The 57,671-nt window shown below is 55.0% G+C and carries 51 protein-coding genes and 1 pseudogene (1 of these 52 only partly in view); 24 read left to right on the forward strand and 28 right to left on the reverse strand.

The annotated features are described in order from the left end of the window. Nucleotides 1-208: pseudogene (locus A1830_RS22885) on the reverse strand (signal recognition particle-docking protein FtsY); the annotation flags it as partial. Nucleotides 209-806: 598 nt separating this feature from the next. Here A1830_RS22885 and rsmD point away from each other — a divergent pair. Together rsmD and A1830_RS00235 are read left to right on the forward strand one after the other, a co-directional pair. Next, nucleotides 807-1,412, forward strand: coding sequence for a 16S rRNA (guanine(966)-N(2))-methyltransferase (gene rsmD, locus A1830_RS00230; protein WP_067700000.1), 606 nt, complete (start codon nucleotides 807-809; stop codon nucleotides 1,410-1,412). Continuing rightward, entirely contained in the window at nucleotides 1,402-1,671 is a 270-nt protein-coding gene (locus A1830_RS00235) for a DUF1145 family protein (RefSeq protein WP_067700003.1), read from the forward strand. Before rsmD ends, A1830_RS00235 begins: the two co-directional genes overlap by 11 nt. 75 nt (nucleotides 1,672-1,746) lie before the next feature. Here the strand turns inward: A1830_RS00235 and A1830_RS00240 are convergent, their stop codons facing one another. Continuing rightward, on the reverse strand, nucleotides 1,747-2,112 hold the full coding sequence (locus A1830_RS00240; protein ID WP_369815679.1) for a DUF2500 domain-containing protein: 366 nt from the start codon (nucleotides 2,110-2,112) through the stop codon (nucleotides 1,747-1,749). Between the two features lie 152 nt (nucleotides 2,113-2,264). On the opposite strand from A1830_RS00240, the gene A1830_RS00245 reads away from it, so the two are divergent. Together A1830_RS00245 and A1830_RS00250 are read left to right on the forward strand one after the other, a co-directional pair. Further along, complete coding sequence (locus tag A1830_RS00245; protein ID WP_067700006.1) at nucleotides 2,265-2,894, forward strand: lysoplasmalogenase; 630 nt, start codon at nucleotides 2,265-2,267, stop codon at nucleotides 2,892-2,894. 84 nt (nucleotides 2,895-2,978) lie between these two features. Continuing rightward, nucleotides 2,979-5,252, forward strand: a complete 2,274-nt coding sequence (locus A1830_RS00250; protein WP_067700009.1) for a zinc/cadmium/mercury/lead-transporting ATPase — start codon at nucleotides 2,979-2,981, stop codon at nucleotides 5,250-5,252. A 40-nt stretch (nucleotides 5,253-5,292) separates the two neighbouring features. On the opposite strand, the gene tusA is transcribed toward A1830_RS00250, so the two are convergent. After that, nucleotides 5,293-5,538 carry a sulfurtransferase TusA gene (gene tusA, locus A1830_RS00255; RefSeq protein ID WP_067700012.1) on the reverse strand — a complete coding sequence of 82 codons (246 nt, stop codon included), beginning with the start codon at nucleotides 5,536-5,538 and terminating at the stop codon, nucleotides 5,293-5,295. A 268-nt stretch (nucleotides 5,539-5,806) separates the two neighbouring features. On the opposite strand from tusA, the gene A1830_RS00260 reads away from it, so the two are divergent. After that, entirely contained in the window at nucleotides 5,807-6,472 is a 666-nt protein-coding gene (locus A1830_RS00260; RefSeq protein WP_067700015.1) for a 7-cyano-7-deazaguanine/7-aminomethyl-7-deazaguanine transporter, read from the forward strand. Nucleotides 6,473-6,568: 96 nt separating this feature from the next. Further along, nucleotides 6,569-7,126 (forward strand): DcrB family lipoprotein, encoded by a 558-nt coding sequence (locus A1830_RS00265; protein ID WP_067700018.1) that lies wholly within the window; start codon nucleotides 6,569-6,571, stop codon nucleotides 7,124-7,126. Nucleotides 7,127-7,347: 221 nt separating this feature from the next. On the opposite strand, the gene iolE is transcribed toward A1830_RS00265, so the two are convergent. The 4 genes from iolE to iolD all read right to left on the reverse strand — a co-directional run bounded on the left by iolE (nucleotide 7,348) and on the right by iolD (nucleotide 12,270). Beyond that, complete coding sequence (iolE, locus tag A1830_RS00270) at nucleotides 7,348-8,244, reverse strand: myo-inosose-2 dehydratase (RefSeq protein ID WP_067700021.1); 897 nt, start codon at nucleotides 8,242-8,244, stop codon at nucleotides 7,348-7,350. 43 nt (nucleotides 8,245-8,287) lie between these two features. Further along, nucleotides 8,288-9,172 carry a sugar phosphate isomerase/epimerase family protein gene (locus A1830_RS00275; protein WP_067700024.1) on the reverse strand — a complete coding sequence of 295 codons (885 nt, stop codon included), beginning with the start codon at nucleotides 9,170-9,172 and terminating at the stop codon, nucleotides 8,288-8,290. Nucleotides 9,173-9,234: 62 nt separating this feature from the next. Further along, entirely contained in the window at nucleotides 9,235-10,248 is a 1,014-nt protein-coding gene (locus tag A1830_RS00280) for a bifunctional inositol 2-dehydrogenase/D-chiro-inositol 1-dehydrogenase (protein ID WP_067700027.1), read from the reverse strand. Nucleotides 10,249-10,329: 81 nt separating this feature from the next. Then, nucleotides 10,330-12,270, reverse strand: a complete 1,941-nt coding sequence (gene iolD, locus A1830_RS00285; RefSeq protein ID WP_067700030.1) for a 3D-(3,5/4)-trihydroxycyclohexane-1,2-dione acylhydrolase (decyclizing) — start codon at nucleotides 12,268-12,270, stop codon at nucleotides 10,330-10,332. Between the two features lie 546 nt (nucleotides 12,271-12,816). On the opposite strand from iolD, the gene iolC reads away from it, so the two are divergent. Beyond that, complete coding sequence (gene iolC / locus A1830_RS00290) at nucleotides 12,817-14,742, forward strand: bifunctional 5-dehydro-2-deoxygluconokinase/5-dehydro-2-deoxyphosphogluconate aldolase (RefSeq protein WP_067700033.1); 1,926 nt, start codon at nucleotides 12,817-12,819, stop codon at nucleotides 14,740-14,742. Between the two features lie 288 nt (nucleotides 14,743-15,030). Further along, nucleotides 15,031-15,870 (forward strand): MurR/RpiR family transcriptional regulator, encoded by an 840-nt coding sequence (locus A1830_RS00295; RefSeq protein WP_067700036.1) that lies wholly within the window; start codon nucleotides 15,031-15,033, stop codon nucleotides 15,868-15,870. 134 nt (nucleotides 15,871-16,004) lie between these two features. Here A1830_RS00295 and A1830_RS00300 read toward each other — a convergent pair whose 3' ends face one another. Next, nucleotides 16,005-16,355: a DUF3147 family protein gene (locus tag A1830_RS00300; RefSeq protein WP_067700038.1), complete on the reverse strand. Its 351-nt coding sequence runs from the start codon at nucleotides 16,353-16,355 to the stop codon at nucleotides 16,005-16,007. Nucleotides 16,356-17,106: 751 nt separating this feature from the next. Here A1830_RS00300 and A1830_RS00305 point away from each other — a divergent pair. After that, nucleotides 17,107-19,083 (forward strand): autotransporter outer membrane beta-barrel domain-containing protein, encoded by a 1,977-nt coding sequence (locus A1830_RS00305; protein ID WP_082804041.1) that lies wholly within the window; start codon nucleotides 17,107-17,109, stop codon nucleotides 19,081-19,083. A 51-nt stretch (nucleotides 19,084-19,134) separates the two neighbouring features. On the opposite strand, the gene iolB is transcribed toward A1830_RS00305, so the two are convergent. Both iolB and A1830_RS00315 read right to left on the reverse strand, forming a co-directional pair. Continuing rightward, nucleotides 19,135-19,944: a 5-deoxy-glucuronate isomerase gene (iolB, locus tag A1830_RS00310; protein ID WP_067700044.1), complete on the reverse strand. Its 810-nt coding sequence runs from the start codon at nucleotides 19,942-19,944 to the stop codon at nucleotides 19,135-19,137. A gap of 124 nt (nucleotides 19,945-20,068) precedes the next feature. Beyond that, a complete protein-coding gene (locus A1830_RS00315; RefSeq protein WP_067700047.1) occupies nucleotides 20,069-21,574 on the reverse strand; it encodes a CoA-acylating methylmalonate-semialdehyde dehydrogenase in 1,506 nt (501 codons plus the stop codon). 493 nt (nucleotides 21,575-22,067) lie between these two features. On the opposite strand from A1830_RS00315, the gene A1830_RS00320 reads away from it, so the two are divergent. Beyond that, the gene (locus A1830_RS00320; protein ID WP_067700050.1) at nucleotides 22,068-22,883 is read left to right on the forward strand and encodes a TIM barrel protein; all 816 of its coding nucleotides are present in this window, start codon (nucleotides 22,068-22,070) and stop codon (nucleotides 22,881-22,883) included. 86 nt (nucleotides 22,884-22,969) lie between these two features. Here A1830_RS00320 and A1830_RS00325 read toward each other — a convergent pair whose 3' ends face one another. Further along, nucleotides 22,970-24,190 carry an MFS transporter gene (locus A1830_RS00325; protein WP_067700053.1) on the reverse strand — a complete coding sequence of 407 codons (1,221 nt, stop codon included), beginning with the start codon at nucleotides 24,188-24,190 and terminating at the stop codon, nucleotides 22,970-22,972. Between the two features lie 291 nt (nucleotides 24,191-24,481). Between A1830_RS00325 and A1830_RS00330 the strand changes: the two genes are divergently transcribed. Then, nucleotides 24,482-25,531 carry an AI-2E family transporter gene (locus tag A1830_RS00330; protein ID WP_067700056.1) on the forward strand — a complete coding sequence of 350 codons (1,050 nt, stop codon included), beginning with the start codon at nucleotides 24,482-24,484 and terminating at the stop codon, nucleotides 25,529-25,531. Between the two features lie 119 nt (nucleotides 25,532-25,650). Then, nucleotides 25,651-26,838 carry a mannonate dehydratase gene (gene uxuA, locus A1830_RS00335; protein WP_067700059.1) on the forward strand — a complete coding sequence of 396 codons (1,188 nt, stop codon included), beginning with the start codon at nucleotides 25,651-25,653 and terminating at the stop codon, nucleotides 26,836-26,838. Between the two features lie 99 nt (nucleotides 26,839-26,937). Here uxuA and A1830_RS00340 read toward each other — a convergent pair whose 3' ends face one another. Further along, the gene (locus A1830_RS00340; RefSeq protein ID WP_067700062.1) at nucleotides 26,938-27,888 is read right to left on the reverse strand and encodes an ABC transporter substrate-binding protein; all 951 of its coding nucleotides are present in this window, start codon (nucleotides 27,886-27,888) and stop codon (nucleotides 26,938-26,940) included. A 17-nt stretch (nucleotides 27,889-27,905) separates the two neighbouring features. Then, nucleotides 27,906-28,676 carry a class II aldolase/adducin family protein gene (locus A1830_RS00345; RefSeq protein ID WP_067700065.1) on the reverse strand — a complete coding sequence of 257 codons (771 nt, stop codon included), beginning with the start codon at nucleotides 28,674-28,676 and terminating at the stop codon, nucleotides 27,906-27,908. A gap of 231 nt (nucleotides 28,677-28,907) precedes the next feature. Between A1830_RS00345 and A1830_RS00350 the strand changes: the two genes are divergently transcribed. Next, nucleotides 28,908-30,485 (forward strand): EAL domain-containing protein, encoded by a 1,578-nt coding sequence (locus tag A1830_RS00350; RefSeq protein WP_067700068.1) that lies wholly within the window; start codon nucleotides 28,908-28,910, stop codon nucleotides 30,483-30,485. Between the two features lie 263 nt (nucleotides 30,486-30,748). After that, on the forward strand, nucleotides 30,749-32,254 hold the full coding sequence (gene proP, locus A1830_RS00355) for a glycine betaine/L-proline transporter ProP (protein ID WP_067700071.1): 1,506 nt from the start codon (nucleotides 30,749-30,751) through the stop codon (nucleotides 32,252-32,254). Between the two features lie 89 nt (nucleotides 32,255-32,343). Here the strand turns inward: proP and A1830_RS00360 are convergent, their stop codons facing one another. From A1830_RS00360 to A1830_RS00370, 3 genes are all read right to left on the reverse strand, one after another. Beyond that, nucleotides 32,344-33,438 carry an ABC transporter substrate-binding protein gene (locus A1830_RS00360; RefSeq protein ID WP_067700074.1) on the reverse strand — a complete coding sequence of 365 codons (1,095 nt, stop codon included), beginning with the start codon at nucleotides 33,436-33,438 and terminating at the stop codon, nucleotides 32,344-32,346. A 19-nt stretch (nucleotides 33,439-33,457) separates the two neighbouring features. Then, complete coding sequence (locus A1830_RS00365) at nucleotides 33,458-35,533, reverse strand: TonB-dependent siderophore receptor (protein WP_067700077.1); 2,076 nt, start codon at nucleotides 35,531-35,533, stop codon at nucleotides 33,458-33,460. A gap of 131 nt (nucleotides 35,534-35,664) precedes the next feature. Further along, the gene (locus A1830_RS00370) at nucleotides 35,665-36,588 is read right to left on the reverse strand and encodes a LysR family transcriptional regulator (protein WP_067700080.1); all 924 of its coding nucleotides are present in this window, start codon (nucleotides 36,586-36,588) and stop codon (nucleotides 35,665-35,667) included. Nucleotides 36,589-36,733: 145 nt separating this feature from the next. Here A1830_RS00370 and hpxD point away from each other — a divergent pair, with 145 nt between their 5' ends. Both hpxD and A1830_RS00380 read left to right on the forward strand, forming a co-directional pair. Beyond that, entirely contained in the window at nucleotides 36,734-37,762 is a 1,029-nt protein-coding gene (hpxD, locus tag A1830_RS00375) for a molybdenum cofactor-independent xanthine hydroxylase subunit HpxD (protein ID WP_067700083.1), read from the forward strand. Between the two features lie 9 nt (nucleotides 37,763-37,771). Continuing rightward, nucleotides 37,772-38,740 (forward strand): PDR/VanB family oxidoreductase, encoded by a 969-nt coding sequence (locus A1830_RS00380; protein ID WP_067700085.1) that lies wholly within the window; start codon nucleotides 37,772-37,774, stop codon nucleotides 38,738-38,740. Nucleotides 38,741-38,752: 12 nt separating this feature from the next. On the opposite strand, the gene A1830_RS00385 is transcribed toward A1830_RS00380, so the two are convergent. Both A1830_RS00385 and A1830_RS00390 read right to left on the reverse strand, forming a co-directional pair. After that, nucleotides 38,753-39,067 carry an ArsR/SmtB family transcription factor gene (locus tag A1830_RS00385; protein ID WP_067700088.1) on the reverse strand — a complete coding sequence of 105 codons (315 nt, stop codon included), beginning with the start codon at nucleotides 39,065-39,067 and terminating at the stop codon, nucleotides 38,753-38,755. Nucleotides 39,068-39,081: 14 nt separating this feature from the next. Beyond that, a complete protein-coding gene (locus A1830_RS00390; RefSeq protein ID WP_067700091.1) occupies nucleotides 39,082-40,206 on the reverse strand; it encodes an alkene reductase in 1,125 nt (374 codons plus the stop codon). 267 nt (nucleotides 40,207-40,473) lie between these two features. Between A1830_RS00390 and traT the strand changes: the two genes are divergently transcribed. Beyond that, the gene (gene traT, locus A1830_RS00395; RefSeq protein WP_067700094.1) at nucleotides 40,474-41,205 is read left to right on the forward strand and encodes a complement resistance protein TraT; all 732 of its coding nucleotides are present in this window, start codon (nucleotides 40,474-40,476) and stop codon (nucleotides 41,203-41,205) included. Nucleotides 41,206-41,244: 39 nt separating this feature from the next. Here traT and A1830_RS00400 read toward each other — a convergent pair whose 3' ends face one another. Next, a complete protein-coding gene (locus tag A1830_RS00400; protein WP_067700097.1) occupies nucleotides 41,245-42,429 on the reverse strand; it encodes a BaiN/RdsA family NAD(P)/FAD-dependent oxidoreductase in 1,185 nt (394 codons plus the stop codon). Between the two features lie 238 nt (nucleotides 42,430-42,667). On the opposite strand from A1830_RS00400, the gene pitA reads away from it, so the two are divergent. Further along, nucleotides 42,668-44,170, forward strand: a complete 1,503-nt coding sequence (gene pitA, locus A1830_RS00405; RefSeq protein ID WP_156484912.1) for an inorganic phosphate transporter PitA — start codon at nucleotides 42,668-42,670, stop codon at nucleotides 44,168-44,170. A 53-nt stretch (nucleotides 44,171-44,223) separates the two neighbouring features. Here the strand turns inward: pitA and uspB are convergent, their stop codons facing one another. Then, complete coding sequence (uspB, locus tag A1830_RS00410) at nucleotides 44,224-44,559, reverse strand: universal stress protein UspB (protein ID WP_067700103.1); 336 nt, start codon at nucleotides 44,557-44,559, stop codon at nucleotides 44,224-44,226. Nucleotides 44,560-45,002: 443 nt separating this feature from the next. On the opposite strand from uspB, the gene uspA reads away from it, so the two are divergent. Beyond that, complete coding sequence (gene uspA / locus A1830_RS00415; protein WP_067700106.1) at nucleotides 45,003-45,440, forward strand: universal stress protein UspA; 438 nt, start codon at nucleotides 45,003-45,005, stop codon at nucleotides 45,438-45,440. Between the two features lie 88 nt (nucleotides 45,441-45,528). Here the strand turns inward: uspA and rsmJ are convergent, their stop codons facing one another. Beyond that, the gene (gene rsmJ / locus A1830_RS00420) at nucleotides 45,529-46,287 is read right to left on the reverse strand and encodes a 16S rRNA (guanine(1516)-N(2))-methyltransferase RsmJ (protein ID WP_067700108.1); all 759 of its coding nucleotides are present in this window, start codon (nucleotides 46,285-46,287) and stop codon (nucleotides 45,529-45,531) included. After that, nucleotides 46,288-48,330, reverse strand: a complete 2,043-nt coding sequence (gene prlC / locus A1830_RS00425) for an oligopeptidase A (RefSeq protein ID WP_067700111.1) — start codon at nucleotides 48,328-48,330, stop codon at nucleotides 46,288-46,290. A 217-nt stretch (nucleotides 48,331-48,547) separates the two neighbouring features. Here prlC and A1830_RS00430 point away from each other — a divergent pair, with 217 nt between their 5' ends. Continuing rightward, the gene (locus A1830_RS00430) at nucleotides 48,548-49,372 is read left to right on the forward strand and encodes a CPBP family intramembrane glutamic endopeptidase (protein WP_067700114.1); all 825 of its coding nucleotides are present in this window, start codon (nucleotides 48,548-48,550) and stop codon (nucleotides 49,370-49,372) included. A gap of 41 nt (nucleotides 49,373-49,413) precedes the next feature. Here the strand turns inward: A1830_RS00430 and A1830_RS00435 are convergent, their stop codons facing one another. From A1830_RS00435 to A1830_RS00455, 5 genes are all read right to left on the reverse strand, one after another. Then, a complete protein-coding gene (locus tag A1830_RS00435) occupies nucleotides 49,414-49,803 on the reverse strand; it encodes a hypothetical protein (RefSeq protein WP_231877540.1) in 390 nt (129 codons plus the stop codon). Between the two features lie 50 nt (nucleotides 49,804-49,853). Further along, a complete protein-coding gene (locus A1830_RS00440) occupies nucleotides 49,854-50,216 on the reverse strand; it encodes a tlde1 domain-containing protein (protein WP_067700120.1) in 363 nt (120 codons plus the stop codon). Between the two features lie 91 nt (nucleotides 50,217-50,307). Next, a complete protein-coding gene (locus A1830_RS00445; protein WP_067700123.1) occupies nucleotides 50,308-50,670 on the reverse strand; it encodes a hypothetical protein in 363 nt (120 codons plus the stop codon). Nucleotides 50,671-50,741: 71 nt separating this feature from the next. Beyond that, nucleotides 50,742-51,104 (reverse strand): tlde1 domain-containing protein, encoded by a 363-nt coding sequence (locus A1830_RS00450; protein WP_067700126.1) that lies wholly within the window; start codon nucleotides 51,102-51,104, stop codon nucleotides 50,742-50,744. A 42-nt stretch (nucleotides 51,105-51,146) separates the two neighbouring features. Then, a complete protein-coding gene (locus A1830_RS00455; RefSeq protein ID WP_067700129.1) occupies nucleotides 51,147-51,626 on the reverse strand; it encodes an Hcp family type VI secretion system effector in 480 nt (159 codons plus the stop codon). 426 nt (nucleotides 51,627-52,052) lie between these two features. Here A1830_RS00455 and A1830_RS00460 point away from each other — a divergent pair, with 426 nt between their 5' ends. Beyond that, on the forward strand, nucleotides 52,053-52,895 hold the full coding sequence (locus A1830_RS00460; protein WP_067700132.1) for a 23S rRNA (adenine(2030)-N(6))-methyltransferase RlmJ: 843 nt from the start codon (nucleotides 52,053-52,055) through the stop codon (nucleotides 52,893-52,895). A 28-nt stretch (nucleotides 52,896-52,923) separates the two neighbouring features. Here the strand turns inward: A1830_RS00460 and rnz are convergent, their stop codons facing one another. After that, the gene (gene rnz / locus A1830_RS00465; protein ID WP_067700135.1) at nucleotides 52,924-53,844 is read right to left on the reverse strand and encodes a ribonuclease Z; all 921 of its coding nucleotides are present in this window, start codon (nucleotides 53,842-53,844) and stop codon (nucleotides 52,924-52,926) included. 179 nt (nucleotides 53,845-54,023) lie between these two features. Between rnz and gorA the strand changes: the two genes are divergently transcribed. From gorA to A1830_RS00485, 3 genes are all read left to right on the forward strand, one after another. Beyond that, a complete protein-coding gene (gene gorA / locus A1830_RS00470; protein ID WP_067700138.1) occupies nucleotides 54,024-55,376 on the forward strand; it encodes a glutathione-disulfide reductase in 1,353 nt (450 codons plus the stop codon). Nucleotides 55,377-55,896: 520 nt separating this feature from the next. Next, the gene (locus A1830_RS00480) at nucleotides 55,897-56,835 is read left to right on the forward strand and encodes a siderophore ABC transporter substrate-binding protein (protein ID WP_067700144.1); all 939 of its coding nucleotides are present in this window, start codon (nucleotides 55,897-55,899) and stop codon (nucleotides 56,833-56,835) included. A 10-nt stretch (nucleotides 56,836-56,845) separates the two neighbouring features. Further along, nucleotides 56,846-57,671, forward strand: partial view of an ABC transporter permease gene (locus A1830_RS00485; RefSeq protein WP_067700147.1) — the 5' portion only. Its footprint extends 131 nt past the window's final position; only the first 826 of its 957 coding nucleotides appear in the window; the start codon lies at nucleotides 56,846-56,848; its stop codon lies off the right edge, out of view.

A 57,671-nucleotide genomic window follows, 5' to 3' on the forward strand; every position in this document is an offset into this window, starting at 1 on the left:
CTTCCGGCAGCAGCACGGCTTCCGGCTCGGGCTGGATTTCAGCGCGTTCTTCCGGCAGCAGCACGGCTTCCGGCTCGGGCTGGATTTCAGCGCGTTCTTCCGGCAGCAGCACGACTTCCGGCTCGGGGTGGATTTCCGCGCGCTCTTCCGGCAGCAGCACGGCTTCCGGCTCGGGCTGGATTTCAGCGCGTTCTTCCGGCAGCAGCACGGCTTCCGGCTCGGGCTGGATTTCAGNCTTCCGGCAGCAGCACGGCTTCCGGCTCGGGCTGGATTTCAGCGCGTTCTTCCGGCAGCAGCACGGCTTCCGGCTCGGGCTGGATTTCAGGGCGTTCTTCCGGCAGGTTTTCTACTGCCAGAGGGCTATCCTGAGTCAGGGTGGCGTCCTCACGCGGCTCGACCAGTACCGAAGGCTGGACGGATTCAGGATGTTCCACCTGCTGATGCGCAACTTCCTCGGTGACCGCGACCGTCTCATCGGCACGCTGTTCTGCTTCACGAGGGGGAGAACCGTCATGCGCGGACGTTTCTTCAGCCGGGGAAAGCCTGTCGCCGGACGCGTCTTTCGTCTCTTCCTGCGGCGCTTTTTCTTCGCGTCCTAATCCCAGCCAGGAAAAAAAGCCACGTTTTTTATTTTTTGCCATGGTGCAACCACACTCCTCGCGGGGGAAAATCCGTCAGGTCTCTGAAAATCATCTTAATCCCCTAGTCTAACACTTTCCTGCTAACGCAACACAGCACCCTTTTTACGTTTCCTCAGCCCGGTAAGCCCGTTAAACTGTGCAACAAATTATGAAGAGTTCAGCAGCATGAATAAAAAGAACAGCAGCAACAGCGCCGGGCAGATCCGTATTATCGGCGGCCAGTGGCGTGGCAGGAAACTTCCCGTACCGGATAGCGCAGGCCTGCGCCCAACCACCGACCGCGTGCGTGAAACGCTGTTTAACTGGCTGGCACCCGATATTCAGGCCGCACGCTGCCTTGACTGCTTTGCCGGTAGCGGCGCGCTGGGCCTGGAGGCGCTTTCACGCCATGCGGCCTCTGCCACTCTGCTGGAGCTGGAGCGTCCGGTTGCGCAGCAGCTGGAGAAGAACCTGGTTACGCTGGGGGCAAAAACCGGCAGAGTCATTCACACCAATACGCTACAGTGGCTGGCAAAGCAGGGCGAGCCGCATGATCTGGTATTTATCGATCCGCCGTTTCGCAAGGGTCTGCTGGAGCAGACGCTAACGCTGCTGGAAACCCAGGGCTGGCTGGCCGATGAAGCCCTGATATACGTAGAGAGTGAAGTAGAAAACGGACTGCCGCCGGTTCCCGCCAGCTGGCAGCTTCATCGGGAAAAGATCGCCGGCCAGGTTGCTTATCGCCTGTATATTCGCCATACCACTGCAAAGGAAGAGAGTGATGCTGATTAATCTGGGACGCATACTGATGACGGGCGTGTGGGCATTTCTGCTGCTTAACCTGGTACACCCGTTCCCCACGCCGCTGAAGTATTTTGTTAACGTCGCGCTGATTTTTATGGTGCTTATGCATGGCTTACAGCTGGTACTGATGCGGGCCACCCAGCCGAAAGGCGGGCCAGCGCTCAGCGGGCTGGTGCAGGTCAAAATCTTCTTTTTCGGCGTATTTGAACTGCTTGCATGGCAAAAAAAACAGCTACCGAAAAAGTAATCTTCGCAAAAAGAAGCGTTCTCACGCGTTGACCTGAAAAGTCCATTTCAGGTCACGTATACCTGCCGACTGGTTTTATCGCACAGCATCATATCGGGGTGAGAAAGAGATAAAGCGCGTCCCTTTTACCTTCAGTTCGCCCTTCACTCCCCGATCAATTTGATGAAAATCGCCCGCCTGCAGGACGAGTTTAAAATCACCCGCGCCGTTGAGCGGTCGAAACCAGGCTTCATAGCGCATCGCCTCCACCGGAATCGTTTCCCGCTGGCGTGAACGCCGGTTTGGCACGGGCACTTCTCGCTTCTCCTTCACCATTACCGGCAACGCCCTGACGGGAGAAGCATCGTTAACCGCAACCTCACGCCGCTGCCGGATAAACTGCCGCGTGGCCATCACGGCAATCACCGCCAGTATGATGATAAAAATGAGGGGGGGCTTCATGATTTTCTTCGTCCTCTTTCGTAGACTAAGCAATAAATTTCACGGTCAGTAAGGATACAACCAGACCGCTCCCATTGTCACATCGGTCTGACCTGACCTAGACTGGAGTGAGAATTGTGAGGTTTTACCTCTAAAAAACAAAGGGACACATTATGATTTGGTCGTTTCTGGCGGTTCTTTTTTCCGGCTGGCTGTACGTTGATGCTTCCTATCGGGGACCACAGTGGCAGAGTTGGGTATTCAAACCCGTTACCCTGCTATTGTTACTCGCACTGGCGTGGCAGGCACCGGTCCTTAATACCACCGACTATCTGATTCTTTTCGGGCTGCTCGCCACGCTGATTGGTGATGCGCTGACGCTACTGCCCAATCGCCGTATGCTGTATGCCATCGGGGCGTTTTTCCTGTCGCATCTGCTTTATACCCTCTGCTTTGCCAGTCATATGACCCTGAGCTTTTTCTGGCCGATCCCGCTGGTGGTACTGATTATTGGCGTGGCGCTTATCGCCAGCATCTGGACACGTCTGGAGGAGCTGCGCTGGCCAGTATGTACTTTTATTGGCATGACGTTATTGATGGTCTGGCTGGCCGCAGAACAGTACTTTTTCCGCCCCGGCGATGAGAGTTTCTCTATTATGGTGGGCACGTCGCTGCTGCTGCTGGCCAATATTGTCTGGTTTATCAGCCATTACCGCCGTCGGTTTACCTCTGACAGCGCCATCGTTGCCGCCTGCTATTTTGCGGGACACTTTATGATCGTACGCTCACTTTATCTCTCATAACCGCTAAGCCTTGACTCTGGAGTCTACTCCAGAGTGTAAGATGTCACCGGCGGGACGTTCCCGCCAGTTTCATCAGGAGGCAATATGCATCAGCACGCTACGCCCTGCGCCTGCGGGAAGTGCCTGACCAGGACAACATTCAGTTCTCATCCGCGGCCTCCGGTTGCGATGGGAAAAATCACGTCAGTTAATACTCTCTCGCCAGATACCCCTTGCAGCGACTGCCATAGCAGCGCTGTACCTGCCAGCGACCCGGACAATGACAGCGACAGTGAAGCACAGCATGAAGGCTACAGCTGGCGAATTTCGGGCATGGACTGCCCCGCCTGCGCACGGAAAATCGAAACGGCGGTGGGGCAGCTCAGCGCGGTCACCGAGGGACGGGTCCTCTTTGCCACGCAAAAGCTGATAGTAAAAGCGAGTGAGGATGTCCGTGTACAGGTTGAAGATGCCGTCCGCTATGCAGGTTTCAGCCTGACGCGCAGCGGTACGCCGATGAAACATATTGAGCCTGCCGGGTTCTGGCGGGAAAACCGCACGCTAATTTTGTTCGCTCTGCTGCTGCTTGCCAGTTGGCTCATTCAGTCAGTGAGTGCTCAGGCCGGACAAATTGCCTTCACCCTGACCACGCTATTCGGTCTTTGGCCCACGGGCCGTCGGGCCTTTCGGCTGATAAAAAGCGGTTCGCCTTTCGCCATTGAAACCCTGATGACTATTGCTGCATCAGGCGCGCTGCTGATTGGTGCCACTGCGGAAGCCGCCACGGTGCTGATACTCTATATGCTGGGCGAACGGCTTGAGGCCTTCGCAGCCGGTCGCGCACGGCGCGGGGTAAATGCCCTGATGGCACTGCAACCGGATACGGCGGTACGCCTGCACGGCGAGCGCCGGGAGACCGTCGCGGTCAGTTCGCTAAATCCTGGAGATATTATCGAAGTGGCGCCGGGCGCGCGATTGCCGGCCGATGCAAAACTCCTTGATGCTTTCGCAAGCTTCGACGAGAGCGCCCTTACCGGTGAATCTATGCCTGTAGAGCGGCAGCAGGGGGAGTCGATTTCCGCAGGCTGCCTGAGCATCGATCGCCCGATCAGGCTTACGGTTACCTCAAAGCCCGGAGAAAGCGCCATTGACCGCATTCTCCATCTGATCGAGCAGGCTGAGGAGCGTCGGGCACCGATTGCCCGCTTCCTCGACCGCTTCAGCCGTATTTATACTCCAGCCATCATGGCGCTGGCGCTGCTGGTGGCAATCCTTCCCCCTTTATTATTGGCCGCCGACTGGCAGCCATGGATTTATAAAGGACTGACGCTGCTGCTGATTGGCTGTCCCTGCGCGCTGGTGATCTCAACCCCGGCGGCGATCACCTCAGCGCTGGCTGCGGCAACCCGACGTGGCGCGTTGATTAAAGGCGGCGCCGCGCTGGAGCGTCTCAGCGCTATTCGCACTATCGCCTTCGATAAAACCGGTACGCTGACAGCAGGTAAACCGGTGGTCACGACGCTTATCGCCCTTAATCAGGATGATGTAAACCTACTGCTGGCAAAAGCAGCAGCGGTTGAAACCGGTTCTTCTCATCCTCTTGCCAGGGCTATTGTCGCCAGAGCCGCTGAACTGGGATTAAATGTCCCGTTGGTATCCGGGCAGAAAACGCTTACCGGATCGGGCGTCGAGGCGATAGTAAGTGGGCACAAACTTCTGATAATCTCACCGGCCAGGCTGCCGCAAGACAGGCTGACAGAGCAACAGTCAGCACAGGTTTTCCAGCTTGAGTCGGCTGGGAATACGGTCGTAGTGATGCTTGAAGACAACCAGCCGATCGGGTTGATTGCCCTGCGCGATACCCTGCGGGAGGATGCTAAAGCCGCTGTGGAAGAGCTGCGCGCCATGAATATTCACAGCATTATGCTGACGGGGGATAACGCCCGCGCCGCGGCGGCCATCGCCAACGAGCTCAATATTGACTATCGTGCGGAACTGCTGCCCGCCGATAAGGTTGCAGTCATCGCCGGGCTAAGCCAGCAGCCGCTGGCCATGGTCGGTGACGGCATCAACGATGCGCCAGCAATGAAGGCTGCAACCATAGGCATTGCGATGGGAAGCGGAAGCGATGTGGCGCTGGAAGCAGCAGATGCGGCACTGACCCATAACCGCCTTAATGGGATTGCGGCCATGATCCGCCTGTCGCGCGCCACTCATGCCAATATTCGGCAGAACATCACTATTGCGCTGGGGCTGAAGGGAATATTTCTCCTGACCACGCTGCTGGGGTTCACCGGGTTATGGCTGGCGGTACTCGCGGATTCAGGCGCTACAGCATTAGTGACGGCTAACGCACTGCGGCTTTTACGTAAAAATTAGCTCACCGGCCAGAATGCTCTTCCGCATTTTGGCCGCTCTTTTACAGCCCCTTTTTAAGCAGATATTTAAAGGGCAGCTCGTCGGTAAACTGCTCCAGCAGTGTATGTTCCATAAAACGGCAGAAGCCCGGGATATCACGGGTGGTGGCAGGATCGTCCGCAATTATCAGCAGGGTGTCACCCTCCTGCATATGACGCACGGCTTTACGTACCATCATTACCGGCTCAGGGCAGCGAAGGCCCAGCGCATTCAGGGTCTGGTCAGGATTTGCGAACCGATCGCTCATAGTATTCTCATCAGGGGGACGTTCAATCTGGCGACTATTTTACCCGCCGTGGCGCTATCTGCAAGGCTGCCCGTTTTGCTGGTTCCACTGATATAGACTTTATCGCTCGAACGGTGCTTTTGTATTTATCTGGGCATACCTCAGGAGTAAACGTTTGCGTAAAAATTATCCATTGCATTGATAACCTGTTTCGGTAAGATCTCGCGCACTGCTTAGTGTTAAGCCTGTTTTTGGGTTCCCTCACCCCAATTTTCAAAAAGGTCATATAATGATTCCACTTACTCCCCGTGAGCGCACGTTTGCGCTGGTCTGGCTCTCGCTATTCCACGTGCTGGTGATTACCTCCAGTAACTACCTGGTGCAGCTGCCGATTTCGGTCTTTGGACTGCATACCACCTGGGGCGCATTCAGCTTTCCCTTTATCTTCCTGGCCACCGATCTGACCGTGCGCATTTTCGGTGCTCCGCTGGCTCGCCGAATTATCCTGGCGGTAATGGTCCCGGCTCTGATTATCTCCTACGCGGTCTCCGCGCTCTATTATCAGGGCGAATGGCAGGGCTTTGCCGTGTTGAAAGAGCCAAACCTGTTTGTCGCCCGTATCGCCTGCGCCAGCTTTATGGCTTACGCCCTGGGGCAAATTCTGGATGTCCACGTCTTCAACCGGCTGCGGCGCTTACCGCGCTGGTGGATAGCGCCAGCCTCCGCAATGTTTCTGGGCAACATTAGCGATACGCTCGCCTTCTTTTTCATCGCCTTTTACAAGAGTCCCGATCCCTTTATGGCGCAAAACTGGGTGGAAATTGCCCTGGTGGACTACAGCTTCAAAGTGATCGTTTGCATGATTTTCTTCCTGCCTGCCTATGGCCTGCTGCTAAACGCGTTCCTAAAGCGTCTTGCGGAAAAATCCACTGGCGCACAGGTTAACTTCGGCTAAGCTGCTTTCTTAAAATAGAGTCGGTTGCATTTAGCCGCCGATTGCGATTTTATGGTTAGCTAAATCAGTCATATGACTAACGTAAAAGGGATCACGATGCGTAATTTATTGAAATATGCCGGAATCGGCCTGCTGGTGGTTGGACTGACCGCCTGCGACGGCAAAAATGATAAAGCCGCAGCCGATGACAATGGCGTGAGCAGCAGCCAGTCCAGCCAGAATGTGACTCTGCTGGATGGAAAACTGAGCTTCACCCTGCCAGCGGGCATGTCCGATCAGAGCGGCAAGCTGGGCACCCAGGCGAATAATATGCACGTTTACGCCGATGCTTCAGGCCAAAAGGCGATTATCGTGATTGAAGGCGATACCACTACCGAAAGCCTGGACGCACTGTCCAACCGCCTGGAACAGCAGCAGCGTAACCGCGATCCGCAGTTGCAGGTGGTCAGCAATAAGTCTGTAAACCTGAAGGGGCAGCCTGGACAGCAGCTGGATACGGTGATTTCCGCTAAGAACCAGTCATCATGGTCCTCCGTGGTGTTGGCTAAGGCTGATGGCAAACTGGTAACGCTGCAAATTACGCTGCCAGCAGATAATCAGCAGCAGTCACAGACCGATGCAGAAAAAATCATCAATACCATTGCGCTGAAATAACATAAAAGCCCCTGGAATTGCTGACTCGCCCCCTTTGAATATTCACCAGGGGGCGGCCGGCTGACAGGGGCTTTTTGTTGATTACTGCTATGTTAAAGAGTGCTTTGTTAAAGAGTGCTATGTTAAAGAGTGCTTTGTTAAATATCGCTTTATTGAGTACTGCTTTATCGAATACTGCTTTATCGATTACTGCTTCGCTAATTACCGCTACCGCTTAATGCTTACAGCCCGGCATGCTCGCGAATATATTTCCTGGCTTTTACCGCATATTCAAACGGGTTCGCTATCGCAGGATCCTGTTCAGCTTCAACCACCATCCAGCCTTTGTAGCCCGCCTCATCCAGTAGCGTAAAGACCGGCATAAAATCAATGACGCCATCTCCCGGCACGGTAAAAGTGCCCTTTCTTACCCCGTCAAGGAAAGAGAGTTTCTGGCTGCGTACCCGTGATACCACGTCATCCCTTACATCCTTAAGGTGGACGTGATTAATGCGTGGCAGATGCTTTTTCAGGATAGCCAGCATTTTTTCCTGGCTCCCCTCTGAGTAGTAAGCATGGCCGGTATCAAACAGCAGAAAGACGTTGTCATTGGTGATCGCCATGAAGCGGTCAATCTCTTCCGCGGTCTGAATAGCTGTACCCATATGGTGGTGCAGGCAAACCTGCATGCCCTTTTCAGCCGCCAGCGCCGCCAGCTCATTATAGCCCTGTGCCGTAAGCTGCCACTGGGCATCAGTAAAGGTCGGCTTTTCTTCCAGGACGCCCAGCGTGGTGCACTGGATGCTTTTACTCTGCTCCGAACAGCCAATCACTTTTGCGCCCATCGCATGGAGGAAATCACGATGGTTGATAAATTCGTCGATGGTTTTTGCCCGCTCGCCATCTGCGAAGAAGGTGCTGAACCACGCATTGCAGATCTCTATGCCTCTGATCTCCAGCATGGGTTTAAGCACGGCCGGGTCACGGGGATATTTGCTGCCCACTTCACTGCCGGTAAAGCCAGCCAGCGCCATTTCGCTGACGATCTGCTGGAAGGTATTTTCTCCACCCAGCTCTGGCATATCGTCGTTAGTCCAGCCAATTGGCGCTATCGCCAGCTTCACGTGATCTTTGTTCATTTTATGCCTCAACGTTCGCAAAGGCGGCCCATGCCGCCCGGTATTATCGGTTAAGCAGCTCGCGCTCGATCAGTTCACGCGTTTCCACTGCCTGATACTTCATTTTTTCCGGGTAGCCAAACAATGAAGAGGCAATAATCGACTCACCGCCCACCTTGTAGCTGCGGTTGGCAAAATCCATCTCACGGAGGGTCTGGAAAAGCGTATCGAAATCCACTTCGCCTTCACCAACGCCTACGTGCTGGTGAATGGTGGCATCAACCCCCGGCGGATTAACGATATAGCGGCAGTGCTTAGTGTGGTTCATGGTATCGGCTATCAGCACGTGTGAGAGGTCAGCCCCTGCGTACTCCAGCATACTTTTGACGTCCCCTTTTCCCTTGTCATAAAAGAAGGTGTGGGGCGCACTGTAGAGGTATTTCACATTCTCGCTGCGGAAGGATTTCACCAGGTCCGAAGTCTCATTGTTCTCTTCACAGAAATCCCAGGGGTGAGACTGGATTTCGATGCGGATACCTTCGCGCTCGACAATGGGCAGCAACTCTTCCATTGAGCGATAGAACATCTCTTCACAAATTTCTGGCTCATTAGGCGTACCTGAAAGCTCGGTATTAATCACCTGAACGCCGGTTTCAACGGCGATTTCGATCATTCTTTTCCAGTTACGTACCGCAGCCTGGCGACGCGCCTCATCCGGCCCGGACCAGCGATAGACCACAATGTAGGACGAAATTTCCAGCCCGGTCTCACGCAGCGCGTTTTTATACTCGGTGATGATTTCACGGCTGGCTTTAGGATGCTTGTAGAATGGGTTGATCTGCGGGTGGGGGGACTGTTCAATATATTTATAACCCCAGTCGGCCACCTGATGGACCATTTTGGTGATGCCCATATCCCTGATGACATCCACATCAAAAGCAATTTTCATCGCAAACTCCCGAACGTAGATCTGTTATAAGCGCCCGGACTAAGCAGGGCGCCAGTGAAACATTAGCGGTTGTAGAAAGCCGGGCGTGGTGGCATTTCGACGGGTTCAATCTGTCCGCTTTCCTGCGCCTTCAGGCAGGCATCTCCGGCCACGGCGGCGGCGAAGCCATCCCAGGCTGAAGGACCCTGAAGCTGGCCGATGGCAATATCGTTAATGAAAGCCTGGAGCTCAACGTCATAGGCATCAATAAAGCGGTCTTTCCAGTCGGTCAGAATGGTTGTCGCCAGTTTGGCCTCTTTGCGCATTTGGACCGAAGCGGGCTCAGGTAGCCGGGCAATACCTGTTTCACCCACGACTTCACACTGAATGTCGTAGCCATAGGCGCAGTTAACAAAAATTTCCACGTCAATACGCACGCCCTTGTGGGTTTCAAACAGGACGATTTGCGGATCGCGCAGTTTTGCGTGGGAGTTTTTAGTGGAGCGCGGGAAGACTACCTGGACAGATTTATAATCGTCATCTGTCAGCCAGCGCAGTACGTCCAGTTCATGGATCAGCGTGTCGGTAATGGCCATATCGGTGGTATAGCTTTCCGGCACCGCCGGATTACGGTGGGCACAGTGCAACATCAGCGGCTCGCCAATTTCACCCTGCGTAATCACCGATTTCAGTGCGCGATAGCCCGCATCGTAGGGGCGCATAAATCCAACCTGAACCAGACGCTTGCCATAAGCCACTTCTGCATCAACGATCCGGCGACAACCCTCGGCGCTCATCGCCAGCGGTTTTTCACAAAATACCGGTTTGCCCGCGGCAATAGCAGCCAGGGTAAACTCTTCGTGAGTCGGCCCCCAGGAGGTAATGATTACGGCATCAACATCCGCAGCGTTAATCACATCGTGGCCGTTGGCATACACTTCTGCCTCCAGGCCCAGACGGCTGACGACGCCTTGCGCACCATCAAGATTGATATCAGACACGGCAACAACCTTCGCGCCCTGCAGGACTTTACTGCAGCGGCGAATATGTTCCTGACCAATTGCACCGGTGCCGATTACGCCAAGTTTCAAAGTCATACGGTCTCCTTGATATGTAGGGTGTCGCGCGGATCTCAAAACGGAGCACCGCGCAGAGCATTCAGAGTTAAGATGAAAGAATTAGTATTTACGTGCCTGATCAATATGCTCATTCAGCATGCGGGCTACGGCATCGACGCGTTCAGACTTCGATACCTGCGCCCCACCCACTCGCCACCAGCTAAAGTATTTGTGCACCATCGTTTTCGGCAGCACTTTGATGTCAATCAGAGTGGAAACCGGTGAGCGTTTTGCCTCCTCAAGCGCCTGCTTAAGCTGGGCCAGCGTAGAGACACGCCAGGTTTTACAACCGTATCCGGCGGCAATCGCGGCGAAATCGACCGGTATAAAGCCCCCGTCCAGTTTGCCACCCTCGGCATTACGGAAGCGGAACTCGGTAGTGAAACTGTCCATACCGTGCTCCATCTGGAGGTTGTTGATGCAGCCGTTAGTCATATTATCGAACAGCACCACGTTGATTTTGGCACCTTCCTGAATCGAGGTGACCAGCTCTGAGTGGAGCATCATGAACGAACCATCGCCTACCAGGGTGTAGACTTCGCGGTGCGGCTCGGCCAGTTTCACCCCCAACGAGGCGTTGACCTCGTACCCCATACAGGAGTAGCCATACTCAACGTGGTAACCGTTGTAATCTTTGTTGCGCCAGACGCGCTGTAGATCGCCGGGCAGGCTACCCGCAGCGGCGACGATCACTGCGTCCTTTGGGAGCTGCTCGTTAAGCGTTCCCAGCACGCTGCTCTGGGTGAGGAAGGAGTCGGTTAAGCGGTTAAATTCAGCAAAGACCGCTTCGCGATCCAGATGATCGTCAATTTCCGGTACATAGCCTTCATTGCTATAGACGGCCTGGTAGACGCGTTGGGTCTCTTTCAGCAGTCTGCTTTGCGCCTGATCCACTTTTTCGCCCCACCCGCTGGTAAAGCCCTGAGCCGCCAGGCGTCCATCCAGCGCGGTGATCGCCTCTCTGGCATCGGCCACCACCTGTACGCCGTCCAGCTTCCAGGCGTCGAAATTACTGACGTTGATATTGATATAGCTGACGTCCGGATTCTGGAAAATCCATTTTGAGGCCGTAGTGAAATCGGTATAGCGTGTGCCAATGCCAATCACCAGATCGGCCTCTTTAGCCAATAAATTGGCCGCCAGGCAGCCGGTTTCCCCGACCCCGCCGACGTTGAGCGGATGGTCAGAGATCAGCGTTCCCTTACCCGCCTGCGTTTCGGCAAAGGGGATCTGATGACGTTCGGCAAACTGGCGCAGTGCATCGCCCGCTCCCGAATACTTAACGCCACCGCCGCAGACAATCAGCGGCTTGCGCTTGCCGGCGATAAGCTTTAACGCTACCGCCAGCTGCGCTTCGGTCGGCAGGCGACGGTCGAGGATGTGCACGCGCTTCTGAAAGAAATAATCGGGATAGTCCCAGGCTTCGCCCTGTACGTCCTGCGGCAGCGAAATCGTTACCGCGCCGGTTTCTGCGGGGTCGGTTAGCACCCGCATGGCATTGATACAGGCAGTCATCAGCTGTTCCGGACGGTTAACGCGGTCCCAGTACTTACTGACGGCGCGAAAGGCATCATTAGTGCTGATACTCAGGTCATGACTTTGCTCAACCTGCTGCAAAACCGGATCGGGCTGGCGCGTGGCGAAGACATCGCCCGGCAGAAGTAATAAAGGTATGCGGTTCGCGGTGGCGGTGCCTGCCGCGGTAATCATATTTGCCGCACCCGGCCCTACCGAAGAGGTACAGGCAATAATCTCGCGACGCAGCTTTTGCTTGGCGTAGCCGATGGCAGCATGGGCCATACCCTGTTCGTTACGCCCCTGATGCACCACCAGGTCGCCGCTGTCTTCCTCAAGGGCCTGACCCAGCCCCAGCACGTTGCCATGGCCGAAGATGGCAAAAATCCCTTTAACAAATTTGGTCTCAACGCCATCTACCGAGAGGTATTGGTTATCCAGGAATTTTACCAGCGCCTGTGCCGTGGTTAATCTGATCTTACCCATTTGCTCTTCCTTAACGGTACAGCGGCGCAAAGGCCAGCCGTGATTCGCGTTGGTGGTCGCCACGGATGCTCATGAAGGCGACGGCTGTAAATGAAACGTGAGGCGATTATAAACAAATATTTTTTCCACTAAACACAATTACAGAAGAAACGTTTCATTTTGCGAGTGAGATCAAATTCTCAGTGAAAAGCAGCGCGACCAGTGCGATCTCACCTGCAAAAATGAAAGCCCGCAGAACGAAGGCCTGTTAAGGCGGGAAACTCATTTCATTTCAATCGTTTCCTGACGTTACAGATTCCTCCTTATTCCCTAAAAAAACCGTCCCAAATCTTTGACCTTTTCCGGAGATTTTCACTGGCTAAATCTCCCTCGCCAGAGTTTTATCCACCTCACATTTTTGGGGTATTAATTTCATTTTATATTGATATTGAAATATTCATTCCCCATACTGACGAACATAGCAAATCCAATCGCCAGCACGTGGCGCTCCAGACACCCGCTGGAGAGGCGCGGCAGAGGTGGCTTATGACAGAAGGAAAAACAGGTATGAGTACACAAGAAAAACGGCTTGATGTGATTTGTATCGGGCGCATAGCCGTTGACCTCTATGGCCAGCAAATCGGTGCCCGCCTTGAGGATATGAGCACATTTTCTAAGTACCTTGGCGGCTCGTCTGGCAATGTCGCCTACGGTACCGCTATTCAGGGTTTGAAGTCCGGTATGCTGGCCCGCGTTGGCGATGAACATATGGGCCGCTTCCTGCGGGAGGAGCTTCAGCGGGTAGGAGCTGATACGCAGTGCCTGATTACGGACAAAAAACGTCTGACGGGCCTGGTAATCCTGGGGATCAAGGATCAGGACACCTTTCCACTGGTGTTTTACCGTGATAACTGCGCAGATATGGGCCTGATCCCTGACGATATCGACGAAGAATATATCACCTCCGCCCGCGCCGTTGCGGTGACCGGCACCCATCTGTCGCATCCCGATACCCGTGCCGCCGTGCTTAAGGCGCTGGATATCGCCCGCCGTCACGGCCTGCGCACCGCGCTGGATATTGATTACCGCCCGGTTCTGTGGGGGCTGACCTCATTAGGCGACGGCGAGACGCGCTTTGTTGAATCGCAGCATGTCACGCGGCAGTTACAGGAAGTGTTGCACTACTTCGATCTGGTGGTGGGGACGGAAGAAGAATTTCATATTGCCGGTGGCAGCACCGATACGATTACCGCATTAAAAAATGTGCGACAGGCCACTAAAGCCACGCTGGTTTGCAAACGTGGGCCTATGGGCTGCGTGGTATTGGAAGGCGCAATACCCGACAGTTGGGAGCAGACGACGCTACAGAGCGGCGTTCGCGTTGAGGTATTGAACGTACTCGGCGCAGGGGATGCCTTTATGTCCGGTCTGCTGCGCGGCTGGCTTAATGATGAAAGCTGGGAGCAGGCCTGTCGCTACGCCAATGCCTGTGGTGCGCTGGTGGTATCACGCCACGGCTGTGCGCCTGCTATGCCGACCCGGGCTGAACTTGATGACTTCCTCAGCCGCGATAAAGAGGTGAAGCGACCCGACCTGGACAACCGCCTTAACCACCTCCACCGCGTCACCTCGCGTAAGCAAAAATGGGAAGAGCTGTGCGTCTTTGCCTTTGACCATCGTAAGCAACTGCTTGATATGGCCGATGAGGCAGGCGTGGATGCCTCCCGTTTGCCGGAGCTGAAAACGCTGCTGCTGAGGGCCGCAGAGGAAGCAGCAGGTGAAGCCGGCCTGGATAACCGCAGCGGCATACTGGCCGATACGACTTACGGTCAGCCCGCCCTGAATGCCATTACGGGTAAAGGATGGTGGATTGGACGTCCGATTGAGATGCCGGGTTCCCGCCCACTGCGGCTGGAACACGGTAATATTGGTTCACAGCTGATTGACTGGCCTCAGGAGCACGTCGTGAAATGCCTGGTGTTTTACCATCCACACGATGAAGCCGGTCTGCGCCAGGAACAGGACGCGCTAATTCTTGACGTCTGGAAGGGGTGCAACAAATCTGGCCATGAACTGCTGCTGGAGGTCATCCTTCCCGAGGACAATGCGGATAAAAAAGAGTCGTATTATTTCGACATGCTGAGCCATTTTTATTCGCTGGGTATTCAGCCAGACTGGTGGAAGCTGCCGCCGCTCTCTCTGGAGAGCTGGGAAGCCATAAGTGGTCTGATTGAGCAGCAGGATCCTCACTGCCGCGGTATTTTGATTCTGGGGCTGGACGCGTCGGAAGAGAAACTTAAAGCGGGTTTTGCCGCGGCGGCTAAAGCCCCGTGGGTGAAAGGATTCGCCGTAGGAAGAACGATTTTCGGCCAGCCTTCGCGTCAGTGGTTGCAGGGTGAGCTGGACGATGACGCGCTGATTGCCCAGGTTAAATCCAACTATCTGACGCTGATTGATTACTGGCGTCAGGTACGGCCAACGCACCAGCCCTGAATAGCGCTTCCAGAAGGTAAGGGGCGGTAAACACCGCCCCTTTATTTCCCTTCGCCATTTCACACTCCACGTTAATGAACCTCCAGTCTGTCTACATTTATTGTCCCTGTTATCCCGATTTTGCGTGCCGGTTAATGTTTTACGCATAACTGGTCCGATGTTTTGTGATTGATTTCATATCCCGATGAAATAAAGCACCGTATTTGCGTTAGCAAGTGAAATTTTTTGTTCATCTGATAGAATAACGGACAGAAGAACATCACAATTTTTGACCAGCGAGCCGAAGTAATGACTAATAACTCGACGCAGCTTTCCCTGTTACAGGACGACATTCGTCGTCGATACGATACTCTGAGTAAACGCCTTAAACAGGTGGCCCGCTATATTTTGGATAACAGCAACAGCATCGCTTTCGACACCGTTGCCTCTATCGCTCAGCAGGCAGACGTTCCGCCCTCTACGCTGATCCGCTTTTCCAATGCATTTGGCTTTAGCGGCTTCAATGAAATGAAACAGGTTTTCCGTCAGCATCTGATGGAGGAAACGGTTAACTATACCGAACGCGCACGACTCTTCCGCCAGACAGCCATTGATGAAACGGCAACCCCACCGGAAACGCCCGCAGAAATCCTCAATGTATTCACCATGGTAAACTCACAGGCGCTACAGCAGCTGGCGATGCAAACCAACCCACAGCATCTTGATAAAGCCGTAGAGTTGCTGGATCAGGCAGAGAATATCTATGTTATTGGCCTGCGCCGCTCCTTCAGCGTGGCCTCCTACCTGACCTACGCGCTGCGACACCTTGAGCGCCGTGCTTTTCTGATTGATGGCTTGGGCGGAATGTTTACCGAGCAGCTGAGCATGGTTAACCCAAAAGATGTGGTTATCGCCATCAGCTATTCTCCCTATGCACGTGAGGCCGTAGAACTGGTTGAGCTGGGTGCCGGACGCGGCGCGCATCTTATCGCGATTACCGACAGCCAGGTCAGCCCGCTGGCGGCCTTCAGCGATGTATGCTTTGTGATACGTGAAGCACAGGTAGACGGTTTCCGCTCACAGGTGGCTTCACTTTGTCTTGCTCAAACGCTGGCCGTCTCGCTGGCGCTAAATAATGCTGAGGCCTGAAGGCCCGGACGCAAGCCGGGCATAACGTTTTCTGTGCCCGTTACACCGATCCCAGCCCCTGCCAACTCACTTAAGACGCCAGTCCTGATTCGCCTCGCGAGTTTACTGCCGGGCGGCGACGTGCTGTGCCGTCCTCACATCAAATCAATACCAAAGCGTCGGAGCAGGATGGCCCAGCAAAAGAAAATAATTATCGTTATACCGCAGCTGGCAGCCAGCGTAGGCCAGAATCCCCAGCGCTGATAAAAAAAAGGGAACATGATAAACATTGGGAGTGTGGGAACGACATACCAAAAGGTATACCACGCATGTGCTGCGATCTTCTCCTGACTTTGCCCCTCAAGTTTCATCCAGATCAGCACCAGCACGGTGACAAGCGGCAGAGCCGCTATCAGGCCGCCAAGACGATCGCTGCGTTTCGCCACCTCTGAAATAAGTACAATCATCCCAGCCGTAACGGCATATTTTATAGCCAGCCAGAGCATTTCGCCCTCCTTATACCCCACCATTCTGGTGCCGCCGAACTCCCCCAACGGCACATCAGCATTGGGTTTTGATAACGCCCCAGCACTGCTCTTCGCAGCGAATTCACATCGTTATATACCATAAACCCCGCTCTGTTTCTGATGAACCTGGCAGCCGACTGCCCCCCCCTCACAACCTAATCAACACGCTCCTGTTCTCAATAAATATTCTTCAGTGTCGTAAGTCATATAAACGCCTGCGTAAAAAATCATTGCAGAAATAAAGCGGATATATTCACACCTGCTAAACTTTTACCTTGAAATAATTAACTAAACAGGTAATGACATCGTATAACAAGTATTTAACGGCACATTAAAAAACCAGCATCATTATGGGGCGAGATCTCCATACATATTATAAACAGACCTGATTACAGGAAACCTGAGGTCACCCCCTCCATAATCTGGAGCGTTTGAATGGAATTATTTAGAATTTTATCTATATACTTTTATCCGAAAAAATACAAATATCGCTTATTAATTTTAGAACAAAGTAAAGATCATAAACTCAGGGCAGCACTGCCTTCACGCCGGCGATGCTTTACACCTGATTATTACTCCAGCCTTATTGGAAAAAGGTAAAAGTCGCGCCAGTAATAGCCCTAAAGTAGGTATTTTCGCAAAAATCAGGGGCTCAGACTCCGGTATACCCGTAGAGCCAGATATCGCCTTTATGGATAACCCCACCCGGCGTTTTGAAAATTAAGGATTAATGATGATGAGAACCCGCAACCGTCGCCTCCACTGGGCAGCGCTACTACTCTATTTTTCAGGAAGTTACCAGGCACAGGCACTGCCTTCTATCGTAGCGCCGGGTCAAAATATTGTGGGTGAGCAGATTTATGGCAGGCAAATAGTGCTCGGCAATGTGATTGATAGCAACATTCGGGATGGAAGACAGATCATACAACAAGGGGGATCGGCGCAGAATACTGTCATAACGAAGGGAATGCAGATAATTGAGAAAGGAGGCTATTCGTCTGATGTATATCTGTACGATGATTATCGTATTAGTGAGGGTATGATCTATAATATCGGCGTTGGAGGGCAGGTCAATAACGCCACGCTTTACAAAGGTAAAATGGAAGTATTTATGGGAGGAGTCGCCTCTGGAAAGGTTTATCTCCAAAACGGATCGCTTATACAGATTGATATAACTTCTGACACTCACGCCATGCATCTTTCGCTTGATAAAAGCGAGGCTTTTTTTCATGGAGGGTATCTTAACACCCTTGCAGAATACACTATAGCCTCGATAAATCTCCGCGATGGGATAATGACACTTTACAACTTAGATTTAAAAGATAAACCCTGGTTTACCCGGTTAAATACCACTACGCTTACAGGTCAGGGCACGTTTGAAATCATCACGGATTTGGCATCACTGAAGGGGGACTTTTTAAACATTACCGGACGTGCAAATGGTGAATTTGGCATTATGGTTTATGACTTCGGAGAAAACCCCCTGACGGATGCCAGTCTTCAGATTATTCAAACGGGTGGAGGGAGCGCTAAGTTCACCTTGCTAAACGAAAATCAGGTCGTTGATGTTGGAACCTATCAATATTATCTGGTGAGAGTGGGTAAAAATGGCTGGGCACTTTCACCCTATCAGCATGACGATACGCCGGATGTCGATGACCCAGATGATAACGGGCCGCCGGAGGATAACCCGGATACTGATAATCCCGATGATACTCTGCCGCCAGAAGAAGACCCGGGCGATAAACCCGTCCCTCCCACTCCTGTTCCAGACCAGCCCGATAACGGTAAGAAGACGGTTACTCCCAGTGCCGCCGCTATTCTTGCGATGAGTACCGTCGATAACATTATTTCCAGTGAGCAGATGAATACAGCCCGTGGACGCCTGGAAGAAATAAGGCGCGTTCCACACGATACTGAAGTGTGGGGAAGGTTCAATAATAGCCGTTACGACGTCAGCGTAATTGAAAATGCCAATTACAGGCTGAAACAGAACGGCATTATGTTAGGCATCGATGCAACGTCTGATGCGGGCTCAGGATCACTTACCCGTGGGCTATTCATGGCCTTCGATCGCGCGACCACTGACTTTAAACGGGGTGGAAAAGGTCATGTGGATGCCTACACCGCGGGAGGCTATCTCAGCTATGTTGATAGCAGCGGATACTATGGCGAAGGTATCGTAAAATTCAGCCGCTTCATCAACGATATCAACGCCTTTATGAATGGTGGCACCGCAGCCAACGGCCTCTTTCGGGCAACTGATATGGGCATAAATATCCAGACGGGGAAATACTTTACTTTCTCTCGGGGTTATCTCGCGCCCTATGGCGCAGTGACGGCCCTGGCCAACCATTCCGATAACACCTATCAACTCTCAAATGGGCTGAGGGCTAATAATGGTATTCAACGCAATGTAACCGGTGAAATCGGAATAAATCTTGGTCTTCCTGTTATGGTCAGCGGCAATAGCGTAAAACCTTACGCCAGGGCTGCTGCGCTTCATGACACCATCAGTTCAAATCGTGTCACCATCGTTAATAACCACTTTACTCACCGTAAAGGTGGTACACGGGGTGTGTATCAGGCAGGGATTGATATCCGAACGAAGGGAAAGCTGTCACTGCATAGTGGCTTCAGCTATTCACAAGGGAAAAATATTGAGTCGCCCTGGGCTGCCACACTGGGCGCCGCGTGGGCCTTTTAAAAGGGGCGAACGCGCAAATGCCCCTTTTGTTAAGCAGAATGGGTGCCAGACTCAGCGCGGATAGGCATCACTATTAACCCAGGCATGGTCTTTTTCCCAGGTGAACTTCCACAGGCGGATCGGACCGGCCATAACGTTCAGATAGTAGTTATTGTAACCTGCGAGCGTTGCTACCGGGTGATAACCGCGTGGCACCGTTACCACATCCCGGTTATAGGCGGCCATACATTCATCCAGCGTGCGATCGTCAGTATAAACACGCTGCATGGCAAAGCCCTGCTCGGGATCGAATCGATGGTAGTAAGTCTCTTCCAGGTAAGTTTCGTTTGAATTTTCCTGGTCATGCTTATGACTGGGGTAAGAGCTGCTGTCACCTTCGTCGGTATACACTTCGACCACCAGCAAGCTGTCGGCTGGTTCATTATCGGGCAGAATATTATGTACCAGACGCTTGTTTCTGCCCTTACCGCGCTGCTCAACGCCTACGTCAGCGGGGGAAATCAGGCGGGCGGGCAGAGAGCCATGGCCCGGTGCGTTACACACGGCCAGTTCCAGGTCGGTATCAGCCCGGACCTCAACCCTGTCATTATGCGGAACATACACTGAATAGGGCGGAGTACGTTCGAACGGGGACATGCGTTTGCCGATGCCGGGGAATTCGGCATTACGCGTTTTAACTGAGGCAATACCGGCGACCAGTACCAGACAAAGTTCCCTGTCGCCGCTCTCAAGATTCAGCGTCTGACCCTTTTTCAACTGGTAGGCATCAAAGCCTACGTAGCGCCAGCCCGCACTTTCCGGCGTAACGTGCTGGATACGGCCCTGCGCATCCGGCTGCTGTACTTTGGATAGCAATGACATTCTGCTGCTCCTTATATTGTGACCAAAAAGGCGCGGCGGCGGCATCAACAAAACCGAGGCAATAAATCCCGCTCTGCCGGTCTGCTAACGCCTTACCGCAACGCCTGTGCTTTATAAACGGGGGTTATCCCAGCGTTGGCATACTGAACTCAGATACGGTCTTTTGCCCGCTCGGCCAGCGTACGGTGGCCGTTTTCATGCGGGTGTAGAAACGAACGCCATCCGGCCCGTGGACGTTTAGCGCACCAAATACGGAGCGCTTCCAGCCACCGAAGCTGTGGAAGGCCATGGGTACCGGCACAGGTACGTTCACGCCAACCATGCCCGCCTGAACCTCACGCACAAAGTCGCGTCCGGTGTGACCGTTACTGGTAAAGATGGCGCTGCCGTTGCCAAACTCGTGGCTGTTGACCAGCTTCAGCGCGCTGGCGTAGTCCGGGGCGCGCATGATGCTCAGCACCGGGCCAAAAATCTCTTCACGCCAGATAACCATCTCATCGGTGACGTTATCAAACAGCGTGCCGCCTACGTAGTAACCCTCGGTATAGCCCGAGACCTGGCAGTTACGTCCGTCCACGACCAGCTTCGCACCCTCTTCAACGCCCTTGTCGATATAGCCCAGCACTTTCTTCTGGTGCGCGGCGGACACCACCGGTCCCATCTCATTCTCTTCGCTACCCTTCTGGATACCTGGGCCAACGCGCAGCGCCTTAATTTTCGGCGTCAGGGCGGCAATCAGCTTATCCGCCGTATCGTCCCCGACCGCGACCACTACCGGCAGCGCCATACAGCGCTCGCCCGCCGAGCCAAAGGCTCCCCCCATGATGGCATTGACGGTGGCGTCCAAATCCGCATCGGGCATGACGATGGCGTGGTTTTTCGCCGCGCCAAAAGCCTGCACACGCTTACCGTGAGCGCTGGCCGTTTTATAGATATGTTCAGCTACGCCAGACGAGCCAACGAAGCTTACCGCCTGTACGCGTGGGTCTTTATACAACTGCTCTGCATCTTCATTTGAGCAATGAACAACGTTAAATACCCCATCCGGCAGGCCGGCTTCGGTCAGCAACTCCGCCATGCGCACTGCGGCAGACGGGTCCAGCGCAGGGGGCTTCAGGACAAAGGTATTGCCACAGGCCAGTGCGATGGGGAACATCCAGAGCGGCACCATCGCGGGGAAGTTGAAGGGGGTAATACCGGCGACCACGCCCAGCGGCTGCATCAGGGAATAGCTGTCCACCCCGGTTGCCACGTCAGCTGAATTTTCACCCTTTATAAGGTGAGGAATACCGCAGGCGAACTCGACAACCTCAATTCCGCGCGTCAGCTCACCCAGCGCATCGGACCACACCTTTCCATGTTCACTGACGATGAGGGCTGCAAGCTCTTCCCGATGCTGTTCCATCAGGTTCTTAAAGTTAAACAGCACGCGAGCGCGGCGCAAAGGCGATGTACGGGACCAATCTTCAAAGGCATTGTGTGCCACTTCGATCGCTTTAGTTACCTCTTCTGCGGTGCTCTGTGTCAGTTCACGAACCGTTTTACCGGTGGCCGGATCGTAAACCGGAATGGTTTCATTGCTGGCGCTCAGAGACGTTTTCCCGCCAATAAAATTTCCTACGATAGTCATGTTCTGGCCTCTTAGATGTGGGTATTCCCTGCAGGCAGCCGCTGGTAAGCGTCCGTTGCCTGGCTGGATAACTGCCGAATGCGTGAAATGACAGTATTATATTGGAATGAATTTTTCAAATATTAAACTTTAGAAAATTCATTTTTAGTGCAGTGGATCGCATTTTCACTTTTTAGAACGCAATCAATTACTAAAGAGGCGGTGAACCCGCCTGACCCGCGTTAACCTAAGGAATTATCTTAAGTTTTAGGGGAGTTAGCGGCCAGATGGAGACGACATAATCAGCCTCTTCGGCAAGCCATACTCTGGGCTTTTTGCTCCCTTTCAACCGGCCAGAGGCGAAAATTTGAGAGGGCGATCTAAAAATTTAAATTTCAATATTCACCATTCGTGAAATAAATGTTCTCTTATGCCCATCTAAGGTGACTGACCGTCAGAAATCAGGCTCGCAGGGATTCACCCTACTCTCTTTACATTTAGCAGGAGTTGCAAAATGGCCATCGAATCATCCCGTTTCTGTGTAAACCGTAAAATCGCCCCTAACCTGGGGATAGAAGCATTTTTTAAAATGGTCCACGGTCTTGGCCTGACCAAAGTTGAACTGCGCAATGATATGCGCGGCGGTAAGGTAACGGATCATCTGAGCTATGCCGAAGTCAGCGCGCTGGCGCAGCGTTATGGCCTGGAGATTGTCACCATCAACGCCGTTTATCCCTTTAACCAGCCTGACGATGCGCTGTTAGCGAAAACTGAAGGCCTGCTGAAAGACGCCAGGGGCGTGGGGGCAAAGGCACTGGTACTCTGTCCATTGAACGACGGGACGCAGGTTAGTCCTGAAGAAACCGTCAGCGCATTGCAGAAGCTGGCGCCGCTTTTTGAGAAATATGGCATTGAAGGGCTGGTTGAGCCGCTGGGCTTCCCCATCAGCTCTCTGCGTTCTGCCGTGCAGACGCAGGCGCTAATTCGCGACGCGCGCGTTCCTTTTAAACTGCTGCTGGACACCTTCCATCATCATCTGTACGAAAAGGCGGAAGAAGAGTTTGAGAGCGGTATTGATATTGCTGGTATCGGGCTTGTTCACCTCTCCGGCGTGGAGGATGACCGTCCGACCAGTGAACTGACGGACGAAGAACGCATTATGCTCAGCGAGGGCGACCTGCTGAAGAGTGTGTCTCAGGTACGTCGCCTGGAAGCCATGGGATATAAAGGCATCTATGCGTTTGAACCCTTCTCAACGGCAATGGAAAACTGGAGCGAAGCAGACATCGTGCGTGAGATCCAACAGAGCATGGCGCTGCTTCAGGGCTAAACACCCTAATACGAGAGCGGCTGGTCTGTTAGCGTGCCTGGTGGCTGAGTACCGCTTCTGGTCAGAACAGGGGAAAAGGCGCTAGCCTATTCCCCTTCGATACACTCCTCACTTTTACTCTGCGACTGACGTTTCAGCCTCCAGGTTAGCAGCATGCCCAGACAAACCAGCAGTCCACTTAGCAAGTAGATAACCGGTATGCCCAGATAGCTCATCACGAATCCGGCAAGCGGGCCGGTTACGCCCAGAGACAAATCCATAAAGGCAGTGTAGGTTGCTAATGCACTGCCCTGATTCTGGGGTGGTACGGCTTTAACCGCCACTACGCCCACGGCCGGAAACACCAGTGAGAACCCGGCTCCGGTGAGTAAAGCACCCAGCTTTGCCACCCAGGGTTCGGCTGAACCCCAGACAAGGAATAATCCTGCCGCCTCAACGGCAAAACACACCAGCGCCACGACCAGTCCACCGTGGCGGTTGATAGCGTTAGGAAACAGCAGTCGCGTCCCCACAAACGCGGCGCTAAACAGCGTCAGCGCCCAGGCGGCACCGTCCCACCCCTTATCCTGATAGAACAGCGTAATAAAAGTGGCTATTACCCCGAATCCCGCCGACCCCAGCGCAAGAATAAAACCGTAGCCCCAAAGCCGCCCCAGCACCGCCCGAAAAGGCAGCTGCTTGCCCCTGCTGCTTTTCACGCTCGCTCGCGGCAGCGCAAGCACAATCGCCACAAAGGCGATAACAGCGATCACCGAGGCCAGCAGCAGCAGGCCGCCCCAGCGATAGATTGCCACGCCCAACGGCGCACCCACCGCCATAGCCCCGTAGGTGAAAATACCATTCCAGGAGATCACTCGCCCAATATGCAGCGAGCCAACCACGCTGACCCCCCAGAGCGTTGAGCCAGTCCCGGCGAAGCTTTGTCCAACCCCCAGAATCACTCTGCCAACGCATAACAGGAGCAGGCTCAGAATGGGGATCCCTGCGCCCAGCGCCGCCAGCAGACTGAAAATTCCGCTCAGAAAGCAGCCGCAAAGCCCGATGATGACCACTCTTTTAGCGCCCCACAGATCGGCGAAGCGCCCGGAATAAGGCCGGCTGATTAGCGTGGAAAAATATTGCAGGCTGACAACCAGTCCTGCCCAGAAAGGGCTGTAGCCCATGACATCATGTACATAGCCGGGCAAAACGGCCAGCGGCAACCCGATGGTCAGATAGCTGGCAAAGTTGAACATCACGACGGAGATAATACGCAGATTCAGGCGAAAAGCGTTAGGGGCCGCCTCCGCTCCGGGTTGTTCAGGCATGGAAAGCGATACCCTTTCAGGAAAAGCACAAGGTTGCACTATACCTGGTTTTAACGGCGAAGATCACTCCTCTGTCTGTTGCTCCCCCTAAACCAGGCTTTAAGGGAGTCAGCAACCAGCCTCAAAGGGGCCAGCGTAAGTCAGAAAAAGAGCCTGACTGACGCGAAAAGGCCACTGCCGATACACATTAACGGTCAATAAACGTGCTAAGTACTACGAACTTTCTTAAATTCAGCAAGTTAGCCGGTAAAGGCGCTAAGCTTTGTATCAATATTATTGCCCGGAGAAGCCATGAGCGAGCTGCAGCAGGAGAAGATAGGGCAGAATATGCTGCTGAAAATGGCCATGCTGGTCGTCATTCTGGCCGGGATCAAAGCGGCCTCGGAAATTTTGGTACCCTTTCTGCTGGCACTGTTTCTGGCGATAGTGCTGAATCCGCTGGTGACGATACTGATGCGGCGCGGGGTCCGACGCGGCCTGGCGATTACGCTGGTGACGCTGGCCATGCTGGTTATTATTGCACTGCTGGTGGCAATGATTGCCGGTTCAATCAATGATTTCAGCGATATTTACCCGCAGATCCGCAGTCAGATGGCGCAAAAACTCGCTATCCTGCAGCATTTTGCCGCACCCTTTCATATTAATCTTTCTACCGACCGCATTATTGAACGTCTCGATCCCAGCTCGATGATGAATCTGGCCGGTACCCTGCTAAGTCAATTTTCCGGTGCAATGACCGGGACCGTGCTGCTGTTTATGACGGTCGTTTTTATGCTGTTTGAAGTTCATCATCTGCCCTATAAGCTGCGTTTCGCCCTGGTTAACCCGAAAATTCGCATTGCCGGCCTGCATAAGGCACTGAAAGGCGTGACGCACTATCTGGCGCTGAAAACGTTACTTAGCCTGATAACGGGTATTGCGGTCTGGCTGGTGCTGCTGCTGCTGGGCATCAAGTTTGCGCTGCTGTGGGGCGTGGTGGCTTTTGTGCTCAACTTTATTCCTAATATCGGTCCGGTGATTGCCGGTATCCCCCCTCTGCTTCAGGCTTTATTGCTTAACACGCCTTTTGACGCCGCACTGGTCGCCGCACTGTTTACCGTTATTCATATGGTGCTGGGCAATATGCTGGAACCGCGGATTATGGGGAAAGGCCTGGGACTCTCCAGCCTGGTGGTGTTCCTGTCGCTGATATTTTGGGGCTGGCTGCTGGGGCCGATCGGTATGCTGCTGTCGGTTCCGCTGACCTGCGTCTGTAAAATCCTGATGGAAACGACGCCAGGCGGCAGCAAGCTGGCGATTTTACTTGGCAACGGCAGGCCTCGTACCGTCCGCCTGAAGTAACCCTTCAGGCGCTTCTTACCTGCCCACTGCGATCGTCATCACGGCATCCTTTGCCGTTGCGCTTTATGCTGTGTTTAGCGGCTTTCTGCCTTAACTCTTCGATGATACAGGAGCTGAACATGGAACATACGTGGCGCTGGTATGGCCCGAACGACCCCGTTTCGCTGGATGATGCACGGCAGGCTGGCGCCACCGGCATTGTGACGGCCTTGCACCATATTCCCAACGGCGATGTCTGGCCCGTAGAGGAGATCAAAGCCCGCCAGGCGCTGCTGGCAGAGAAAAACCTGGTGTGGTCAGTGGTGGAAAGCATCCCTGTTCATGAGTCGATCAAAACGCATCGCGGCGATTACCCGCGTTTTATCGCTAACTATCAGCAATCTCTGCGAAATCTGGGCAACTGTGGGATAGATACCGTCTGCTACAACTTTATGCCGGTGCTGGACTGGACGCGGACCGACCTCGCCTGGCCACTGCCGTGCGGGGCCAAAGCGCTGCGCTTCGATGATACGGCCTTTGCCGCATTTGAGTTGCACATACTCAAACGCCCCGGTGCCGTGCAGGATTACGATCCGCAGGAACGGGAGCAGGCTGCTCGCTACTTCGCCGCGATGACCCCTGACGATGTGGAAACGCTAACCCGCAATATCATTGCCGGTCTGCCGGGTGCGGAAGAGGGCTATACGCTGGTGCAGTTTCAGGCGCAGCTTGCGCAGTATGAGGGGATCGATAAAGCCAAACTGCGTGAGCACATGGCAGAATTTTTGCGGGCGATTGTACCGGTCGCGGAAGCTTCAGGCATCAGGCTGGCGGTGCATCCGGACGATCCACCGCGATCGCTGCTCGGCCTGCCGCGCATCGTTTCTACCCAGGAAGATCTCCAGTGGCTGAAGGAGGCGGTAGACAGCCGTCATAACGGCTTCACCTTCTGTACCGGATCGCTTGGGGTTCGGGCTGATAACGATCTGGTCAACATGGCCGCGACCTTTGCCGATCGGATCCATTTCGCGCATTTACGTTCCACGCAGCGCGAAGACAACCCGAAAAGCTTTCATGAGGCCGCCCACCTCGGTGGCGACGTGGACATGGTGGGCGTGGTTAAGGCTATTCTGGCCGAGGAGCAGCGTCGTCGTCGGGAGGGTGATAGCCGCCCTATTCCCATGCGGCCCGACCACGGGCATCAGATGCTGGACGACCTGCATAAAAAAACCAACCCCGGCTATTCTGCCATTGGTCGGCTTAAAGGACTGGCAGAGGTTCGCGGCGTTGAGGTTGCGCTTCAACAACTCTTTTACAGCGATAGCTAACGCGTACCCTGAACCGGTTGCCATGATCACTCACCGCTCCGGTCTACCCCTGAGGATGACCGGACCGGGCCGCCCGATCAACGATAAAAAAACCGCAATTCACTGTAGCCGGGCCTCAAAGACGCTGGTATCGGTGATCGCCTGTACGTCCACCTTCTGCGGCAGAATCGCCAGCGAAGAGAACAGATCGGAGACGCCCTGTACTTTCTTAATATCCTCTGCGGAGACCGGCCTGATGCCGTGAGAAATCCGCGCCGTGATCGGTGCCGACGCCTGCGGTGAAAGACGGGTAAGCGCAGCATAAACCTGATTATAGTCGTCGGGATGCGCAATTCCCCAGGCCCGCGCCTTCGCCAGTCGGCGGGCAAAGTCGGCAATAGCCAGCCGCTTAAGGGGATCTTTTAGCGAGCTGTCGGTGGCGGTCACAAATGACAGTGCGGTCGTCAGCCCTTTACTGTCGCGAAGCAGGCGTGCGCCGTGCTGTTCGGCGATGCCCAGATAGGGATCGAAGGTGGCCCAGGCCGCAATCTGACCGGAGTTAAACGCCGCGCTGGCGTCAACGGGCAGGACAAAGCGAACCGGGACCGCCTCTCTTTTGATGCCCGCCTCCTGCAACGCGCCATAGAGCAGATGCTGCGAAATGCTGCCGCGCGCCGAGGAAACGACAACGGTTTTCCCTGCCAGATCCCTCACGCTGTGGACCGGAGAATCGGCCGGGACAATCAGCCCGTTAGATCCCGCGTCTCCCACGTTGGTTGCGATGATTTTAAGATCCACCCCGCCAGCGGCAGCCATCAGTACCGGCAGGTCTCCGGCGTAAGAGGTATCAACCGCCCCCGCCCGCTGCGCTTCAAAGAGCGGTGCGGCGCCCTGAAAATTGGCCCAGCGATAGTGATAAGACGCACCTTTCATCGCGCCGGATGCCTCCACCAGCGAACGCAAATTACGGGCCTGATCGCCCAGCACCAGCGTGACGCCGGAGAGATCCTCTGCCGCGCTGGCAGTAACGGAAACGCAGAGCAGTAAAGCCGTCAATAGCGATTTATACATGGTGTCTCTTCCCCCTGTCAGAGTGCGTTTCGCTGTAGCTGACGGACGTAAGCATCCCAGTGCAGGAGATACTTTTTGTTTCTGATGCCATTATCAAACGCCAGCGCGGCCTTTTCCGCTACCGCATCCGGGATAATACTCAGCGCAGCCCCGCCGGACTGTGCGGCTATTTGCGCAACGCACGCCCGCTCCAGATAGTAGAGATTGTAAAACGCTTCCTCCAAATCCCGGCCACAGGTCAGCAGACCGTGATTACGCAGGATCAGCGCGTTGAGATCGCCCAAATCGGCCACGATGCGCTGCTGCTCATCGAGATCCAGCGCAATCCCTTCATAATCGTGATAGGCAAGACGGCGGTGAAAGCGCGTGCTGTGCTGGGAGATCATCAACAGCCCCTGCTGCTGAGCCGCTACGCCTATGCCCGCCGCAGTATGGGTGTGCAGGACGGCGTGGGTTTCCGGGCGGGCGCGATGAATCGCACTGTGGATCACATAACCCGCAGGATTGATCCCCGACCCGGTAGGATCGTCGATAATTTCGCCATCAATATCAATTTTGACCAGCGTTTCAGGCGTAATCTCATCAAAGGTCTGGCCGTAAGCGTTGATCAGGAAATGCGGGAGTTCACCCGGTACGCGCAGGGAGAAGTGAGTATAAATATGATCCGTCCAGCGCAATTTTGCCGCCAGGCGATAGCACTGCGCCAGTTTAACGCGTGCTCGCCACTCCGCATCGGAAATACGGGCTCGCAGACCCGTTGCCGCATTCAATTCGGTAACCTCTGCCATTCATTTTTCTCCTGACCTGTTAAACGCGGACGGGCCGCGGACAGGGCATCCTGGCACAGGAGAAAATACCGGGGAAATAATGAATATGACAATAAACTGCATAATATTGACTAAGGAATATGCACAAAGTTTATTTTTCCACTGCCCGCCAATATTTATCTGTCGGCACAGCGGACATGCTATTTTACCGCCAACCGTGCGTATAAAATTGGGTGAAAACAGGAAGACGATATGGACTCTCTTTTATTAAAGGGACGTGAACGTAAGGGACTTTACCTGACACTGGCGGGCCTGCTGCCTTTGCTGCTCTGTCTTGTTTTTACCGGTATCGAAGCCACGCAGATTATCCAGCGCCAGCAGGCCGTCACCGCCGAAATGCTGTTAAACCAGTCCGAGGCCATCAGCGATCATGCCTGGAAGATGATTGCCCAGCTACAGCAGTTCTCCGGAAAACCCTGTGAAGAGATTAACGATCGACTCCAGCGCTTTTCGGCTATCTACCCCTATTTCCGCTCCGTAGGCACTATCCAGCACGATACCATCACCTGCTCCTCCGCATTCGGCAGCAAGCAGGGCAATATTACAATCCTGCTTCAGCGTCCGCCGCCTGAAAACCGGAGGACTTCCTGGGTCCTCTCTCTGGCGGGCACCTATAGCGTCAGGGATCGTCCGGCAGTGATCTTTGTCCGCGACGGGCCGGAGGGCTCCAGCAGCTTTGCCCTGGTCGATGGCCAGTACCTTCACGATTTTATGAACGCAGTAGGTAAAAGCCACGGCTACCGTATCGCCATTCAGTTCGGCGGCGGATTTCGCATTACGCGCGGCAACATCCCCAGCGCGGGCGAGGGGTTTATTCACGCCAACACCTATACCGCGACCTCCAAACGTTACCCTATCGTCGTTAGTGTGACCTCGCCGCCTGCGGATACCGCCTATACCTGGCGACAGGGACTGTATACCTTCCTGCCGATGGCGCTCATCCTTTCGCTCCTGCTCATGACGGTGACCAGCAACTGGCTTAAACGGCGGCTCTCCTACGGCGACCTGATCCGCCGCGCCATTGCGCGTGACGAGTTCTCCGTTAATTACCAGCCGCTGTTTAATCTTGAAACCAACCGCTACGGCGGGGCGGAAGCATTGATGCGCTGGCAGCTGCCGGATGGCCGCTGGGCAAAGCCGGACCGCTTTATCAGCGCCGCAGAGTCAGAGGGGATGATTGTGCCGCTAACGCGGCATCTGCTGACGCTGATTATCAGAGATGTCCAGCACTGGCACGTACCGCCTGGATTCCACCTTGGGATCAACGTAGCGGCTGAGCATCTTCAGCACCCCGATTTTGTGCAGGATATCCGCGGCTTTGCCGCGCAGCTTGCTGCCCAAAAGCTGAATATCACTTTGGAACTGACCGAGCGGAGCCTGATCTCCGATGGCGATGACGTGGTGAAGAAGCTGCATCAGCTGCGTGCGGAAGGCATTCATATCGCGATTGATGACTTCGGCACCGGGCACTGTGCGCTGAGCTATCTCCAGACCTTTCCGCTGGACTACCTCAAGGTGGATCGCGGCTTTGTTAACGCCATCGAGTTTGCCGGGGGTGAAGCGCCGATTCTGGATGCGATTATTAATCTTAGCCAGAAGCTGGGGCTTAAAATTGTCGCAGAAGGCGTCGAAACGCCGGTCCAGCTCGACTACCTTAAAGCACGCGGCGTTATCCATATTCAGGGCTATCTCTTTGCTCACCCTATGACCAGCAGTGCGCTGATGGCGTGGTTGCAGAGCACAAACCCAGCCCCGCCTTATCCGCTATAAATCTGACCGCGTTCGGGACGATCTCACGGGCCGATTATGTGGTTAAGCCGCGTCGGATCCCGTCAGAAATTATGTTACGCGACCAGAAAACGATATACTGATAACAGAAAAGGGCGGGTTGATAGACGATTCCACCCGCCGCTTTTCACTTTCTGCCTGGCTATAGACCACAGATAATTTGTACCCTGAACCGCTGTAATTCGTTCATTTCAGACGGTTTATGGGAGAATTCTAACTGGGAAACAGACTATTACAGGGGTTTTATGAAGCTACGTAGGAAGCGTGTTAAGCCAATGGGCTTAAAAGACGTAACGATCATTGATGATGCCAGGTTACGCAAGGCTATTACCGCCGCCTCGCTGGGTAACGCGATGGAGTGGTTCGACTTTGGGGTATACGGATTTGTCGCCTTTGCGCTAGGTCAGGTGTTCTTCCCCGGCGCCGATCCGGGCGTGCAGATGATTGCCGCACTGGCGACCTTCTCGGTACCTTTTCTTATCCGTCCGCTGGGTGGACTGTTTTTTGGCAGGCTGGGTGACAAATATGGCCGCCAGAAGATCCTTTCCATTACCATCATTATTATGTCGGTCAGTACCTTCTGTATTGGCCTGATCCCCTCCCATGCCTCCATCGGCATCTGGGCGCCTATTCTACTGCTGCTGTGTAAAATGGCTCAGGGCTTTTCCGTCGGGGGCGAATACACCGGTGCATCCATTTTCGTTGCCGAATACTCCCCGGACCGCAAGCGCGGCTTTATGGGCAGCTGGCTGGACTTCGGCTCAATTGTAGGATTTGTGCTGGGTGCCGGCCTCGTCGTGCTGATATCAACGGTTATTGGCGAAGCAAGGTTTCTGGAGTGGGGCTGGCGCGTGCCGTTCTTCGTCGCCCTGCCGCTGGGTCTTGTCGGGCTTTACCTGCGTAGCGCGCTGGAAGAAACACCGGCCTTCCAGCAGCACGTTGAAAAGCTTGAGCAGGGCGATCGTGAAGGGCTGGCTGACGGTCCTAAAGTTTCGTTTAAAGAGATTGCGACCAAACACTGGAAAAGCCTGCTGGCCTGTATCGGTCTGGTGCTCTCCACCAACGTCACCTATTACATGCTGCTGACGTACATGCCAAGCTACCTCACCCACAATCTTCACTACTCTGAAGATCACGGGGTGCTGATCATCATTGCCATTATGATTGGTATGCTGTTTATTCAACCGATTATGGGCCTGATGAGCGATAAATTTGGTCGTCGTCCCTTCGTGATCATCGGTAGTATCGCCCTGCTGTGTCTGTCCATTCCCTGCTTTATGCTGATTAACAGCAATGTGATGCCGCTGATTTTTGCCGGTCTGCTGATTCTGGCGGTGGTGCTTAACTGCTTTACCGGGGTGATGGCCTCGTCGCTGCCCGCGATGTTCCCTACGCACATCCGCTACAGCGCCTTAGCCAGTGCCTTTAACATCTCTATTCTGGTGGCAGGTCTGACGCCAACGCTGGCCGCCTGGCTGGTTGAAGCGACCAACAACCTCTATATGCCTGCCTATTATCTGATGATTGTTGCCATCGTGGGCCTGGTAACCGGTATCATGATGAAAGAGACGGCCAATATGCCACTGCGCGGTGCCACGCCAGCGGCCTCAGATATGGCCGAGGCAAAAGAGCTGTTGCAGGAGCATCACGATAACATCGAGACTAAAATCGGTGATATCAGCGAGCAGATTGCCGAGCTGGAAGAGAAGCGTAAGCACCTGATCAACCAGCATCCGAATATCAACGAGTAATCCACGCCGAAGCGCAATAAGCGCTTAACACAGACTGCACCCCAAAGGTTGGCTTGCCAACTGAGTAAGGTGCAGTTTTTTTTGGTCTGTCACTGCGCGGTCGTCCAGTAGGTTCCGGTCTGTGGCACCGTCAAAAAGTCACGGTTCATTTCATCCAGGGTTCGCTGCGGATCCAGATCGCTAAACAGCTGGGGATGGAAGAATTTCGCGAAAATCTCTACATCCAGCAGATGCCAGGGACTCATATAGAAATTGTGCCACACCGCCAGCGTCCTGCCACTGCGCACCGCCGACAGCTGGGAGACGACGGGATCGCGGCTCAGCACCTGACGAAAACTTGCCCTTGCCTGCCCGGCGCTAACGTCAGGGCCAAGCTGCAGCTGATTCTTCTGTCCCGGCCCCGCCATGCCGGTGGCCAGCCAGAGCGTCGGATTGGCCGTAACGATCGCCTCCGGGCTGAGCTGCCCGAAGACGCTGGCAAACCGCCCTGCCGCAATGTTATTTCCCCCGGCATAGGTGATGAGATCGGCCAGATTGCCGTGGCTGACCGTGGTACAGCAGGTTTCCCGCCGTCCGATATGCAGCTGTAACATAACGCCGGGCCGTTCTGGCTGCGCCTGATCCAACCTCTGCCTGATCTGCTGCATATGCTGCTGGTAAAAAGCAATAAAGCGCCCGGCCTTCGCGCTGTCATTAAGGGCCTGGCCGAGGATCCTCAGGCTGGGGACGGTATTGGCGAGCTGGTCAACGCGCGTATCAATATAAATAACCGGGATACCCGCACGGGTCAGCTGAGCCTGAACGTCGTCGTGATTGCTCCCTTTTTTGGCGTATACCGGCAGAATGACCAGATCTGGCTTCAGGGCGATCGCCTTTTCCACGCTGATCTGACCGTAATTCGCCTGACCAATCACCGGGATGGCATTAATCTCCGGAAAGGCAGCGGTGTACCGCGCCCAGTTCTGGCTGTCCAGCTTTTTCAGGTCTCCGGGCCAGCCCACCACCCGCTTCGCCGGATTGCCCTCCTCAACCAGCGCCAGGGTATAAATCATCCGACTTTCCCCCACAATAATTCGCTGGGGATCGTCAGGGATGACCACGCTGCGCTGCAAAATATCGGTAATGGTTTTGGCCTGGGCCAGGCTGCCGATCAGCATCAGCAGCAGAAATAAACGTTTTCTCATTGCGCCCTCCGGAAAGCGATCAGAAATCTACCGATGCCTGCACATATACCACTCTCGGCTCGCCCTCAATCACCCGCAGGTTACCCGCGCTGGACTCGTAGTAGTGTTTGTTTAGCAGGTTGTTGATATTCAGCTTGAGCTGGGTATGTTTACCCACCAGCCTGCTGTCCCAGGCGATAAACGCATCGGCCACGGTATAGTCCGGCATAGTAAAGCTGTTCTCAGGATCGCCCGCCCGGCTGCCGACGTAGCGGCCACCGCCGCCCACGCGAAGTTCCCCCGGTAGCCAGGAGAAGCGCATGGCGTGGCTGAGATAAAGGCTGCCCATATTGCGCGGCGCGTTGACCAGGCGGTTACCGACGTTTTCAGGATTGACGCCGTCCTCAACAATCTCGGTTTTGTCGTAGCTGTAGGTGGCAATCAGGTTCCAGTCCTCTGCCAGCTCGCCGTTGACCTCAAGCTCTGCCCCGGTTGAGCGCGCTTTAGGAATGTCTCGCGTCACGCCGTTGATAAACACCGACATATCCTTTTCATCAATCCGGTACAGCGCCAGCGTGGCAGACAGCGCAGGCATGGCCTGCCACTTCGCGCCGACTTCCCACGTCGTACCTTTCTCGGTCGAGGCGACATTGCCGTTATCGTCCGTCTGGGTCGAGGGGGTAAAAGAGCGGCTGTAGCTGCCGTAAAGCGAAACGTCAGGCAGCACTTTATAGACCAGCCCCATCTGCGGTAAGAAGGCATCGCCGCGATCGTTAAGGGTGGTGACCGGGTTGTCAACGCCATGGCTGGCCGTCTGGGTGTAGCGCTGGAGGCGTCCGCCCAGCACCGCAATCCACTTATCAGTGAGGTGAATGCTGTCCTTCGCAAAGAGGGAGCGGCTGTAGAGGTTGGTGCGAATGTTGCTGACGGAATCCGCATAGGTGCTGCTGTTCAGCACCGGCTCCTCACCATAGACCGGATCGTACATATTGAAGGTTTTAGAGACTTTGCCCCGGTACGAGCGGGCTTTGTAGGTTTCGTTCTGCTCATAGTCCACCCCCAGCACCAGATCGTGCTGCCTGTTCCACAGGGTGGGGCTGCCGCCGATATCCCAGGACAGATAAGTGGTCTGGTGGTTAAAGCCGCGGTTGGCGTCGGCGCGACGGGAAACAATGCCGGTGGTGGTGTTAATCGCCGTCGCTCTGACCTCGTTACTGTCATAGCGGCGCTGCATCCAGGCATAGTTGAGGTGGGTGTCCCAGATATCATCCAGTGCCCAGGCGTAGTTGACGTTCAGCCGCTTATTTTTCCCCCACGCGTGGTTGGCGCTGTCATCCAGCCGCTGGTTATAGGGTACGTTGACCGGTTTCTTGTTGATAAACGCGGTGCCCCGATCGTAGGGCACGTCATATTTATATTCAACATAGCTGATATTGAACGACGCTTTTTCGCCGAACCAGCTGAGTGAGGGCGCGACTAACGTATGTTCATTAACGCCGAAGTTGCGCCAGTAATCTTCGCGCTGGCGCTCGGCGATCAGCCGAAAGGCAAAGCCGTTTCCCAGCGGGCCGGTAACGTCCACCCCGCCGGACCCCCCGCCAAAGCTGCTGGTTTCCCCGCTGACGTGCGTGTTCCACTCATACTGCGGTTTTTTACTGACCAGGTTGATTACCCCGCCCGGATTAAGAATACCGTAGAGCAGCGAAGCCGACCCTTTTAACACTTCGACGCGATCGATGGTGGCGTCCATCGACAGCCCCTGATTACTGCGTACGCCGTCAAGAAAAATGGAGCCGTCGGAGTTCGCGCCGAAGCCGCGCTTAACGAAGCCATCCTCGGTGCCGCCAAGGGTGTTCCCCTGAGTGACGCCGCTGACAAACTTAACCGCGTCGTTGACGCTTTTGACCTGATAGTCCCTGATGACCTGCGGGGTGACCACGCTAACGGACTGCGGCGTTTCACTGCGTGGTGCAGCCGTGCGGGTGGCAGTGGTGGCGCTATCTTCCGCGTAGCTGCCGGTCTGGCTGGCGGCATCGGCGGTAACGGTTAGCGTAGGATCTTTGTTTTCTTCCGCGACCGCGACTCCGCTGCAGGGCAGCGCAGTCAGCACGATCATACAGGAGGTCCCGGTGAGGCGATTAAAAGCAGAGCGAACCAATAAAAGTGATTTCATAAGATGAGTTACACAGGCGAACGTTATTTTTTGTTCGCGAATGGTAATCACTATCATTGGCATTATCAATTTAATTAACTGCGTGTATCCCCTCCAACTGCCATATTTTCAATCGCTGCGGCCATCTCTTTTATCGCCATCTGCGCCGCCCGGGAAAGCTGGCGTGAAGGGGCAATACAGAGAGCCAGCGTTAGCGGCCTGATATGCTTACCCTTCAGCGGAACAAAGCTGAGCTGACGATGCCTGACCTCCTCCAGCACGTCCAGCAGGCTGAGAACGCAGACGCTACCGCCTTGTTTGATGAGCGATTTTATCAGCCTGATATCATTGCAGACGATGGCATTTTCAGGCGCGAAGTTATGATAGCGATAGAGCGATCGGACCCGCTCATGCACCACCAGCGGTTCGCCAGGCAGAATATGCCTTTCGCCGCTCAGCTCGGCGGGGGAAAGCGCCTCGCGGTCTTTGAGTGGGTGGTCAGGCAGCATCACCACCCCCATCTCCAGCTCGGTAAAGGCAACCACCTCCAGCCCGCCCTGCCCCTGGGGATCGAGGATCAGCCCAAAATCAATTTCCGACTGCCGGATACGCTGGCTGATGGTCAGGCTGTCACCTACCGTCAGGTCCAGACTCAGCCCGCTGTGGGCTGATGCGATGTTCGCCAGGGCATCGGCCATGCAGCCTTCGTTAAGCGCCTGAATCATACCGATGCTCACATGCCCCCGCTTCAACCCTAAAATATCGTCAAAACGCTGGCGGGTGACGCGGAACTCCCGCTGCCAGCGCAGGATATTGTCATACAGCAGTTCCCCGGCGGTGGTCATCCTCAGCCCCTCGGGCAGGCGCTCGAAGAGCGGCGTACCAAAGGCGGCTTCCGCCTGGAGGATCTGTCGGTTGATCGCCGAAGCGGAAACGTGAAGTTTTTCCGCGGCCTTTCTGAGGCTGCCGCTTTTAGCCACTTCGGCAAAGTAGATAGCAAAGCGAGAAAATGGGCTCATAGCCGCTCCTGTAAACTTTTTTGCAACACCATAGTGAATATTTGCTGATGGATTGCAACACCCTTATCCGCACAGAATGAACTGACAATAACACCGTCAGCCAACGTCGCCGACATACTGTGAGCCACCGACAGGAAAATGCACTATGAACCCAACGCCTCCCGCACACTGTACGTTTGAGCCAGATGACTGGCTGCGCCTTGCCCGCCACTGGCATCCCGTCGCGCGCACCTGCGACGTCAGCGCCGCCCCGACCAAAGCGGTGCTGCTGGATGAGCAGCTGGTGCTTTACCGCGTGAAAGGCCAGGTTGTGGCGGCCAGGGACGTCTGTCCGCACCGTGGCGTGCCCCTGACGCTGGGTTTCAGTGACGAGGAGGGAATTATCTGCCCTTATCACGGGCTGCGCTTTGGTGAAAATGGCCGCTGTAATCGCATCCCGTCCAGCCCCGATCAGCCGATACCGGCCAAACTCAACCTCACCCCCTACGCGGTGGAAGAGCGTTACGGGCTGATCTGGGTCTGCCTGGCGCCCGAAGAGGGCAGCCCGGCCCCACTACCGGAGATGCCCCACTGGCTCGACGACGGTTTTCAGCAGATCACCTGCCCACCGTTCGACGTAGAGGGTTTTGCCGGGCGGCAGGTGGAGGGGTTTCTCGACGTGGCGCACTTTGCATGGATCCATACCGACACCTTTGCCGACCCCAACAATCAGGTGGTGCCAGCCTATAACCCGGTTGAAACGGCGCACGGTTTTACGGTCGATTACTGGAGCACGGTGGGTAACTATCCGGCCAGCTCCGACTTTCGCGCCCCGGAGGGGTTTAGCTGGCTGCGGCACTTTGAGATGCACCTGCCCTTCACCGCCACGCTGACCATCCATTTCCCTGGCGAAGCGCGGCTGGTGATTATGAACGCCGCCTCGCCGGTTTCGGCACGTAAAACGCGCATGTTTGCGCCGATCGCCCGCAATTTCGATCTGCATATTCCCGTTGAGGAGGTTCACGCCTTTAATCATCGCGTCTTTGAAGAGGACCGGCTGATGGTGGAAACGCAGCGCCCCGAGCGCCTGCCGCTCGACCTGACGCTTGAGGCCCATATTCCTGCCGATCGCAGCTCCATTGCCTACCGTCGTGGGCTGAAAAAGATGGGGTTTGGTGAATTCTTTCTGGTCTGAGGGGAAGCAATAATGAACAGGCTACGGGTTGTCGTCGATGCACTCATCCGTCAGGGACGCAATAACCTGGCGGTCCACCTCGTCGCAGAAGACGGTCAGCCGCTGCCGGAGTGGCAGCCAGGCGCACATATCGATCTGCACCTGGATAACGGCATTACCCGTCAGTATTCGCTGACCGGCCCAGGGTGCGGCGAGCGAGGCTATGTGATCTGCGTGGCCCGCGAAAGCCACTCCCGTGGGGGATCCCGCTATATTCACGACAGTCTGCGGCCCGGACAGGTGGTCACCGTCTCCCCGCCGAGAAACGTCTTCCCCCTGGCAGCGGGCGGTGAGGCTATCCTTGTCGCGGCGGGAATAGGTATCACGCCGCTTTTCGCCATGGTCGAAGCGCTTGAGGCTTCTGCCACGCCATTTGTGCTGCATTACTACGTGCGTGAGAAGCACAACGCGGCCTTCGTGCGCGAGCTAAGCCGCACGTTCCGCCATGGCCGCTGCCATATCTGGTACAGCAGCGAGGGGCATAGCCCACGCGGGCATCTGCCGCCGGAGCTGTTATCGGCTGACGGGGATCGGCATCTCTACCTCTGCGGGCCGGAAGGGTTTATGGATCATATGCGCCGTATTGCGGCTGAACAGGGCTGGCCGGAGTCGCGTATGCATTCGGAGGCCTTTCTTCCCCCCTCTCTGCCCGCCGCGGAACGCCCTGACGATGCCTTTACCGTCACGCTCGCCAGCACCGGCCAGTGCTGGCCGGTTTCCGCCGACAAGAGCATCGCCTGCGTGCTACAGGAAAATGGCGTTAACGTGCCGCTCTCCTGCGAAATGGGGATGTGCGGCGCCTGTCTGACCGGCGTCATTGCCGGCGCTGTCGATCACCGTGATACGGTGCAGTCGACAGAGGAAAAGGCCGCGCCGGTTCAGCAAATTGCCCTCTGCTGCTCGCGCAGCCATTCGCCGAACCTTATTCTGGACCTGTAGAATCATGGGGTATCACAGGCCGTTGAGGAAATCCTTTATTGACTCGCGGAGTTCAAGAATGCGCGGTTCGCAGCGGCGAAAGTAGGTCCATTTGCCTACTTTTATCGCCTCCAGCAGCCCGGCCTCCTGCAATACCTTGAGGCAAAGCGAGGTGGCGGGCTGAGAAAGTCCCGCCTTGTCCTGGATAAGACTGGCACACACACCGTACCGATCGTAGTCGTAAAGCTGGCTGTAACCGGCAAAGGCTTCCGCCGGGTTTTGCAGCCATTTCAGTACTGCCATACGCGTTGGGTTAGCCAACAGTTTCATGGCATTTTCAGGTGACATGCAGCCTCACATCGTCAGGAAGGATAAACCGGGTAGTCAGTATATCCTTTACGCGTACCGCCATACAGGGATGCGGCATCAACCGGGTTCAACGGGTGGGCCTGTTTAAACCGCGCCGGGAGATCCGGGTTGGCGATAAAGGTTCGACCGAAACCAAACAGATCGCCCCAGCCGTTCTCCAGCACGCGTTCCGCCTTCTGCTGGGTGTAGCGTCCTGAATACATAATCGGCCCCTGAAAAGCGTCGCGTAGCGCAACGCGGAAGCTCTCCGGCAGCTCCGGGCTGTTGTCCCAGTCGGCTTCGGCAATCGAGAGATAGCCCGTTTCAAGCTGGCTGAGCATCCGGGCGGCGCTGATATAAGTGCTGTGCGGATCGCTCTCCACCAGGCCCAGATACACCCGCTCTTCATCGGTACTGGTAAACAGCGGCGCAAAGCGTACGCCGACGCGCTGGCTGCCGAACACGTCGCTGACCGCAATAATTACCTCTTTTAGAAAGCGCAGGCGGTTTTCCAGTGAGCCGCCGTATTCATCCGTACGGAAATTACTGTGTTCGGAGATGAACTGATTAATCAGGTAACCATTTGCCGAGTGCAGCTCCACGCCGTCAAAGCCCGCTTCCTTCGCGTTTTCAGCGGCCTTGCGGTAGAGCTGGACGATCTCTTTTATCTCGGCGGTGGACAGCTCGCGCGGCGTGGAAGGTGCGGTCAGCATCCCTTCGCCCGGCCCGGTTTCGATAAAGACGCGCACGCCGGTCGCAGCAACGGCAGAGGGTGCTACCGGGGACTGCTGATCGGGCTGTAGCTGATTATGGGAGACCCGGCCTACGTGCCAGAGCTGGCAAAAAATCACGCCGCCTTCCTGATGCACCGCCTCTGTCACCTTTTTCCAGCCGTTAATTTGCGCTGCGCTGTGAATACCTGGGGTCCAGGCATAGCCCTGCCCGCGCGGCTCGATCTGCGTCCCTTCGGTGATCATAAACCCGGCGCTGGCCCGCTGGCGATAGTAGTCCACCATCATCGCTCCGGGGATATTGCCCGGCTGCTCGCTGCGACAGCGGGTTAACGGTGGCAGTGCTATGCGGTTGCGTAAGGTGAATCCACCAAGCTGTAGGGGGCTGAAGAGTGTGGTCTGGGTCATAACGTTAAGCGTTCCATTGGGGAAGAATGCGGCCATTATATTTATAAATTTAAATATGTAAATGCATTAAATATCCTGGATGCCCTAAATGCCCTGGACAGCTAAAAGATCGGAATCCGTTAAAAAGCGTTAAGTATCCCGTCCTTCGGCCGATAACCCTTCCGTCATACAGCCGGAGGGGGAAATTATCTCCTCCCTGCCTGATAACTCACTGACTCTGTAGTATTTCGGGGCGTGCATGCCCCGTTTTTTACAAGGATTTTTTAGATGAAAAACCAAAAAAAACTGGTGGTGGCTCTGGTCGCTTCCTGTCTCGTGCTCTCCGGCTGTAGCGCCATGGGTACCGCCATCAAAAAGCGTAACCTTGAGGTAAAGACGCAGATGAGCCAAACCGTCTGGCTTGAGCCCTCTTCGGATAAAACCGTTTACATTCAGGTGCGTAACACCTCTGACAAGGATATGAGCGACCTGCAAACGCTGCTGGCGCAGGATCTGCGTAACAAAGGCTACACCGTGACTTCCTCACCCGATGCGGCTTACTACTGGATTCAGGCAAACGTCCTGAAGGCCGATAAAATGGACCTGCGTGAAGCACAGGGCCTGCTGGGTAAAGGCTATGAGGGCGCGGCGACCGGCGCGGCACTCGGCGCGGGAATTACCGCTTATAACAGTAACTCCAGCGGCGCGGCGCTGGGTGTGGGTCTGGCGGTGGGTCTGGTTGGCCTTGCTGCGGACGCGCTGGTTGAAGACGTCAACTACACCATGGTCACCGATTTGCAGATTAGCGAACGCAGCAAGGCCGCGGTCACGACGGATAACCTCGGGGTGCTGCGTCAGGGCAATGCGGGCGTGAAGATCCAGACCAGCAGCGAAGAAGGTAACCGGATGAAGTATCAGACCCGCGTGGTCTCTAATGCCAACAAGGTTAACCTGAAGTTTGAGGAAGCAAAGCCGGTGCTGGAAGCGCAGTTGGCTAAATCTGTTGCCGGAATTATGTAACGGATCCGGGCGGGGGAAGCCTCGCCCATTACGGTTTCATCATAACGCCTGCGCGCACGCCCAGGCCGACGCCCACGCCCACTGGAAGTTATAGCCTCCCAGCCAGCCCGTCACGTCCACCACTTCACCAATAAAGTACAGGCCCGACACCGTCTTTGCCTCCATCGTCTTTGACGAAAGCTGGCGGGTATCGACGCCGCCCAGAGTGACCTCGGCGGTGCGGTAGCCTTCAGTGCCGTTAGGCTGGATACGCCATTGATGCAGAGAAGCTACCAAATCGGCCTGCTGACGGCTGTTAAGCTGTTTCAGCGTGCATTCCGGTACGCTACCCAGCAGTTGCAGGCATTCGACCAGGCGACGCGGCAGCACTTTTGCCAGGCTGTTTTTCAGGCTCAGGTTAGGGTGCGCCTCACGTTCCTGGCTGATAAAATCATCAAGTGAGCGCTCGGGCGAGAGGTCGATCGTCACAAACTCCCCCGGCTGCCAGTAGCTGGAAAGCTGGAGCACGGCGGGGCCGGACAGGCCGCGATGGGTGAACAGCAGCGCTTCTTTGAACAGGGTGCCGTCTTCGGCGGTTATTGCGGACGGCACCGCCACGCCGGAGAGCGTTTGCAACTGCTCGAGCAGGGGTTTGTGCAGCGTGAAGGGCACCAGTCCGGCCCGGGTAGGGAAGACGCTCAGACCAAACTGCTCGGCGACTTTATAGCCAAACGGTGACGCCCCCAGCCCCGGCATCGACAGGCCGCCGGAGGCAATCACCAGTTTTTCCGCCCGCACCGGGCTGCCGTTTACCTGCAGGGTATACCCCTCTTCATCACGCGTGACGCTCTCCACGTCGCTGCGCAGCCGCAGGGTGACGCTACCCGCGTCGCACTCTTTCAGCAGCAGATCGACAATCTGCTGTGCAGAATCGTCGCAAAATAGCTGGCCCAGGGTTTTCTCATGCCAGGCAATGCCGTAGCGGTTGACCAGGTCAATGAAGTCCCACTGGGTATAACGCGCGAGCGCCGATTTAGAGAAATGAGGGTTATGAGAGAGATAGGCCGACGCATCGGTATAGAGATTGGTGAAATTGCAGCGACCGCCGCCGGACATCAGGATTTTACGGCCCGCCTTTTTGCCGTTATCCAGCAGCAGCACCCGCCTGCCGCGCTGTCCGGCCTGCGCGGCACAGAACAATCCGGCTGCACCCGCGCCGATGATAATAACGTCAAATTTTTCCACAATTTCGCCCTGCCCCTACAAAAACGCTGATTGTAGAGAGTTGCCCGAACCGATACCAGCGTAACAGGACACCGTACGGAAACATTTTGTAACTGAGTGAAATTTCAACACATTTGCCCCCTTATTCCGCCTTTCTGACGCGATGACCTCAAAAAAAGTCTATATTTCTCTTTCCCCTGGCGCGGTTTCTCGCTGATAATGCGCCGCGTTCATGTCCTCCAAAAATGGCGTAACGCTTATGCTACATCTGTTTGCTGGTCTTGATTACCAAACCGGCCTGTTACTGGTGCTTGCCCTGCTCTTTGTTCTGTTTTACGAGGCTATTAACGGCTTCCACGACACGGCAAACGCGGTGGCAACTGTGATTTACACCCGCGCTATGCGATCGCAACTGGCGGTGGCAATGGCCGGGATATTTAACTTCTTTGGCGTACTGCTGGGCGGGCTAAGCGTTGCTTATGCTATCGTTCATTTACTCCCGACCGACCTGCTGTTGAACGTTGGATCGGCGCACGGGCTGGCGATGGTGTTTTCCATGCTGCTGGCGGCGATTATCTGGAATCTGGGCACCTGGTATTTCGGGCTTCCGGCCTCCAGCTCCCACACCCTGATCGGGGCCATTATCGGTATTGGTCTGACCAACGCCATGATGACCGGCACGTCGGTTGTCGACGCGCTGAATATCCCGAAAATGATCAACATCTTCCTGTCCCTGGTTATCTCCCCCATCGTTGGCCTCGTGCTGGCGGGCGGCCTGGTGTTTATCCTGCGTCGCTACTGGAGCGGAAGCAAAAAGCGTCGTCGTATTCATATGACGCCCGCGGAACGTGAAAAGCTCGACGGCAAGAAAAAGCCGCCGTTCTGGACCCGTATCGCGCTGATTGTGTCAGCCATCGGCGTGAGCTACTCGCACGGCGCTAATGACGGTCAGAAAGGCATTGGCCTGATTATGCTGGTGTTGATCGGCGTGGCACCCGCAGGCTTTGTGGTCAACATGAATGCCTCCGGCTACGACATCACCCGCACCCGCGACGCGGTAAACCATCTGGAACAGTATTATCAGCAGCATGCTGATTCACTGAGCCATATTGTGCAACTGACGCCGCCTGCCGTACCGACGCCGGAAGAAAACGCGGGAGGGCCAAAGGAGTTCCACTGTGATGCCGCCCGTGCGATGCCGGCGATTAAACACGCGCAGGGCCTGCTCAACAATCTGCAAAGCTACGATACGCTGAACGTCGACCAGCGCGCGCAGCTGCGTCGCCTGCTGATGTGTATCTCTGATACCGCCGATAAAGCCGCAGGCCTGTCAGAAACGCAGCCGGACGATCGGCGCTTCCTGAATAAGCTGAAGGGTGACCTGCTCAATACCGTTGAGTATGCGCCGGTGTGGATTATCTTTGCCGTCGCGCTGGCTCTGTCGCTGGGTACCATGGTGGGCTGGCGACGCGTTGCGACCACCATCGGTGAGAAGATCGGTAAGAAAGGCATGACCTACGCGCAGGGGATGTCCGCGCAGATGACGGCAGCCGTCTCTATCGGCGTGGCGAGCTATACCGGCATGCCGGTATCAACCACCCACGTGCTCTCCTCCTCCGTTGCCGGTACCATGCTGGTTGACGGCGGCGGCGTACAGGGGCGTACGATTAAAAATATCCTGCTGGCGTGGGTCTTTACCCTGCCCGTCTCGATATTGTTGTCAGGTGGCCTGTACTGGATAGCGCTTAAGCTCCTGCCGTAACGAACGCACAGCGAGACAAAAAGGGTGGAAGCCAGGCTTCCACCCTTTTTTTATTAGTGCCAAATCAGCAGCCCGACAAGGCTAATCACCACCATCCCACAGAGTGAAGAGGTCAGAATAAAGTGGCTGCGTACGCGCTCGCAGCGCCGGATAAACTCATCGTCATGATGGTCACGATAGCGCTGCGACCAGATGTAGCGTACCAGACGAACCTGCTTACTGGGTTGCCCGTGCGAGGTAAAAAACCCCGCGCCATCCACATACTGATAGAGTAAGGGATCGCATCCGCGAAGGACCACCAGCAGCGCGCGTAACGAAGAGAAGTAGCGTGCCATATTCACAACACAAACTACACACAGAGCCCAAAAAAGCGCGATGGTGCTGATCATGATCCCCTCCCGACAATTCATCAACGTGAATGTGACGCAGGATAAAGCCGGCCCGGCTCCCACGATGAATCGCCAAATACAGAATTGAAAACCACGGAATTTTTTTGTCACAGCAACCTGCCCGCCATTAGCGCATGGCGTACTGTCATTAACAGTGTAGGAGATCTGATTAAAATAGTTCCAGCGTTGTTTACGGCTTCGGTTGAAAAAGGGGCGTTTTCACTTTGATCCCGCTCGCAAAGGACGCGCCGTAACACAGATTCTGTTAACAATTCAGTCTATACTGCATAGCGAAAATAAAATCAGGAGGCAGGATCAAAGCCTGAAGGCCTCTGTGAAATCCCGCATCGTATTAAACCTGAGCAATGGATTTCACCGTATGATGCATCAAAGACGAATTTGCTGGCGATTACGCAGCCGCAACGAAAGGAAGGAGTATCGTTATGTCTTATAAACACATTCTGATCGCAGTAGACCTTTCACCGGAAAGTAAACTGCTGGTAGCAAAAGCGGTTTCAATGGCCCGCCCTTACAACGCCAAAGTTTCCCTGATCCACGTCGACGTTAATTATTCCGATCTCTATACCGGGCTGATCGACGTTAACCTCGGCGATATGCAAAAACGCATCTCGGAAGAGACACATTCCGCACTCACCGAACTCTCCACCAGCGCCGGCTACCCGGTTTCTGAAACGCTGAGCGGCAGTGGTGATTTGGGCCAGGTGCTGGTCGATGCTATCCGGCAGTATGATGTTGACCTGGTTGTTTGTGGTCACCATCAGGACTTCTGGAGCAAGCTGATGTCGTCAGCACGTCAGCTGATTAACACCATTCACATCGATATGCTGATTGTTCCACTGCATGATGACAACGAAGAGTAAGCCACAGCCCGGCCAGAATGACCGGGCGTGAAGGTTTGTGCTTAGCCGCGACTCTGCCGCACGGGAAAGAAGCCGTGCGACAGGGTTGTTATACCTCGCTGGCTAACGGAGGATAGATATCAAAGCGGTGGCTTTTCGTCACTACTGCCGACTGCGTGACCACGCCAGCAAGCGGAGGCGCATAGTCGGGCCGCTTAACCACCACCCGCTTTTTTGCCAGCCTGCGCGCCGGTTCCAACAGCCCATCCGCATCATCATCCGCCCCGACCAGCGACTGAAACACCCGCATCTCTTTCTTTACCAGCGCGCTTTTCTGTCGGTGGGGGTACATGGGATCCAGATAAACCACATCCGGCCTGATGCTGATATCCGCCAGCGCCTGTAAACCAGATGCATGCAGCAGCGTCAGCCGCTCACGCAGCCAGGGGCCGATTTCAGGGCTGAGATAGCCTCGCTGCAGGCCATCATCCAGCAGGGCTGCCACCACCGGATGCCGCTCAAGCATCTGTACCCGGCAGCCCAGCGAGGCCAGTACAAACGCATCCCTTCCCAGCCCGGCCGTGGCGTCGATAACCACCGGCAGATAACTGCCCTTAACGCCAACCGCTTTAGCGACGGCTTCACCACGACCGCCACCGAAACGACGCCGGTGAGCCATCGCGCCCTCAACGAAATCCACAAAGATCCCGCCCAGCTTTGGCTCATCACGCTTGCGCAGCTCCAGGTGGCTGGCGGTCATCACCAGCGCCATCGGCGCCCGCTCATCGTGCTGCAGCTGCCAGCGTTCGGCTAAAACAGATAAGGCGCCGTCTCCGGCGCCCGCTTCATCAATTAAACAGATGTTCACTTACGCTTCCTGAATACCGTAATGTTCCAGCATGGCATCCAGCTGCGGCTCACGGCCACGGAAACGTTTGAACAGATCCATCGGCTCTTCCGACCCGCCGCGCGTCAGAATATTGTCCAGGAATGACTGACCGGTTTCACGGTTGAAGATACCCTCCTCTTTGAAGCGAGACCAGGCATCTGCCGCCAGCACGTCGGCCCACAGATAGCTGTAATAACCCGCCGCGTAGCCACCGGCAAAAATATGGCTGAACGCGTGTGGGAAACGGCCCCAGGATGGGCTCGGCACCACAGCCACCAGCGCTTTAATCTCTTTCAGCATATCCAGGATGCGCGCACCCTGAGCCGGGTCGAACTCCGCATGCAGGCGGAAATCAAACAGGCCAAATTCCAGCTGACGCAGGATAAACAGCGCCGCCTGATAGTTTTTCGCGGCCAGCATTTTTTCCAGCAGCGCCTGCGGCAGCGGTTCGCCGGTTTCATAGTGGCCGGAGATAAACGCCAGCGCTTCCGGCTCCCAGCACCAGTTTTCCATAAACTGGCTTGGCAGCTCGACCGCATCCCACGGCACACCGCTGATACCGGATACGCCAGGGGCTTCAATGCGGGTCAGCATATGATGCAGACCGTGGCCAAACTCATGGAACAGGGTGGTCACTTCATCATGGGTAAACAGCGCAGGCTTGCCGCTCACCGGACGGTTAAAGTTACAGGTGAGGTAAGCAACAGGTTTCTGTAGCGTGCCGTCGGCCAGGCGCATCTGGCCCACACAGTCGTCCATCCAGGCACCGCCGCGCTTGTTCTCACGCGCATAGAGGTCAAGATAGAAGCTGCCGCGCAGTTCGCCACTTTCGTCGAACAGATCAAAGAAACGCACGTCGGGATGGTAAACGTCCACGTCCTTACGCTCTTTCGCCGTGATGCCATAAATGCGCTTCACTACTTCAAACAGGCCGTTTACCGCCCGCTCCTCCGGGAAGTAAGGGCGCAGCTGCTCATCGCTGATGGCGTAAAGATGCTGCTTCTGCTTTTCGCCGTACCAGGTCAGATCCCAGGGATTCAGCTCATCAACGCCATACTCTTTCTTCGCAAAGGCGCGCAGCTGCTCAAGCTCTTTTTCTGCCTGGGGACGGGCGCGCTTCGCCAGATCGGTCAGGAAATCCGTCACCTGAGCCGGGTTTTCGGCCATTTTGGTCGCCAGGGATTTATCCGCATAGGAGGAGAAGCCCAGCAGCCCGGCCAGCTCATGGCGCAGCGCAAGCTCCTCGGCCATCACATCGCTGTTATCCCATTTGCCCGCATTCGGCCCCTGATCGGAGGCGCGAGTGGAGTAGGCGCGGTACATCTCTTCACGCAGGGCCGCGTTATCGCAGTAGGTCATAACCGGCAGATAGCTTGGGATATCAAGCGTCAGCAGCCAGCCCTCCTGCTCTTTGGCCTCAGCCTGCGCTTTCGCGGCGGCCAGGGCGCTTTCCGGCATGCCCGCCAGCTCTGACTCATCGGTAATAAGCTTGCTCCAGCCCATTGTGGCATCCAGCACGTTATTGCTGTAGGTGGAACCCAGCTCGGAGAGGCGGGCGGCAATTTCGCCGTAGCGCTTCTGTTTGTCTTTCGACAGGCCAATACCGGACAGCTCAAAATCGCGCAACGCATTATCAACCGCTTTCTTCTGCGCCAGATCCAGCCCGTCATAGCTCTGCTCTTTCAGATTACGATAAGCCTGATACAGACCTTCATGCTGCCCCACCCAGGTGCTGTATTCGGACAGCAGCGGCAGCGTCTGCTCATAGGCCTCACGCAGCTCGGGACTGTTTTTTACCGAATTCAGATGGCTGACCGGGGAAAAGAGACGACCCAAACGATCGTCGGCCTCTGCCAGCGGCTGAACCAGGTTATCCCAGGTCCAGGGGGCGCCCTGAGCCACGGCTTTCTCGACTTCCGCGCGACAGTCTTCCAGCGCCTTAGTGACGGCGGGAACTACATGTTCGGGTTTGATGGCTGAGAACGGAGGGAGCGTGAAAGATGTGAGTAGCGGATTGGTCATAGCGCAGTCCTTGTAATCATAGTCGTGTATGTGGCGCGGTTTAAGCGCGCGATTACGTTAACATGAGGCTAAGTGTAGCGAAATTCAATGGCGTGACGTGGCGCAGAGGGAGGAAACAGAAGGATTTGCCTGCTACCCGGCCTGGGAGCATACTTTCTGCGGCTTTGTTTGTGACATCGTTTTTGGTCTGTATTCAACGTAAACAGGGAGCGTATGTATGTGGTATTTGCTTGCCACCTCGTTATTATTTTTGCCTTTTTATCTACGCGCCTCGCTTGCGCTGCTGGGGGTGACGCTCATTGTCGCCGTGTGGGATAGCACGCTTCAGCCAACGGGCATTATCGCACTATTGCTAATGACCGTGGTCGCGATTTATCGCGCCCGACAACGGGAGCAAACGGCCCTGTCGCTGGGTGGTGAGGTAATTCTGGTGGCCAGCGCGTTCGCGCTGATGCTGCATCTGATCCCCGGCTTTGATAATCAGCTTATTGCTTCACGGGTTCAGGCCGGTCCGGAAAGCGCCCCCTTTTCCTTCTATTACAACCTGGATAAAGCGCTGATCCCGTTTGTGCTACTGGCCTGCCTGCCGACGCTATTAAAACGCCCCGCCGCCCCGCCGAAAAACAGACTGTGGTGGCTGGTGCTGCTGATGTCGATGCCTGTACTGCTGCTGGTTGCCACGCTGGCCGGTGGCCTGAAGGTTGAGCTGCACCACCCCGTCTGGCTGGGGCAGTTTATGCTGGCTAACCTGTTTTTTGTTTCACTGGCAGAAGAAGCTCTGTTTCGCGGATACCTACAGCAGCGGCTAAGCCAGCTGCTGGGTAACGGCTGGGGGCTGGTGATTGCCGCGCTGCTTTTCGGTTTGGCGCATCTCTCCGGCGGCCTGCTGCTGGTGTTTTTTGCCACCCTTGCTGGCGCCATCTACGGCCTGGCCTGGCTCTGGAGCGGGCGTATCTGGGTGTCGACGCTGGTGCATTTCGCATTCAATATGCTGCATCTGCTCTTTTTCACCTATCCGGTCCTGCACCGCCTGCCGGGTTAACGTAAAACCGGAACGGGGTCATTCCCGTTCCGGCTGCTGATTCAGAATTCGCGTCTGACGATGATATAGCCGTTGAATCTGAGGCTACATTCGTAGTCATTGATTAACAGTGAGGCGATAAATACATTATGCTTATCGCGCTTATTGACATAATCATAATTAACAATCAGATTTTTTGGATTATCACCTTTATAGATACCAATATACTCATTGATTTTTTCATCAGGTAAGCCTAATTCTTTCAGGTCCTGTTGAGCAAAAAAGCGAGCCATTTCCCCCGTAACATTATATTCCCCCAACAGAGTGAGCCTTGTCTTGTGCAGCATCAGATCGCTTTCCCTGATATTGAAGTCTTCAACCATTGCATCAGTCATGCTAACGCCAACACTTCTGCTGATATCAAGACAGGATTCAGGAGTGACTTTTGCCACAGAGTAAAAGCTGATAAAGAGCATTGAGGTGAGAAACAGTAGATTTCGGTTCATAAAATAATCAGCTCCGTGTCGCCACTGTCCGCAATAAATGCTCTGAATGCAGGCTCTAACACTATACATCCATTGGATGCAGTACCTTTTCCATTATCACCGTGGATAAGAAAACCGTCCCGGCCACACATACTGTTCCCCGCGAGGGGCGTCAGCCGGAGAACATAGCGCCCCGCTTTCGGATGGAGAGCTATGGGCCGTCCTATGCGGTATTTCCCCCGCGGCAGAGGCCCTTTATCTTTTAAACACTCAAAATCGGGATTATCTTTGTATCCCTCAGCGCCTGCGTATCTTGCACTAAACTGATATTTCCCGTTCCACGTAAAGGATCTTTTCCTTACATCATAAACCCAGCTCATAAAAATCCCTTTTAACAGAATAAATCTGTAACTTCCTATAATCACACTCCGCCTTCTTTACCACCAATGATACGAACTAACAGTACGGGCGTTAAAATTCACGCTTGACGATGATATAGCCGTTAAATCGAATTGAACATTCATAATCGTTTATGACGTATGACGTGAGGAAAACATTATTCTCACCCCGTTTATTGTAATAAGTGAATTTAACAATAATATTTCTTGGGTGATACTCCGTATAGATTGATCTGATTTCGTTTAAGCTCGTGAAGTGGATTGCTTCTTCAGCCCGATCTCTTTTTGCATAAAAATCGGCTAAAGGATAATTTACAGGGACGTCCTCCACGATTTCCATCTTCGTTTCACCCACGATAAATTGCTTTTCCGACAAACTGAAATCTTCAATCATTGCGTCGGTCATGCCAGAACCCATACTTCCGTGGATACCCATACAGGCATCTGCCTGAAGAACTGCATGAGCTGAGGAGCAACAGACACATACCGCAATCAGGAAACCTGACCTCATAAAACCACCAATTCGTTATCGCCACTATTGACAATATCTCGCCTGAACTTATTGGCTAAAACGATACATCCCTCTGACGCTGTTCCACGTCCATTGTCACCATGAATAAGAAAGCCTGTTCTTCCACACATATTGTTACTGGGGTAAGGTGTGAGCCTTAAGACATAGCGCCCCGCTTTCGGATGGAGAGCTATGGGCCGTCCTATGCGGTATTTCCCGCGCGGCAAAGGCCCTTTGTCTTTCAAACACTCAAAATCGGGATTATCTTTGTATCCCTCAGCGCCTGCGTATCTTGCACTAAATTGATATTCCCCGTTCCACGTAAAGGATCTTTTCCTTACATCATAGACCCAGCTCATAAATATTCCTTTTTATGCCATGGGCGCGATAACGCCCATAAACTATGTCCGTTCTTTCCAGGAGTCAGAATGCTGGATATTTCCGTCGCAATATTTCCAGGTTATTTTCTCGTAATGTAGCGTAACGGATTCTAGATGATTCATATTCTCGATAGATTTAATGTTGTGCATCAGAGGATTAACCGAAACCACTTTTACCTCTTCCAGGAGCATATTGAAGTACTCCTCCTCCTGCCCGGCATAGTTAATGCGATACCATTTTATTTCCGCGCTTTTCAGCGTCTGACCCGAGGTGACGGCCTTATATAGGTAGGGGCTGGATGAATCAAACTCCTTTTCAAATTCCAGCGCGCTGTGGATCCGCGTTCCGGTCAGTTTTCCCGTATGGGCATCGGTGGGAATACGTACGCCGTGCATAAAGCTGAGCACTTCGATACTCCCCTCCCGGTGCTGAACGTCTACGGAGCCTCCGATCGCTGCGCCGCCATCATCCTTAAGCCACAGATAAGCGGGAATGGCCATGTGCAAACTCCTTTTTGGCTTTGAGATCGAAAAACCACTTTAGAGCATCAAGGCTTATCCCGTTTGATTAAAATCAACAATGCCCCGACCTGTCTAAAAACGGTAACTTTATGATTAATAAGAAGCGATCCAGCTCACACCCCGAGGGAATGCGCCCGCCTTAGAGCCCTGCTGCGTTGTCCGGGGCTTACACCGGCGTGGCCGTCGGAAAAAGTCATGAGCACGTGTACTGATGCGCCGACTTTGTTTTGCGGCTTTTCGCGCATTCGCTTTTAACCCTGATATAATCGCCCGCCTTACCAGGTTCTCATGCTTTTCCTGCATCCGTTGCCGTGCGTCGTTCTGTGGGTAATTCGTGAGGTAATAATTGTTATAGATTGATTTACCATCAATTAAAACCTTATAAATTCAACAGGATAAATAAAGATGCTCAGTTACCGACACAGTTTCCACGCAGGCAACCACGCCGACGTGCTTAAGCATACCGTTTTGAGCCTGATTATTGAGGCGCTGAACGAGAAGGATAAACCTTACCTCTATCTGGACACCCATGCGGGCGCAGGCCGCTATCTGCTGAGCGGCGAACATGCCGAACGCACGGGCGAATATATGGAAGGCATCGCACGCATCTGGCAGCGGGATGATTTACCGGAAGAGATGGCGAGCTATATGTCCTGCATTAAGGCGCTCAACCCTAACGATAAGCTGCGCTTCTACCCAGGCTCGCCGCTTATTGCGCGTCACCTGCTTCGCCCTTATGACAAGCTCAGCCTGACCGAACTGCACTCCAGCGACTACCCGATGCTGCGCAGCGAGTTTGCGAAAGATGACCGTGCGCGCACCGAACGCAGCGATGGTTATCAGCAGCTGAAGTCTAAGCTGCCGCCCCTGTCGCGCCGGGGCCTGGTGTTGATTGACCCGCCTTACGAAATCAAGTCTGACTATCAGGCGGTGGTGAAAGGCATTCAGGAAGGCTACAAGCGTTTTGGTACCGGCGTTTACGCGCTGTGGTATCCGGTCGTGCTGCGCCAGCAGATCAAACGCATGTTTGCCGAGCTGGAAGCCTCCGGTATTCGCCGTATCCTGCAGATCGAGCTGGCCGTGCGCCCTGACAGTGACCGTTTTGGCATGACCGGCTCCGGCATGGTGGTGATTAACCCGCCGTGGAAGCTGGAACAGCAGATGAACAACGTGCTGCCCTGGCTGCACCAGCATCTGGTGCCAGCCGGTACCGGCCATACCAAAATCAGCTGGATTGTGCCGGAATAACGCCCTGACGGGGCATCAGTGCCCCGCTCTACGTCTCTATCCTGAACAGGGAGAAATCATGCGCCATCTCGGTATTGGGGAAGATGGCGCGGCACTCCTCCAGCAGGCGGCTGGCATCCTCGCGCAGGTAGCGAGAGCTTAAGTGCGTGACAATCAGCTTTTTCGCCCCGGCATCTCTGGCTACCGTTGCAGCCTGCACGGTGGATGAGTGCCCCCGGCCATTAGCCTTCTCTTCCAGCGCCGCTTCAAGCGTGGCCTCATGCACCATCACGTCCGCCCCGGCGGCCAGTGCCTGCGCGGCAGGGGTTGGGCTGGTATCGCCAAAAATCGCCAGCGTCAGTCCCGGCAGCGAGGGCCCCAGGTAATCCCTGCCGTTAACCACCCGCCCCTCCTCCAGCGTCACCGTTTTGCCCTGCTTAAGCTGCTGGAAAAGGCTGCCGGGCTTAATGCCGTCGGCCAGCAGACGCGCCGCGTCCAGCGCGCCGGGCTTATCATGCTCTTCAATTCGGTAGCCGTAGCACTCAACCGGATGGGTCAGCGGATACGCCACCACGCGAAACTGCTCATCGTTCAGCACCTCGCCTGCCTCAATTTCGACGATCTCCAGCGGAAAGGTCAGCCATGAACCACTCAGGCTCAGGCTGGTTTCTACAAACTGCCGAAGCCCTTTAGGGCCATACAGGGTCATCGCCCCGCTGATTCCGCTCATCGAGCGGCTGGTGAGCAATCCTGGCAGGCCGAAAACGTGGTCGCCGTGCAGATGAGTGATAAAGATCTTCTCGATTTTTCCAGGCTTCACGGGCGAACGCAGGATCTGATGCTGGGTGCCTTCGCCGCAGTCAAATAGCCAGCAGCCGCTGCGCGCGCCCTGAAGCAGCAGGGCGATACTGGTCACGTTTCTCTGGCGGCTGGGCGTGCCCCCGCCGGTGCCTAAAAATAGCAGTTCCATCAAATCTCTCTGTGCTGAGTAAAGGTAAAAACAGTGAGCGCCATCGCATTTAAACGGTGATTATGGCCGATTTTCGTGCCAATGCCCTATCACAATCATAGACGTAAACTTTGCGGCAATTACGTTTGTAGCGTTACAATCTGGCGCTATTACTTTCACTGACTTATGGGACACTCTCGATGACCAAACATTATGACTATCTAGCCATCGGTGGCGGCAGCGGCGGGATCGCCTCAATTAACCGCGCGGCCATGTACGGGCAGAAGTGCGCGTTAATCGAAGCCAAAGCGCTGGGCGGCACCTGCGTCAACGTTGGCTGTGTCCCGAAGAAAGTGATGTGGCATGCCGCGCAGATTGCTGAAGCCATTCACCTTTACGGTCCCGACTACGGTTTCGATACCACTGTTAACCATTTTGACTGGTCCGTGCTGGTAAAAAACCGCAGTGCCTATATTGATCGTATCCACACGTCGTATGACAACGTGCTGGGCAAAAACAACGTCGATGTGATTAAGGGCTTTGCCCGTTTCATCGACGCTCATACCGTTGAAGTGAATGGTGAAAGAATTACCGCAGACCATATCCTGATCGCCACCGGTGGTCGTCCGAGCCTGCCTTCCATTCCTGGCGCAGAGTATGGTATTGATTCCGACGGTTTCTTTGAGCTGGATGCGCTGCCGAAGCGTACGGCCGTTGTCGGGGCAGGCTATATCGCCGTGGAAATTGCAGGCGTGGTTAATGCGCTTGGTTCAGAAACGCACCTGTTTGTCCGTAAGCATGCGCCGCTGCGCACCTTCGATCCGCTGATTGTCGATACCCTGGTTGAGGTGATGAACGCCGAAGGCCCGGCGCTGCACACGGATTCCACGCCGAAAGCGATCGTTAAAAACGCTGACGGTAGCCTGACGCTCCAGCTTGAAAACGGTAAAGAGCAAACTGTTGACTGCCTGGTGTGGGCGATTGGTCGCGAGCCGGCTACCGATAATCTGAACCTGAACGTTACCGGCGTTGAGCTGAACGAGAAAGGCTATATCAACGTTGATAAATATCAGAATACCAACGTCCCTGGCATTTACGCGGTGGGTGACAACACCGGCGCAGTAGAGCTGACGCCGGTCGCCGTCGCGGCAGGCCGTCGCCTTTCCGAGCGCCTGTTCAACAACAAGCCGGAAGAGCATCTGGATTACAGCAACGTGCCTACCGTGGTATTCAGCCATCCGCCGATCGGCACCGTTGGCCTGAGCGAGCCACAGGCGCGTGAGAAATACGGCGACGACGAAGTGAAGGTCTACAAATCGTCCTTTACCGCCATGTACACCGCCGTGACCCAGCACCGTCAGCCGTGCCGCATGAAGCTGGTCTGCGTTGGCAGGGAAGAGAAAATCGTCGGTATTCACGGTATCGGCTACGGTATGGACGAGATGCTACAGGGCTTTGCGGTCGCACTGAAAATGGGTGCCACTAAGCAGGACTTCGATAACACCGTAGCGATCCACCCGACCGGCGCTGAAGAGTTTGTCACCATGCGCTAACGGCGCGGTGAACACCCCCCTAAAGCCAGCGTTTGCTGGCTTTTTTTTGTCTGTTATTCCCCCTCCCGGTCTCCCCTCTCAATGCAAAAAACAGCCCCGTCGGCGGCGGCTTCACCTAACGCGTCAGAGTTCGCGGGTTAAGTCATCTCTGCCACGCGTTAGCTTCCTGTGAGCCTATTCAACGCCTGTGCCTGACGACTGGCACCGTTCCCTCCGTCAGGCATCAACCCGGTGACCTGACTCAAAATCCATAATTCCTCCACGATTGGGTAAAAAACAGACTCTTTTTCATCTGACTTCCCTGCTTTCCCTTCTCCATCAAGCCGCTGCGACAGGACAGAACTTTACATTCTGCTTTCTCTGACCGGAAATTTTACCCACTCCAGCAAAAGCTGCCCGAACGTCCTTTTTAACGCTGTTTATTTTCTGCCCCAGCCGCGTATGATGCCCCTGCTGGAAATGCGAATGAGTTACATTTACTTCGCTGCTATTGGTGTTCACTTTCAGGAGAGAAAGGGTCATGAAATTACCTCAGTCGTTTGTTTCGTCACTGGTTTTTGTTGGACTGTTAATCGGTGGTGGTTTTGGTTCTGTTGCTACCGCCCAGCAATCCGAGACGTTGAGCATTGAACATGCTCAGGGAACCACGGTGGTGCCGCTTAATCCCAAAAAGGTCATTATCCTCAACCCGTCTACGCTCGATATCGCCGATGCGCTGGATATTCCCGTCGCAGGCGTACCCAAAACCAATTCCCATCTGCCGGAATTTCTCAAAAAGTATCAGGGCGCAGCCTGGCTGAATGCCGGTACGCTGTTTGAGCCGGATTATGAAGCTTTAAGTCATGCCAGCCCCGATATTATCTTTGCCGGGGGTCGCGCACGCGATGCCCGGGATAAACTCAGCGAAATAGCGCCGGTCGTGTCGCTGGAGATCGATCCCGCCCACTTTATCGCCAGCCTTTCACAACGCACCCACCAGCTGGCCTCGATATTTGGTAAGCAGGCACAGGCGGAAACGCTGCTGGCGGCCTTTACTGCCAAAGCGGAGGCGATTAAAGTCAAATCAGCCAGCGCGGGCAGCGCTATGGTGATTATGGTTAACGGCGGAAAAATGTCCGCCTATACGCCCGGCTCGCGCTTCGGCTTTATTTACGATGCGCTGGGCTTTGCCCCTGCGGTTAACCTCCAGAAAACAGGTACACACGGCAGCATCGTGTCGTCTGAATTTATTTTGCATGCCAATCCTGACTGGCTGTTTGTGCTGGACCGCGACAGCGCAACGGGCAGCAAGACGGGCGCGGCGGCGCAACAGGTGCTGGATAATCCGCTGATCCGCAAAACCTCAGCGTGGCAGAAGGGGCATGTCGTTTATCTCGACTCCGCGTCGCTGTATATCGCAGGAGGCCTGCAAAGCTATAGCAGGCTTATGGACAGTATCAATAGCGCACTAAGCCCTTAACCCCTAACCTATGACGCGTAATATTTTTGTCGGGCTGGCCGTCATGCTTGCCCTGATGGCAGGTAGCCTGTGCGTTGGCCCGGGAGACGTTACCCTTAGCGGCCTGTGGACCAATGCGGAGATGCGGGAAATTGCCCTTATCAGCCGGGTTCCGCGCACGCTGGCGCTGGTGCTGGCGGGCTGTGCGATGAGCGTGGCAGGGCTGATTATGCAGATGCTGACGCAGAATCGCTTTGTCGAGCCTACCCTCGCTGGCACCACGCAGTCGGCCAGCCTTGGCCTGCTGCTGGTGACCCTGATCAGCCCGTCAGCCCCGGTCATCACCAAAATGGCGGTCTCCACACTGTTTGCCCTGGCAGGCACCCTGCTTTTTATGCTGCTTATCCAGCGGATGCGCATCCGATCCGCCCTGCTGGTTCCGCTGTCCGGCATGATGCTGGGTGCCGTGTTTAGCGCGATAACCACCTTCCTGGCGATGCAGTTCGATCTGCTCCAGTCGCTGGGCGGCTGGGCCTCGGGTGATTTTTCCGGCGTAATGCAGGGCCGCTATGAGCTGCTGTGGAGCGTGGGAGGGCTGACGCTGCTGGCGATGCTGATTGCAGACCGTTTCACCCTCGCCGGCATGGGGCGGGATTTCTCCGTCAACAGCGGCCTGAATTACCCCCGGGTGATGCTGACCGGCATGACAATTATTGCGCTGGTCTGCGGCGTGGTGGTGGTGGTCATTGGCGTACTGCCCTTCGTGGGGCTGATCGTCCCGAATATCGTCAGCATGGCAATGGGCGATAATCTTCGCCGCAGCCTGCCGTGGGTGGCGATGTGCGGCGGTGGACTGG

It is taken from the genome of Erwinia sp. ErVv1 (genome assembly GCF_900068895.1).
Classification (GTDB): Bacteria; Pseudomonadota; Gammaproteobacteria; order Enterobacterales; family Enterobacteriaceae; genus Erwinia.

Coding starts and splice junctions, on each gene's coding strand:
- rsmD (WP_067700000.1), top strand. CDS start 807: ATGAATAAAAAGAACAGCAGCAACAGCGCCGGGCAGATCCGTATTATC.
- A1830_RS00235 (WP_067700003.1), top strand. CDS start 1,402: ATGCTGATTAATCTGGGACGCATACTGATGACGGGCGTGTGGGCATTT.
- A1830_RS00240 (WP_369815679.1), bottom strand. CDS start 2,112: ATGAAGCCCCCCCTCATTTTTATCATCATACTGGCGGTGATTGCCGTG.
- A1830_RS00245 (WP_067700006.1), top strand. CDS start 2,265: ATGATTTGGTCGTTTCTGGCGGTTCTTTTTTCCGGCTGGCTGTACGTT.
- A1830_RS00250 (WP_067700009.1), top strand. CDS start 2,979: ATGCATCAGCACGCTACGCCCTGCGCCTGCGGGAAGTGCCTGACCAGG.
- tusA (WP_067700012.1), bottom strand. CDS start 5,538: ATGAGCGATCGGTTCGCAAATCCTGACCAGACCCTGAATGCGCTGGGC.
- A1830_RS00260 (WP_067700015.1), top strand. CDS start 5,807: ATGATTCCACTTACTCCCCGTGAGCGCACGTTTGCGCTGGTCTGGCTC.
- A1830_RS00265 (WP_067700018.1), top strand. CDS start 6,569: ATGCGTAATTTATTGAAATATGCCGGAATCGGCCTGCTGGTGGTTGGA.
- iolE (WP_067700021.1), bottom strand. CDS start 8,244: ATGAACAAAGATCACGTGAAGCTGGCGATAGCGCCAATTGGCTGGACT.
- A1830_RS00275 (WP_067700024.1), bottom strand. CDS start 9,172: ATGAAAATTGCTTTTGATGTGGATGTCATCAGGGATATGGGCATCACC.
- A1830_RS00280 (WP_067700027.1), bottom strand. CDS start 10,248: ATGACTTTGAAACTTGGCGTAATCGGCACCGGTGCAATTGGTCAGGAA.
- iolD (WP_067700030.1), bottom strand. CDS start 12,270: ATGGGTAAGATCAGATTAACCACGGCACAGGCGCTGGTAAAATTCCTG.
- iolC (WP_067700033.1), top strand. CDS start 12,817: ATGAGTACACAAGAAAAACGGCTTGATGTGATTTGTATCGGGCGCATA.
- A1830_RS00295 (WP_067700036.1), top strand. CDS start 15,031: ATGACTAATAACTCGACGCAGCTTTCCCTGTTACAGGACGACATTCGT.
- A1830_RS00300 (WP_067700038.1), bottom strand. CDS start 16,355: ATGCTCTGGCTGGCTATAAAATATGCCGTTACGGCTGGGATGATTGTA.
- A1830_RS00305 (WP_082804041.1), top strand. CDS start 17,107: ATGATGATGAGAACCCGCAACCGTCGCCTCCACTGGGCAGCGCTACTA.
- iolB (WP_067700044.1), bottom strand. CDS start 19,944: ATGTCATTGCTATCCAAAGTACAGCAGCCGGATGCGCAGGGCCGTATC.
- A1830_RS00315 (WP_067700047.1), bottom strand. CDS start 21,574: ATGACTATCGTAGGAAATTTTATTGGCGGGAAAACGTCTCTGAGCGCC.
- A1830_RS00320 (WP_067700050.1), top strand. CDS start 22,068: ATGGCCATCGAATCATCCCGTTTCTGTGTAAACCGTAAAATCGCCCCT.
- A1830_RS00325 (WP_067700053.1), bottom strand. CDS start 24,190: ATGCCTGAACAACCCGGAGCGGAGGCGGCCCCTAACGCTTTTCGCCTG.
- A1830_RS00330 (WP_067700056.1), top strand. CDS start 24,482: ATGAGCGAGCTGCAGCAGGAGAAGATAGGGCAGAATATGCTGCTGAAA.
- uxuA (WP_067700059.1), top strand. CDS start 25,651: ATGGAACATACGTGGCGCTGGTATGGCCCGAACGACCCCGTTTCGCTG.
- A1830_RS00340 (WP_067700062.1), bottom strand. CDS start 27,888: ATGTATAAATCGCTATTGACGGCTTTACTGCTCTGCGTTTCCGTTACT.
- A1830_RS00345 (WP_067700065.1), bottom strand. CDS start 28,676: ATGGCAGAGGTTACCGAATTGAATGCGGCAACGGGTCTGCGAGCCCGT.
- A1830_RS00350 (WP_067700068.1), top strand. CDS start 28,908: ATGGACTCTCTTTTATTAAAGGGACGTGAACGTAAGGGACTTTACCTG.
- proP (WP_067700071.1), top strand. CDS start 30,749: ATGAAGCTACGTAGGAAGCGTGTTAAGCCAATGGGCTTAAAAGACGTA.
- A1830_RS00360 (WP_067700074.1), bottom strand. CDS start 33,438: ATGAGAAAACGTTTATTTCTGCTGCTGATGCTGATCGGCAGCCTGGCC.
- A1830_RS00365 (WP_067700077.1), bottom strand. CDS start 35,533: ATGATCGTGCTGACTGCGCTGCCCTGCAGCGGAGTCGCGGTCGCGGAA.
- A1830_RS00370 (WP_067700080.1), bottom strand. CDS start 36,588: ATGAGCCCATTTTCTCGCTTTGCTATCTACTTTGCCGAAGTGGCTAAA.
- hpxD (WP_067700083.1), top strand. CDS start 36,734: ATGAACCCAACGCCTCCCGCACACTGTACGTTTGAGCCAGATGACTGG.
- A1830_RS00385 (WP_067700088.1), bottom strand. CDS start 39,067: ATGTCACCTGAAAATGCCATGAAACTGTTGGCTAACCCAACGCGTATG.
- A1830_RS00390 (WP_067700091.1), bottom strand. CDS start 40,206: ATGACCCAGACCACACTCTTCAGCCCCCTACAGCTTGGTGGATTCACC.
- traT (WP_067700094.1), top strand. CDS start 40,474: ATGAAAAACCAAAAAAAACTGGTGGTGGCTCTGGTCGCTTCCTGTCTC.
- pitA (WP_156484912.1), top strand. CDS start 42,668: ATGCTACATCTGTTTGCTGGTCTTGATTACCAAACCGGCCTGTTACTG.
- uspB (WP_067700103.1), bottom strand. CDS start 44,559: ATGATCAGCACCATCGCGCTTTTTTGGGCTCTGTGTGTAGTTTGTGTT.
- uspA (WP_067700106.1), top strand. CDS start 45,003: ATGTCTTATAAACACATTCTGATCGCAGTAGACCTTTCACCGGAAAGT.
- prlC (WP_067700111.1), bottom strand. CDS start 48,330: ATGACCAATCCGCTACTCACATCTTTCACGCTCCCTCCGTTCTCAGCC.
- A1830_RS00430 (WP_067700114.1), top strand. CDS start 48,548: ATGTGGTATTTGCTTGCCACCTCGTTATTATTTTTGCCTTTTTATCTA.
- A1830_RS00440 (WP_067700120.1), bottom strand. CDS start 50,216: ATGAGCTGGGTTTATGATGTAAGGAAAAGATCCTTTACGTGGAACGGG.
- A1830_RS00445 (WP_067700123.1), bottom strand. CDS start 50,670: ATGGGTATCCACGGAAGTATGGGTTCTGGCATGACCGACGCAATGATT.
- A1830_RS00450 (WP_067700126.1), bottom strand. CDS start 51,104: ATGAGCTGGGTCTATGATGTAAGGAAAAGATCCTTTACGTGGAACGGG.
- A1830_RS00455 (WP_067700129.1), bottom strand. CDS start 51,626: ATGGCCATTCCCGCTTATCTGTGGCTTAAGGATGATGGCGGCGCAGCG.
- A1830_RS00460 (WP_067700132.1), top strand. CDS start 52,053: ATGCTCAGTTACCGACACAGTTTCCACGCAGGCAACCACGCCGACGTG.
- rnz (WP_067700135.1), bottom strand. CDS start 53,844: ATGGAACTGCTATTTTTAGGCACCGGCGGGGGCACGCCCAGCCGCCAG.
- gorA (WP_067700138.1), top strand. CDS start 54,024: ATGACCAAACATTATGACTATCTAGCCATCGGTGGCGGCAGCGGCGGG.
- A1830_RS00480 (WP_067700144.1), top strand. CDS start 55,897: ATGAAATTACCTCAGTCGTTTGTTTCGTCACTGGTTTTTGTTGGACTG.